The organism is Microbacterium panaciterrae (genome assembly GCF_039541635.1).
GTDB lineage: Bacteria > Actinomycetota > Actinomycetes > Actinomycetales > Microbacteriaceae > Microbacterium > Microbacterium panaciterrae.
This window is the reverse complement of sequence record NZ_BAABGP010000003.1, coordinates 56,289-111,772: the sequence shown is the minus strand read 5'-3', so window position 1 is coordinate 111,772 and position 55,484 is coordinate 56,289. Positions and strand designations below refer to the sequence as shown.

Genomic DNA, 55,484 nt, shown 5'->3' with positions numbered 1-55,484 from the left:
CGAGGATCGACTCGATCGTCTCGTCGGGCATGCCCTTGCTCACCCGCACCGGTGCGATCCCGAGCTGGCGGAACACCGAGCTGGACTGCGCCCGGTCCAGCTCGATCTCGAGCGCCGCGCGCCGGTTCGGCGGCTCGCCCGAGATGAGGTCGCTCACCTCGGTCCCCGTGGCCTCAGCGATCGCCTGCAACAGGGAGAGCTTCGGCTCGCGCTTGCCGTTCTCGATGAGGCTGAGCTGGGATCCGGCGACGCCGACGGCGGCACCCAGTTCGTCCAGCGTCAGTCCGCTGTGCGTGCGGTGATGACGAATCCGGTGTCCGAGGGTGGTGAGCTCGAGTCCTGAGGCCATTCCTTGATCATAGCGAAAGAAACAGGATTCTTGATCCAGATTTCATCGCGAAGAGTGCGGGAACTCGCCGCAGACTGGATGCAACGCCACCTCTTCTAAGGAGCAGACACATGGCCATCGCCGAGACGTTCACCCCGCGGATCACCTCGCTCGCCCCCGTGCGCGAGTTCGGAGCAGCTCCTGCGTATGACACTCCGGCCTTCGCCGAGCTGGCCGCCTGGGTCGACGAGATCCGTGCGCTCACCCAGCCCGCCCGCGTGCACTGGATCGACGGATCCGCCGCGGAGAACGAGCTGCTGCTGCGCGAGCTCGTCGACGAGGGCAAGCTCATCAAGCTGAACCCCGAGTGGCGCCCCGGCTCCTACCTCGCCCGCTCGCACCCGAGTGACGTCGCCCGCACCGAGGGACGCACCTTCATCGCCTCCGCGAAGGAGATCGACGCCGGCCCCACCAACAACTGGGCGGATCCGGCCGAGATGCGCGCGAAGATGACAGAGATCTTCGAGGGATCCATGCGCGGCCGCACGATGTACGTCGTGCCGTTCTCGATGGGCCCCATCGGCGGCCCGATCTCGCAGATCGGCGTGCAGATCACCGACAGCGCGTACGCGGTCACCTCGATCGGCATCATGACCCGCACAGGCGAAGCCGTCGTGCGCCAGATCGCCGAGGGCACCCAGTGGGTGCGCACCGTGCACTCGGTCGGCGCGCCGCTCGCCGCCGGCGAGGCGGACACCACCTGGCCGTGCAACGACGAGAAGTGGATCGTGCACTTCCCAGACACGCTCGAGGTCTACTCGTACGGTTCGGGTTACGGCGGCAACGCGATCCTCGCGAAGAAGTGCTTCGCGCTGCGCATCGCCTCCGTGCTCGCCCGCGACGAGGGCTGGCTCGCCGAGCACATGCTGCTCATCCGCGTGATCTCGCCCGAGGGCAAGGCGTACCACGTGGCCGCGGCCTTCCCGTCGGCCTGCGGCAAGACCAACCTCGCCATGCTCCGCCCCACCATTCCGGGCTGGAAGGTGGAGACGCTCGGCGACGACATCACCTGGATCCGTCCCGGTGCCGACGGCCGCATGCACGCGATCAACCCCGAGGCGGGCTTCTTCGGCGTCGCCCCCGGTACCGGCGAGTCCACCAACGTCACCGCTGTGGAGACGCTCTGGGGCAACACGATCTTCACGAACGTGGCGCTGCGCCCGGACGGCGACGTGTGGTGGGAGGGCCTGACCGACGAGGCGCCCGCGAACCTCATCGACTGGGAGGGCAACCCGTGGACGCCGGAGAGCGGCCGCCCTGCGGCGCACCCGAACTCCCGCTTCACAGTGTCGGCCGCGCAGTGCCCGCAGATCGCGGAGGACTGGGAGGACCCGGAGGGTGTCGCCCTCGACGTGATCCTGTTCGGCGGCCGCCGCGCCACCAACGTCCCGCTCGTCGTCGAGGCGACGGACTGGAGCCACGGCGTGTTCCTCGGCGCGACCATCTCGTCCGAGCGCACGGCCGCGGCCGAGGGCACGGTCGGCGAGCTCCGCCGTGACCCGTTCGCGATGCTCCCCTTCTGCGGCTACAACATGGGCGACTACTTCGCGCACTGGCTGAAGATGGGCCGCAGTGTCCGGTTCGACAAGGCGCCGCGCATCTTCCAGGTGAACTGGTTCCGTCGCGGTGCCGACGGCCGGTTCCTCTGGCCCGGGTTCGGCGACAACGCCCGGGTGATCGACTGGATCATCCGCCGGATCGAGGGCGAGGTCGGCGCGGTGGACAGCCCGATCGGGCGCCTGCCGAAAATCGAGGACCTCAACCTCGAGGGCGCGAACGTGAGCGACGAAGACCTCGCCGAGCTGTTCCACGTCGACTCCGCGTCGTGGAACCGCGAGGCCGACTCGACCGAGGAGTTCTTCGCCACCTTCGGCGACCGGCTCCCGGCCGCCCTCTCGACCGAGCTCGCCTCGCTGCGCTACCGGCTCGCGAGCGCCTGAGACGCGGATCCACCAACCCGCGGCGGCGGGATGTCAGGGACGAAAAGGCTGAGTGGTCCCCGGCATCCTGCCGCCGCGTTTTCCGCGGAATTCCGGGGATTTCCGCTGTCGTTAGTCGAACATATCTGCTAGACTGAGGCATGGCCTCCTCGGGAACGACGCGCGACACCGCAGCAGCGGATGTGTGCGAGATCGTGGGGGAGGATGTCGTCGCGAGGGTGCTGCTGGAGCGCCTGCAGGAGGACGACGTGGCACTCAACCGGCGAGCGGTGCAGCGCGCGGAGGGGATCGTCGAGGTCGTCGACCTCGCGCGTCGGCACCCGGAGATCTACACCGTCGGGGACCATTCCGATGATCGGGATCACGCGGTCCGTGCCGCGGTGTTCGATATCGCGTTGCGGTTGCAGATCTCTGAGAACCAGGTGCGCGGGCTGCTGTGCACGGCCGAAACCGCGCAGGAGCTGCTGCCGCTGATGTGGGCGCAGGCTCGGGACGGGCTGGTCGGGATGCGGTTCGTCGAGACGGCGACGGCCGCGGTGTTGCGGTTGCGCGCTCCTGTCGGTGCCGACATCGCCGCGCGCGAGTACGCGGCCGAAGCGATCGCTCTGATCGACCGTGCATGCGCGGACTGGGCGCTGAAACTGTCCATCGGCGCGTTTCGGAGACGCGTGAACACGCTCGTCGAGCGGCTGGATCCGACGTCGGCCGAAGGCAAGCATGCTCGAGGGATGGTCGACCGCCGCGTCATCCTGGAAGAAGCCGATGATGGCATGACGTGGATCATGGCGCTCGTGCCGACGGTGAAGGCGGTCGCGATCAGGCGGCGCCTCACGTCCGCGGCGAAGCATCTGCAGAAGGATCGGCGTGAAGGGCGTCTGCGGGACCAGATCCGCGCCGACCTGTTCTGCGACTGGCTGTGCGGGGTCGGCACCGACAACGCCGTCAAGACCACCGTGTTCGTCACGGTGCCGGTGGGGCTGCTCACCGGCGTTGCGCCTGCATCGGGCAACCCGGCCGCGTCTGCGACCGTGGCGCAGCTCGTCGGGCACGGTCCGATCGACTCGGCGAGCGCGCGGCAGATGTTCTTCGACGCATCGGCGTTTCGGAGGGTGATCACGGATCCGGTCCGCGGCGTGATCCTGGACATGGATCGCCGCACCTATCGGCCGACGAAGGCGCAACGGGACTGGTTGGTGCTGCAGCACGGCACCTGCGCCCGTGATGGGTGCACCCGCCTCGCTCTCGACGCGGATCTCGACCACGAACGTGCGTGGGCGCACGGCGGTGCCACCGATATCGGCAACCTGCGGCCGCTGTGCGCGGCCGACCACGTCCGCAACCACCGCACGCGGTTGATCTACCGCAGCAGGCCCGACCGCACGGTCGAAGTCACCACCCCCACCGGTCACCGAACCACAGACCCGCCACCCTTCTGACCTGCGCGATGTCGGATCCGCGAGGTAGCGTCGCGACATGGACGTCATCGACTACCTGTTGGACGGCGATCCCGCGATCCGCTGGCAGGCGCTGCGGGATCTGACCGACGCGGCCCCCGAGAAGGTCGCGGCCGAGCGCGCGCGTGTGGCCGCCGAGGGCTGGGGCGCTCGGCTGCTCTCGCTGCAGGCGGACGACGGGCTGTGGGACGGTGGCGTGTATCGCCCCGGCTGGGTCGATGAGGATCGGCCGATGTACGACGCGTGGACCGCCACGCATTTCAGCCTGCAGCAGCTCGCCGATCTCGGCGTGGATCCCGCGGATGAGCGGGTCCGGCGGGCGGTGGCCCGGGTGCGCGAACACGTGCGCTGGGACCAGGAGGGGGCGCCGGCCTATTTCGACGGAGAGACCGAGCCGTGCGTCAACGGCGTCGTGCTCACCGTCGCCGCATATTTCGGGGAACCCGGTGACGCCGTCCTCAAGACGTTGCTCGAGGGTCAGCTCGCGGACGGCGGGTGGAACTGCTGGGCCGAGTACGGTGCCGAAGTGTCGTCGCTGCACTCCACGATCTGCGTGCTGGAAGGGCTGCTCGCCTGGGAGCGGGCGACCGGAGGAACGGACGAAGCCCGCGCCGCGCGTCTGGCCGCCGAGGAGTACCTGCTCGAGCGCCGGCTGTTCCTGCGGCGCAGCACAGGGGACGCCATCGACCCGCGTTTCACGATGGCCTCGTATCCGGTGCGCTGGTACTACGACGTGCTGCGTGGGCTGGACTACCTGCGCCAGGCTCGGCCCGAGGGCGACCCGCGGTGCGCGCCCGCCATGGAACTGCTGCGCGATCGACGCGGAGCCGACGGGTTGTGGCGGCTGGAGAACACGCGCGAGGGGCCGACGCTCTTCGACATGGAGGGTGAGAGAGAAGGATTTCCCAGCCGCTGGGTCACCCTCCGCGCTCTGCGGGTGCTGCGCTGGGCCGATCAGGTGCCGGACCGGCTGCGCGCCTAGCGTCGCCCGAAGCGGCGGTGCGCGGCCTGGCGGGTGGTGCCCAGCGCACTCGCGATCGCCTGCCAGGAGTAGCCACCGGCGCGGGCGCGGCGCACCTGGACCTCCTCTGCGCGAGCGATCTCGCGACGCACCTCGACCAGCCGGTGCAACTCGGCCAGCGGCTCGCCCTGCGGATCCGTCGCCTGTGCGGTCTTCATGATGACACCTCTCCTCGCGTCAATGATGGTTGACAAAAGGAAAGGTGTCAATAGATGTTGACAGTCGGGGGGGTCAGGTCGGCAGCGCCCGACGGCGATTGCGCACCCCGATCGCGGCCACCGCGGCCATCAGCAGGGCGAGCTCCAGGGCGTTCAGCCCGAGGGCCGTGCCGTGCAGCGCGTCGACCGGCGCCGAGCCCACCGCGACCGGGGCGTGCGAATGCCCGTGCCCGCCCGTACCACCCGACCACACGTGCAGCAGGATCGTCGTCGCCGACATCGCCATCGCGCCGCCCCAGGACGCGTCGGACGGCGCGGTTCGTCGCGGACGCAGGCAGAGTGCACAGGCCGCGGCGAGGATCGTCATCGCCGCGGCCAGGACCGAGGGGGCCGCGAGCAGCATCGCGAGGTGCGTCACGACGCAGCCCGTCGTGACCAGCAGGCAGGCCAGCTGGAGCGCACCCCGCACGGTGCGGAAGGGTCGGATCATGATCGTGTCCGCTCTCAGCCGTGTTGGAACCAGGTCGTCTTCCAGTCGGTGTAGTTGTCGAGCGCATGCCGGGAGAGGTCGCGGCCGAAACCTGATTGCCGGAAGCCGCCGAAGGGCGTCGTGAGCCCCAGTGCGTCCACGGTGTTGACCGAGACGGTCCCGGCGACGAGCCGCTCCGAGACGCGGTGCGCACGGCCGAAGTCGCTCGTCCACAGCGAGGCGGCGAGGCCGTATTCCGTGTCGTTCGCCAGACGGATGGCCTCGTCCTCGTCGTCGAAGCCGAGCACCACGACGAGCGGGCCGAACACCTCGACCCGGTGCAGGTCATGGTCCGCGTCGAGACCCGTGACGATCGCCGGACGCAGATAGGCGTCGGATCCGGTGATCGTGACCCGATCCCCGCCTGCCACCAGCTCGCCGTCCGCGGCCGCCTGCGCGATCGCGGCCGACACGTCGTCGGCGTGCGCGCGGCTGATCAGACTGCCGTTGCCGTCGCTGCCGGCGAGCGGATCGCTCGGCGCATACGCCTGCGCGGCCTCCGAGAGCAGCGCCACGAACTCGTCGTGCACCGAGCGCTGCACCAGGATCCGCGAGTTCGCGGAACACACCTGCCCCTGGTTGTAGAACGCGCCGAACGCGGCCTTCGCGGCCGCCGCCTCGAGGTCCGCATCGGCGAAGACGAGGTTCGAGCTCTTGCCGCCGGCCTCGAGTGCGACCCGCTTCATGTTCGAGTTCCCGGCGCTCACCATGAGCCGCTTGGCCACCGCGGTCGAGCCCGTGAAGGCGAGTACGTCGATGTCGGGGTGCAGTGCGATGCGCTCGCCGACGACGGATCCGCGCCCGGGCACGACGTTCAGCACACCGGCGGGGATCCCCGCCTCCAGGGCCAGATCCGCGAGCCGGAGCGCGGTCAGCGAGGTCTCGGTCGCCGGCTTGTGCACGACGCTGTTGCCGCTCGCGAGGGCGGGCGCAAGCTTCCAGGCGGCGATCTCGAGCGGATAGTTCCACGGCGTGATCGCGCCGACGACACCGAGTGGCACGCGCTGCACGAGCGCGGTGGATCCTGGCGGGGTGGCAGGGATCTCGTCGAACCGCTTGTCGGCGAGCTCGCCGTACCAGCGGAACGTCTCGGCCGTGCCGGGCACGTCGACGGTCAGGGTCTGCGCGATCGGCTTGCCCGAGTCGAGGGTCTCCAGCAGCGCGAGCTCCTCGAGGTGCGCCATGATCAGGTCGGCGAGGAGGATCAGTGCTCTGCCGCGTTCGGCGGCGCCACGGCGGCTCCACGAGCCCTCGTCGAACGCGCGTCGGGCGATCACGACGGCGCGGTCGACGTCTGCGGCTGTGCCCGCCGCGAGGTCGGCCAGATGCGCGAGCGATCCGGGGCTGTGCACCGCGATGGTCGCGGCGTCCGACGCGTCGACGCGCCGGCCGCCGATCATGGCGCGGCCGTCGATCGCGAGTTCACGGCTGCGTGCGGTCCAGTCGGTGGGGGTCATGCGGCACTCTCCTTCGGAGTGTTCGAGGCCTTCGGCGTGTACGAGGCCTTCGTCGGCGGCAGGCTACTCGGATCTGTGGCGACGACGTCGATCACGGTCCAGGCCATGAGCACCGCGGCATCGAGGAGCGCCTGCTCGGCGACGGGCCCGACGCACGCGGCGGCGAACTCCTTCTGATGGTTGCCGTACGGCAGGGATCCGACACCGATGTACGGGTGGATCGCGGGGACCAGCTGCGAGACGTTGCCCATGTCGGTGGACGCGCGGTTCATCCGGCCGGCGACCTCCGGATCCGCGAACACGCGCCCGCGCGCGAGCGCGTTGGCCCGGTAGAACTCCAGCGCGCGCTCGTCGGGGCGGAACTCGGAGTACGGCTTGCTCTCCGGGGTGATGCTCAGCGCGGCGCCGGAGGCGAGCGCGCCGGCCTCGAAGCAGCGCCGCACCCGCTCCTCGAGGTGCGAGAGCTCGGCGAGGGAGTTCGCGCGGGTGTACCAGCGCCCCTCGGTGCGCTCCGGGATCGCATTCGGGGCGTATCCGCCGACGGTCTGCACGCCGTGCACGCGGGTGTCGGCGGGCAGCTGCTGCCGGAGCAGCCCGATCGCGACCTGCGCGACGAGGAACGCGTCGTTCGCGTTGACGCCCTGATCCGGATAGGCGGCGGCGTGCGCCGAGACCCCGTCGTAGGCGACGTGGCTGTGCGAGACCGCGAACGGCCGGGCCTCGGCGACATCGACCGGCGCGGGGTGCACCATCATCGCGAGGTCCAGATCGCGGAAGGCGCCGGCTTCGATGAGCTCGATCTTCCCGCCGCCGCCCTCCTCGGCCGGCGTACCGTAGACGCGCACGGTGAGTCCGAGCTCATCCGCGAGCGGTGCGAGCGCGAGCCCGGCGCCGACCGCCGAGGCCGCGATGAGGTTGTGCCCGCAGGCGTGCCCGAGTCCGGGCAATGCGTCGTATTCGGCCATGATCCCGATGATCGTCGGGCCGGAGCCGGCCTCGGCGAGCAGCGCGGTCTCCAGGCCGAGGTAGCGGGGAGTGACGCGGAAGCCTGCGGCGGTCAGCGCCTCGCCCACCCAGGCCGCGGCGCGGTGCTCCTGCCAGGCAGTCTCGGGGTTCGCGTGCAGAGTCTCGGAGAGCGTGATCAGCTCCGTGGCGACCGCGGCGACGGTCGCGTCCGCGGTGGCCTTGAGCGCGGCGACGTCACTCATCGCCGGGCACTCCGTATGACGGCGCGGCGGACGGATCGATCCCGCGGGTGACGTAGTCGTCGCGCTGCGGCAGCCAGGCCTCGAGCAGGTCGCCGAGCGCGGCGATCGGATCCGCGTCGGTCCAGTCCACGCGCAGATCCGTGACCCGCCAGCCGGCGTCGCGCACGACCGACAGCCCGGCGGAGTGCACCGGGCCCTCCTCGCCACCCGCGGCGACGGCGGCGTGCAGCGCAGCGAGCAGGCGCCCCTCGAGGTCGCCCTCGGCAGCGGCGAACGCATCGACCATCAGCTGCGGGATGTCGGCCGAGGCCAGCATGTTGCCGCCGGCGGCGACGCCGACACCGGTGGCCGCGCCGACATTGCCGAGCGCCCGCTCGCCCGAGTACACCGCGGCCCGGCCCTGCGCGTCGACGACGAGCAGTTGACGGAACGCGATATGCGGAGTCTCAGCGGTGACGGCGTCGAGGGCCTGGGCGGCCGATGCGCCGTCGCTGAGTGCCGCGAGCAGGATCGGACCGAGGCGCGGATCAGTGATGTTCTGCGAATTCACCGCGCCGATTCCGTCGGTCAGATGCACGCAGCGGGCGGCGACGGCGGGGGAGGAGGACGAGATCGCGGATCCGAACGCCCCCGACTCGTCGCGGGCGACGATCGAGAACGTCATCGCGGGTCCTCATCGGATGCCCGGTCCGTGCTGATCACGGCGGTCGCGTCGATCTCGACCAGCCACTCCGGGCGGGCGAGTGCGCTGACGACCAGCCCGGTCGAGACCGGGAACACACCCTTCAGCCACCGTCCCATCACGCGGTAGACCGTTTCGCGGTAGCGCGGGTCGATCAGGTACACGACGACCTTGACGATGTCGTCGAGGGAGGATCCGGCCTCCTCGAGCAGCATCGCGATGTTGGCCATCGCCTTCTCCGCCTGAGCCTCGACATCGCCGATCCCGACGGATTCGCGGGTGTCCAGATCCTGCCCGATCTGGCCGCGCAGGTAGACGATGCCGCCCGCGACGACGGCCTGGCAGAGGTCGTTGTCGAGGTTCTGCTCGGGGTAGGTGACCTTGGTGTTGAACGGACGGATGCGGGTGTGCGTGGGCATCATGCGGCTCCTGTCGATGCGAACTCGATCTCGGCGGGGTGAGGGGGACTGGTCTGCGCGGAGGCCCGATAGGCCGCGTACCCGCGCTGGATGCCGATCTGGTCGGCGATGTGGCGGGCGTCGTGCCAGACGCCCCACAGGAAGCTGGATCCTCTGCGGGACTGCCACGGCAAGCCGAGGAAGTAGATCCCCGACTCGGCCGACACGCCGCGCTGGTGGCGCGGGCGCCCGCGCTCGTCGAAGGCCGCGGGATCGATCTGCAGCCACGAGTAGTCCAGCGCGAACCCGGTGGCCCAGACGATCGACGTCACACCGGCGGCGTGCAGATCGAGCGACAGGATCGGGTGCGTGAGGCTCTCCGGATCCTGGCCGATCACATGCGCCTCCGGCTCCGCGGGCAGATCGAGTCCGTTGCGCAGCACGTAGGCGTCGGCCTCGTCCAGCACGGAGAGGTAGTTTGCGTCTCCGGCGAGGATGTTGGCGCGCAGGTCGGGAGCGATCGCAAGCTCGCCATCCTCGTAGGCGCCGGCGCGGCCGAGCAGGGTCACCCCGGTCGCGGCGAGCCGGCGGAAGTCGACGGTGTGCCCGCCGTGGGCTCCGCTCACCGCGATCGTCACGTGTTCGGCGCCGACCGGGGGAGCGGCCATGTCCCACTTGCCGAGCACGCCCAGCCACCAGCAGAAGTCGCGGCCCCGGTAGCTGCGCGGAGGACGGTCGTGCGGGCCGACCGCGAGGTACACCTCGCGACCGGAACGACGCAGTTCGTCCGCGATCTGCACGCCCGACGATCCCGCGCCCACCACCAGCACCGCGCCCTCCAGCAACTGCGCGGGGTTGCGGTACTGGTTCGAGTGGAGCTGGTGGATCCCCGCCTCGTCCGGCACGACTTCGGGGATGATCGGGCGCTGGAACGGCCCGGTCGCGGCGACCACGTAGCGGGCGTCGATCGTTCCCTCATTCGTCTCGACGGAGAACCCCGGGCGGTTCGCCTGCGGGCGCACGCTGCGCACCTCGACGCCGGTGCGGATCGGCGCGCGGAACTTCTCGGCGTACGCGACCAGATAGTCGGCCACCTGCTCCTTGCCGACGAAGCTGTCCGGATCACCGTCGAACGCCAGACCAGGGAACCGGTCGTGCCAGGCCGGACCGTTCGCGACCAGCGAATCCCAGCGCCACGAGCGCCAGCGCTCTGCGATCCGGTCCCGTTCCACCACGAGATGCTCCACGCCTGCCCGGCTCAAGTGCTCGCTCATCGCGATGCCGGCCTGGCCGGCGCCGACGACCAGCACCTCCACGTCTTCGTGCGACATCCGTTCCTCCACTGCGTTCGTTCCTGCTGCCTCCATGCTCGCGGGGTCATTCATATCTGTCCACTTCACATATCCGAAGAACTGCATCTGATCTGTTGATATGCTTTCGCCATGGCCCGACTCCAGAGCGCCGACATGACACTCGTGCAGCTGCGCTACTTCGTGACCGCGGCGATGCATCGTTCGATGACGGAGGCGTCGATCGATCTGCACGTCGCACAGTCGGCCGTCTCGACCGCGATCGCACAGCTGGAGAGATCGCTGGGTGTGCAGCTGTTCGTGCGGCAGCGCAGCAAGGGCCTCTCTCTGACCGAGGCGGGAGAGCAGCTGCTGCGCGATGCGCAGTCGGTGCTCGCGCAGGTGGAGGAGATGACCGACGTCGTCCGCGGACGGCATCATCAGGTGCGCGGCACGTTGCGGCTCGCGTGCTTCGTGACGCTCGCTCCGTTCGTGCTGCCTCGGCTGATCACCCGCGTCGAGCAGGAGCATCCTGACCTGCGGATCGAGATCATCGAGACCGACATGGAGGGCACGACGGACCTGCTGCTCTCCGGAGCCGTCGAGGGAGGCATCATCTACGACTTCGGCAGGGTGCACGACCTCGCGTTCGACCCGCTCTTCCCCTCGCCTCCGCATGTGATCCTCGCGGCGGATCATCCGCTCGCCGAGCGTGAGGACGTGGCGTTGGCAGAGCTCGCCGAGTCCGAGCTGGTGCTGCTGGATCTGCCGCAGTCGCGGGAGTACTTCCTCGGCATGCTGGAGGCCGCCGGCGTCGTACCCCGGGTGCGGTACAGCTCGCACAGCTACGAGACCGTGCGCTCGCTGGTCGCGCGCGGGCACGGCTATTCGATCCTGAACCAGGTGCCGCGCGCGCCGCTCACCTACGACGGCGGGGAGCTGCGGGCGCTGCGCATCGCGGGCGACCCACCGGCCCTCGACGTCTGCTTCGCGCGTGTGACACGGGTGCGACCGACCGCGCGGACGCAGGCGGTCGCGACCCTCGCCCGAGAGCTGTTCGGCACCGCCGGCTGACGCGGGCGGCCAGCGCGCGCCCGCGTCAGCCGCCTCAGCAGTGGCAGTGTCCGTCGGTGCAGTGCGTGCAGGCGTGACCGCTCGGTGACGGCGGCACGTCGAGCGCCGGGTTCTGGTCGAAGAAGCCGGTCGGCTTGAGCGTGAACCCGGTGTAGTCCACGGGCATGATGGGCCAGTCCTCGGTGCGCGGGAAGTGCGTGAGGCCGAAGCTGTGCCAGAGCACGATGTCCTCGCCGTCGATCTCGCGATCCGCCTTCTGGAACTCCGGCAGACCGGGGGATCCGACGCTCTGGTTCACGAAGTCGCCCGCCGGGTAGCGCTCCCCCTCGGCATACCGGGTCACCCACAGGTGCTCGGTCGCGAACGCGGCGCGCTTGCTGATCGAGGATCCGTCCGCCGCGGCGAGCGTGGGCTGACCCTGCGGGAACAGCGTGTACGCGACCGGTTCGCCCACATGATTGCGCTTCTCGGTGTTCACGACCTCCCACACCCGGCCGACGCTGCCGTCGGCGCGGCGGCGAGCATCGGACTCCTGGGTGAGCGCTCGCCGCGATCGGGTGAACGCGTTGCCGTGCGGGTTGCCCTCGCCCTGTGGCACCCGCTGCACGTCGAGCTCGTGCACGGCGTTGCGCTCACCGTCCACGGCCATGTCGAGCCGCGCGCAGAACAGGTGCTGGTGGTAGGGCGCCGCGAGGCCCGGCGCGATGTGCGACGCGTACGGGTATCCCGCGCCGGGGTAGCGCGCCGTGAACACGATCCCGGTGGCCTTGGCCTCGAACTCGATCGTGCCGTCCAGGTAGAAGTACCAGTAGAAGCCATAGTCGTAGTTGCCGACGGTCGTGAAGAAACTCACCACGAGGCGGCGCTGACGGCGGGAGGAACGGTGGTTCGCCCACTCGTCGGTGTGCTTCCAGAGCAGGCCGAAGTCCTCCTCGTGGATGCAGATGCCCTGGGAGATCTCGCGCGGGTTGCCGAAGTCGTCGGCGACGACGGGGGACAGGTAGGTGATCTCGCCCAGGCAGTCGCAGCCGAGCTCGAGCGAGTTCGCGTCGCGGCCCACCAGGTATTCTCCGGTGTCGAAGTAGTTCTGCCATGAGCGGTATGGGGCGGGATCGCCGTAGGGCACGACCATCTCGGCGATCGACGCGCGCTCGATGACGGAGCGGCGGGTGCCGTGATCGTCGAATCCGATCTGACCGAGGATCAGTCCTTCGCGAGCGTCGAATCCGACGTGCAGATCCCACTTCTGCCAGCGCAGCACGTTGCCCTCGAGTGTGAAGCTCGGGCCCTCCGGCTGGGTGATCTGCAGAGGCTTGAGGTCGGTGCGCAGCGGCCCTGTCAGCTCCGGATCCTCGAAGTTGCCGTTCGTGAGCGGATCATCGGTGGGGCCGCCGTCGATGATGCGCACGACCTTGCGCTCGATCATGTCCACGAAGGCGACCAGCTGGTCGACCGGATGACCCCAGGCGTAGTCGTTCGCGTCGCGCTGCACGAAAGCGAGACCGCGCAGCAATCGTCGGCCTTCCTCGCCGTCGTAGTCGAAGATGCCCGCGGAGAGAGGGGCGACACGCACGCCGTCAGGGGTCAGGCCACGCGTCGCGAGAGCGGCACGCCAGCCCTCGTCCGCGCCCAGGATGCCCTCGATCGCTTCGAACTCCTCGAGCAGCACCGGCGCCTGCCCTGCCAGCGCCGGATCGACGTCGACCGCCGACACGGTCGTGCCGGCGCTCAAGTCGATCACGAGGTCGGTCGTGGCTCCGGTCGCCGTATCGAGCAGGATCCCCCTCGCCTCGCGCGGCACGGGGTCGCCGCTGCGCAGGGCGGCCTTGGCAGGCTCTTTGAGCGACAGATAGGCCACGCGCACGGTGTCGCCGAGGCGGCCCTCTGCGACGAGATGGTCGCGTGCCGCGGTGAGCTCCGCCGCATTCAGGGGGTCGAGCGGGTGCGCGACGATGGTGGCGTCAGAGGCTTCCAGGGAAGTGCTCACGGTGTCTCCTTCAGGGCGGACGCTGTGTTCGGCGCGAAAGCCGGGTACAGGGTGGGTCAGAGCTCGTGCGGGTGGGTCGAGACCAGGACCTCGGTCTCGGCGGCGGCGGCGTCGAACTGATCCGCCGCAGCTGAGGAGCCGGGCCGGCGGCGCTCGTACAGGTAGCCGACGAGGGCGAGGACGGCGATCACCACGAGCGTGCCGATCGTGAATGTCTCGAAGGTGCCGCGGTCGACGCCCCAGACATCCGCGAAGTCGTATTTGATGCCGAACACCGCCTCCAGTGTGCCGGGGAACACGGCCACCCAGGATCCGAGCACGACCCACGCGTAGATCACGACGGTGCAGATCCACAGGCCGATGCGTCCTCCGGGGACGCGGAACGGCCGCGGCACGTCAGGGTACTTCCTGCGCAGCACGATGACGGTGGGGAAGATCAGAAGGTAGGACAGCAGCAGGGTCGAGATCGCGACGGTGAGCACGACGGTGAAGGCGGCGGCGGCACTGCCGTTGAGCAGCAGGGTCGCGGCCACGCAGAAGACCGTGGCGACCACGCCGGAGAGCAGGTTCATCCGCACCGGCGTGCCGAAGCGGTCCGAGAACTTCCCGAAATAGCGGAAGAACGCTCCGTCCGCACCGGCCGCGGCCTGCACCCGGTCGGATGCGATCATCCACGCGCTCGCCTGCGTGAGCACGACGAAGACGAACAGCGCGGCAGCGATCCACATGAGCGGGCCGGAGGCCGCACCGTAGACGGTGAAGACCTCCTTGAAGGCGTCGAGCAGGCCCGTGGCACCCTGCACCTTGTCGGCGGGCAGCACAGCGAGGATCGCGAAGATCGGCACCAGGTAGCAGAGGATCGAGATGAGGCCCGACGATGCGATCGCGCGCGGGACGTCCTTCTGCGGGTTGCGCATCTCTTCGGCGGCTCCGTTCGGCGCCTCGAACCCGACGACCGCGAACAGGATGACGGGCGTCACGGCGAGGAATCCGCCGAGCGTGGGAGAGAACTCGCCCGCGGCGTAGCCGTGCACGCCGTTCTTCGCCGCGTAGACGACGACGGTCACGACGAAGATCGCGAGCAGCGCGACCTTGACGATGCCGCCGACGGCGACGATCACCTTGCCGTAGTGCAGCCCGATGATCGCGGTGAGGATGGCCAGCCAGATGAAGCCGATCTTGAACGCGTAGTCTTCGATGCTGCCCGTCTTGAGCGGCGAGATGTAGGCGTCCCAGGTTGCCGCGGAGATGAACACGAGCGATCCGCCCATCCACAGCGGGTTAGTTATCCAGTAGAACATCGTCGACAGGGATGCGGCGAGCTTGCCGAAAGCGAGGCGCACCCAGACGAACGGGCCGCCTTCCTCGTGGAACGCGCTGCCCAGTTCGGATACGACGAACGCGTACGGGAGCAGGAACGTGACGCCGATGACGAGCGTCCACGTGAACGCCTGCGCCCCGCCGCCGGCCGCGATCTGCGCCACGGTGTCGATCGAGATGATCGCCGCGATCGACAGGAAGATGATGTCCAGTCGCCCCAGGGTCTTGCGGAAATTCTGGTTGCGAATCGCGGACGTTGCGATCTCAACGCTCATGGGGACTCCTCTGTCCGAGCCGTGCTGATCTTCGCGGGCCGGATCGCGGATGCGATCGGAGCCTCTTCGGGTGATGATCACAGTCAACCGGCACATGTGAAATCACGCCAATACACAGATGCGCGGCGCTGCATCAAATGAAATGATGCAGCGCCGCGCCAGGGCAAGGGTCACGGCTGGGCGGGCACGCCCAGGTCGTCCTCGTAGTCGTGATCCTTGGTCTCCGGGAGGAGGATCAGCGCGATCAGGGTCAGCACCGCCATCGATGACAGGTAGATGCCGACGAGCCAGGGCGATCCGCCGGTGAGCTGCCACAGCCACACCGCGATGAGCGGAGCGACCGCGGCGCCCAGGATCGATGACACGTTGTACGACACCGCGGAGCCGGTGTAGCGCACGTTGGTCGGGAACAGCTCGGGAAGCAACGCGCCCATCGGGCCGAACGTCGTGCCCATCAGCAGGAAGCCGAGGATGAGGAACGACTGCGTGAGCACGACAGCGAACGGCTCCCCGGCGTGCTGGCCGAGGAAGAACGGGAAGGTGAAGCCGAACAGGATGATCGCGATCGTCGTCCAGATCAGCAGCTTGCGACGTCCGATCCGGTCGGCCCACGGGCCGGAGAGCAGGGTGAAGATGCCGAAGAACACGACGCCGATGATCTGCATCACCACGAAGTCGGTGTATCCGAAGCCCTGGCCCGGATAGAACTGCGCCGCGAACGCGGCGGCGTCGAACGGCTTGCCCGCCGTCTCCGCAGCCTTCTGCGCGGCGGCCGACGCGATCTGCATCGACCACGGCTTGGTGCCGAACGAGAGCGTGAAGTTGGTCATCAGGTAGAACAGCACGTAGGTCGCCAGCATCACGAACGTGCCCAGGATCAGGTGCTTCCAGTGGTGTCGGAACACCGTCGCGAGCGGCAGCTTGCGGATCGCCCCGTTGTCGGACGCGCGCGTGAAGGTGTCCGACTCGACCAGCTTCAGACGCACCCAGAGGCCGATGATCACCATCACGGCGGAGAACAGGAACGGCACCCGCCAGCCCCAGCTCAGGAACGCCTCGGACTTGAGCGCCGGGTTGGTCGCGTGCGGCAGCATCGCGTTGATGATCAGGAACAGCCCGTTCGCGATGATGAAGCCGAGCGGTGCGCCCAGCTGCGGGAAGGATCCGTACCAGGCGCGCTTTCCGGCGGGGGCGTTCTCTGTGGCGACGAGCGCGGCTCCGGACCATTCGCCGCCGAGGGCGAACCCCTGCACGAGGCGCAGGATGAGCAGCAGCAGCGCGGCCCACCAGTTGATCTGCGCGAACGTCGGCAGAACACCGATGAGGAACGTGGCGATCCCCATCGTGAGCAGCGACGCGACGAGGGTGACCTTGCGGCCGTACTTGTCGCCGAAGTGCCCGAACACCATCGCGCCGATCGGACGCGCGATCATGGCCGCGCCGAACACCCCGAACGAGGCCAGCAGCGCCGTGGTGTCATTGCCGGTCGGGAAGAACAGGATCGGGAACACCAGCACCGCGGCGGTCGCGTAGACGTAGAAGTCGTAGAACTCGATCGTCGTGCCGATGAGGCTCGCGAGGATCACCCTCGATCGCGGGTTGGCGGGCGCGGTCACGGTGCTCATGCAGATCCTCCGGTCATGGTGCAGTCTTCCCCCAGGCGCTCCGACGAGCACCCCGGGAGTCTACGCCGGGCTCTCAGCCGGCACACAGGTTGACACGCGGTCGCGGCGGAGTTCTCGCACCCCCGGAGGGGACGTTTCAGTCGGTCGTCACCAGATCGCGGCGATGCCGGCGTTCACGGCGGTGAGCACGCCCACGCCCCAGAACAGCACGGGCGGGACCGAGTCTCCGCGCTTCTGACGGGCGGATCCGATGCCGAGCAGCGCTCCGATGATCAGCAGGATCACGAGCTTGGTCCCGATCTTCGCGTAGTTGATGCTCGCGCCCGTGGGCAGTCCCCAGGGCGCTGCGAGCGCGAGGCCGGCGACACCGGCGATCGTCAGGCCGACGGTCATGAGGCCGGTGATCTGCTTCTTGCCGCCGAAGGCCTGCACCGCCCAGGAGCCGAACAGCGTCGCGAAGCCGATCAGGTGGATGAACAGCACGATGTGGCGCAAGGTTTCCATGACGACAGGCTATGCCCGCGTCCAGGAACGTGCCAGGAAGGCACGCCTCAGCCCGCGGCCTCAGCCTCGCAGCGAGCGGATCACCTGGGCGGTGCGCAGGGCGGCGTCGGCCGCCTCGGCGCCCTTGTCCTCCTTGGAGCCTTCGAGCCCCGCGCGATCCAGGCCCTGCTGCTCGTCGTCCAGCGTGAGCACACCGAAGCCGACGGGCTTTCCCGCGTCCAGCGAGACCCGGGTGAGGCCGTCGGTGGTGGCGGCCGAGACGTACTCGAAGTGCGGGGTGCCACCCCGGATGATCACGCCCAGCGCGACCACCGCGTCGGCGCCGCCCGCGAACGCGGCCTGCGCGGCCACGGCGAGCTCGAAAGACCCGGGAACGCGCACCAGGCGATGGTTGGCACCCGTGGCCTCGAGCACGCGCTGCGCACCCGCGATCAGGCCGTCCGTGATCGTCTCGTGCCAGGTGCCGGCGACGATCACGACGTTCAGGCCGCTCGCGTCGATTCCGCCGGTCTCCGGTGCCCCTGCGCCGCTCATACGTCGTTCCTTCCGTTCTCCGCGCCGTTCGCCGCGAGGGCTGCGGCGAGGTCTGACTCGCCGATGATGTGGCCCATCCGATCGCGCTTGGTCTCGAGGTACTGGTGATTGTTCGGCCCGACGCCGACGATCAGCGGCACCTGCTCGATGACGTCCAGGCCGAGCTCGCGCAGCTGCGCGACCTTGTCGGTGTTGTTCGTCAGCAGACGCACCTTCGACACGCCCAGGTCGGTGAGGATCCCGGCCGCCGCCGCGTAGTCGCGCGCGTCGGCGGGAAGGCCCAGGGCGAGATTGGCGTCGACGGTGTCGAGGCCCTCCTCCTGCAGCGCGTAGGCGCGCAGCTTGTTGATCAGACCGATGCCGCGTCCCTCGTGGCCGCGCATGTAGATGACGATGCCGCCCTCCTGCTCGATCGCGTCCAGCGCCGCCTCGAGCTGCGGGCCGCACTCGCACTTGAGCGAGCCGAACGCCTCGCCGGTGAGGCACTCGGAGTGCACCCGCACCAGCGCGGTCTCGGTGGGCTCGCCGGAGACGACCGCGAGGTGGTCGGTCCCGGTGATCCTGTCCTTATATGCGAGGAACCGGAACACGCCGTGCGTGGTGGGCACGGTGGCGTCGGCGCGCAGGCTCACCCGGCGGCGCGTGTTGTTCGCCACGCAGTCCGCCTCGTCTCGCGGGTCGACCTCGTTGAGATAGGCGATGAGCTGCTCGATCGTGATCACGGGGATCCCGTCGCGCGCGCCGAGCTCCTGAAGGCCGGGCAGGCGCATCATGCTGCCGTCCTCGGCGACGACCTCGGCGATCGCGCCGACCGGGCGCAGCCCCGCCAGGCGCATGAGCTCGACAGCCGCTTCGGTGTGTCCGCCGCGCTGACGCACGCCGCCGTCGACGGCGCGCAACGGCAGCACGTGCCCGGGGCGGATGAGGTCGCCGGGCGTGGACTCCTCGTTCGCGAGCACGTTCAGCGTGTGCGCGCGGTCGGCGGCGCTGATGCCGGTCGTGACGCCGGAGGCCGCATCCACGCTGATCGTGTAGGCGGTGCCGCGGGCGTCCTCGTTGGCCTCGACCATCGGCGGCAGGTTCAGCGCATCCGCGATCTCGGACGGCATCGGCGCGCACAGGTACCCGGAGGTCCAGCGCACGGTCCAGGCGATCCACTCCGGCGTCGCCAGCTCTGCGGAGAGGATGACGTCGCCCTCGTTCTCGCGGCTCTCGTCGTCCGCGACGAGCACGGGACGTCCGGCGCGGAGGGACTCCAGCGCCTCGGGGATCGTGGAAAGGCTCATCGGGAGCCTCCTTCCGTTGCGGCGGCGCGGTCGGCGCCGGTGTCTGCGGCCCGGAACGCGAGCAGCCGCTCGACGTGCCGGGCGAGGATGTCGGTCTCGAGGTTCACGCGATCGCCGACGACGCGGGATCCGAGCGTCGTGGCCGCGAGGGTCTCGGGGATGAGGGACACCTCGAACCAGTCCCCGGTCCCTGAGCCGGCGGCCCCGGTCCCTGAGCCTGTCGAAGGGGCGTCGCTCACGGCGCTCACGGTGAGCGAAGTGCCATCGACGGAGATGGATCCCTTGTCGACGACGAGCGGCGCCAGGTCGCGCGGCAGCGAGATCCGCAGCACGCTCCACTGCGCACCGGGTCGCACCTCGAGCACGTCGCCGACGCCGTCGACGTGGCCCTGCACGATGTGGCCGCCGAGGCGGGCGCCCACGGGCATCGCCTTCTCGATGTTGACGCGGGTGCCGACGGTCGCGCCGCCGATCGCCGCGACGTCGAGCGTCTGCTTCATCACATCGGTGTCGAAGGTGTCGGCCGTGGATCCGACGACGGTCAGGCACACGCCGCTCACCGCGATCGACTCGCCGTGCACGGCATCGGAGGCGGCCTTCGGCGCGCGCACGGTGAGCCGCCAGCCGTCGCCGGCGGGCGCGATCGCGGTGATCTCGCCGATCTCCTCGATGATTCCGGTGAACATCAGGATCCTCCTTCGTTCCGGGTGGTTTGGGGGCGGGTCGCGGTCTCGTCCGCGGCGTCGAGGTGAGCGATCGCCAGCAGGTCGTCACCGAGCGGAAGCCACTCGTCGACGACGAGGCGCCGGGCGTCGCCGATCGAGCCCACGCCGATGTCGGTGAGCGCCAGCTTCGGGCCGCCGAGCAGCACGGGGGCCAGATAGGCGAGGACCTCGTCGGCGAGGCCCGCGGCGAGGAAGGCGCTGGCCAGCGTCGGGCCGCCCTCCACGAACACCCGCTGCACTCCGCGGTCGCGGAGATCGGCGAGGATCACCGCGAGATCATGCTGCGGGTAGAACAGCGGCTCGTGCGGGTGGCGGCGCACGGCCGCGTCCACAGGCGTCTCCCGCATGCCGATCACGACGGGGATCGGCTGGTGCGGGAGCAGCGCGTCGCCCTCGCGCGCGCTGAGGGCGGGGTCGTCGGCGAGCACCGTGCCGGTGCCGACCACGATCGCGTCGGCCTGGGCGCGGCGGCGATGCACATCGGCGCGGGCGGCGGGACCGGTGATCCACTGGCTGGTTCCGTCCGCGGCGGCGGCGCGGCCGTCCAGGCTCTGCGCCCACTTCACCGTCACGTGCGGGCGTCCGAGCCGCTGCACGGCCAGCCAGCCGGCGATGAGCGAACGTGCTGCCTCGGATCCTTCGCCGGCCTCGACGTCGAGCCCCGCGGTGCGCATCCGCTCCGCCCCTCCGCTGGAGGCGACGCCCGGATCGTCGAGCGCGTAGAGGACGCGGGCGACGCCGGCGTCGATGAGGGCCTGTGCGCACGGACCGGTGCGGCCGGTGTGATTGCAGGGTTCGAGCGTCACCACCGCGGTGGCGCCGCGCAGCTGTGCGGCCGCGACGCGCGACAGCGCGTCGACCTCGGCGTGGGGCGTGCCGGCCCCGCGGTGCCAGCCCTCGGAGAGCACGCGGCCGTCGGGGGAGAGGATCACGGCGCCGACCTGCGGGTTCACTCCGCGCGGGCCACGGCGCGCGATGTCGAGCGCGCGCAGCATCGCCGCGTGCTCCACCGGTGTCGCCGTCATGTCGTTTCCTCGTCCTGCGTCAAAAGGATCGGATGTCCGGGGCGGGCGCACGGCGACCGTGCGTGCTGCCTCTCATCCGGACTCGCGAGCTTTCGCTCGCATCACCGTCGGTCCCGGAATTCCACCGGATCGGCCTCGAATCCACTCAGGATCCTCGGTTCGCGGACTGTCACCGCCGGTTCGGATTCTCACCGACCCCGGAGCACGTTTCTGCTCCCAGCTTAGTCAACACGCCTCCCTCCGATTCATTCCGGCGAATGCTCCTGTGACGCCGCGGGTCATCCTCGCAGGCTCATTTCAGCAGCCGGGACAGGCGTCTGTCTGCAAGCGGCTTGCCCCCGGTCTGGCAGGTGGGGCAGTACTCCAGCGACCGGTCGGCGAAGAACACGCTGCGCACGGTGTCGCCGCAGACCGGGCAGGCCTCACCGCGGCGGGCGTGCACCTGCATGCCCCGGCGCTTCGCGTCCTTGAGGTCGGCCGGGGGCCTGCCGCTCGCCGCGGTCACCGCATCGCGAAGGGTCGTCTGCATCGCGTCGTACAGTCGGGTGACGTCGGCATCGTCGAGACCACCCGCGGAGGCGTACGGCGACATCCGCGCCGCGTGCAGGATCTCGTCCGAATAGGCATTGCCGATCCCGGCGATCACGCCCTGGTCGCGGAGCAGGCCCTTGATCTGGGTGCGACGGCCGTCGAGCAGCGCCGCGAACGCGTCCCGGGTGAACGACGGATCCAGCGGATCCGGTCCCAGCCGCGCGATCCCGGGGACATCGGCGGGATCGCGCGCGACGTACGCGGCCAGCGACTTCTTGGTGCCCGCCTCGGTGAGGTCGAATCCGCTGCCGTCGTCGAACGCGATCCTCATCGCGATCGGCGACTTCCCCGGACGGATCAGCGTCGCCGGCAGCGCGTCATACCAGCGCAGCCACCCGGCCTTGGCGAGATGGAAGATGAAGTGCAGCTGCGATTCGGTCTCGCTCGCCAGCGTCAGGTCGAGGAACTTGCCGTGCCGCGCGACGGACTCCACCCGGGAGCCCGCAAGGACGGTCACCGCGGGATCGAAGGTCTTGAGCGCCGAGACGGCCGACACCGAGGCGCGCGTGATGGTCAGCCCGACCGCACGCGCGCCGAGGAAATCGACCAGCCCCTGCACCTCTGGCATCTCCGGCATGGGTTCATCCTGCCACCGGCCACCGACCCGTGGCGGGATGAACCCGTGCTGGTCTGCGTCAGACCCGGCGGAGCAGACCGACCCTGTCGTACACGTCGGCGAGCGTCTTGTCGGCGACCTCGTCGGCACGGGCGGCATTCGCCGCGAGGATCCGGTCGAGCTCGGCGGGGTCGGCCAGCAGCTCGCTCACGCGCTCGCGCACCGGGCCGAACTCGTGCACGACGACCTCGGCGAGGCCCTTCTTGAAATCGCCGTAGCCGCGGCCCGCATACTCGTCTTCGATGGACTCGATCTGACGGCCGGTGAGTGCGGCGTAGATGGTGAGCAGGTTCGAGACGCCCGGCTTGTTCTCCCGGTCGTAGCGGACGGAGCCCTCGTTGTCGGTCACCGCGCGCATGACCTTCTTCGCCGACTTCGCCGGATCGTCCAGCAACCACAGCACGCCCGCGTCGCTCTCCGCCGACTTCGACATCTTCGAGGTCGGGTTCTGCAGGTCGTAGATGCGGGCCGTGTCCTTCTGGATCACCGGGATCGGCACGACGAACGTCTCGCCGAAGCGCGAGTTGAACCGCTCGGCGAGGTCGCGGGTGAGCTCCACATGCTGCTTCTGATCGTCGCCGACCGGAACGACATCCGTCTGGTACAGCAGGATGTCGGCCGCCATCAGCACCGGATAGGTGAACAGGCCGACCGAGGCGGCATCAGCGCCCGAGCGGCTCGTCTTGTCCTTGAACTGCGTCATCCGGCCGGCCTCGCCGAAGCCGGTGATCGTGCTGAGGATCCACGCGAGCTCGGCGTGCGCGCGCACGTGCGACTGCACATACAGCGTCGACTGGGAGGGCTCGATGCCCGCCGCGATGTACTGCGCGGCGGTGCGACGGGTCTTCTCGCGCAGCTCGGCCGGATCCTGCGGCACGGTGATCGCGTGCAGGTCGACCACGGAGAAGAACGCGTCGTAGGAGTTCTGCAGGTCCCGCCACTGCAGCAGCGCCCCGATGTAATTGCCGGCCTGGAGGGAGTCGGCGGAGGGCTGCATTCCGGAGTAGAGGCGGGGTTTCGTCACGGTTCAATCCTATGGGGCGCCCCGGCGTCGCACGGCCCGCCCCCTAGGCTGGGCGCATGGCGGTTCCCGGGCAGACATCGCGTGCGCGTTCGCGCAGGGATCGCGCGCTGTACGTCGAGATCACGATCCGCGCTCCGCTCGAGACCGTCTGGGAGCTCACTCAGGATCCGCATCGGCACATCCGCTGGGACGCGCGATTCAGCGCGATCCGGCCCGTGCGGACCCGCGAGGACGGCGCTCAGGAGTTCGAGTACGAGCGCGGGCTGGGACTGCACACGATCCGGGGCACCGGGGTGTCGCTCGGCACTCGGCACGGACGCGAAGGCGAACGCACATCCGCACTCGTGTTCGATTCCGCCGATCCGCTCTCGCCCCTGCGCCGCGGCAGGGGATACTGGCGCTACGTCCCCACGACGGATGGTGTGCGCTTCCTCACCGGCTACGACTACGAGCCGGGCTGGGGTCCGCTTGGCCGGGTTCTCGACCCGCTGCTCGTGCGCCCCTTCGTGTGGTGGCTCACCGCGCGCAGCTTCGATCGCCTGCGGCTCTGGGCCGAAGCGGGGATCGCGCCGGAGCGGACCTCGTGGTGGCGCGCACTGCGCCCCGGGCCTCGTCCGCGGGCGCGGCGCTGCCTGTCCCGGCCGCCGCAGCGCGGATCCGGGGTCATGCAGGATGCACCCGCCGCGCTCGCGGAGATCGAGCGGTGACCGGGGCGCAGGGCGTCTTCCAGCGCGCCCTGGGGGAGGAGTTCGCGCGACTCCATCCGCAGCTGCAGCGTCGATTCGGTGTCGGCGTGGCCGCCGGATACGGCTGCATCGGCCGCGGCGTGATGACCGAGGTGCGACGCGGGCCCTGGTGGACAGTCCCCTTTCTCGCGCTCGGCTCGGCGCGCAACATCATGTTCCCGGAGAAGGGCAGCGGGGTCCCGTTCCAGATCGACAACCATGCGTACGTCGATGGATTCGGCCGCGAGACGGTCACCTTCGCCCGCACCATGCAGGTGCGTCCAGGGCGACGGCGACGCTTCGACGCGACCATGATCTACAGCGCGGCGCGCGGACGCATCGTCGACTACCTCGGCACGCACCAGCATCTCGCCGTGGATCTCGACCTGTCGGTCACCGATGACGGCGCGCTCCGGCTGGTGTCCGGAGCGCAGCGCTTCTACGAGGGGCCCATCGCGTTCCGGTTCCCCCTGCTGCTCAGCGGCCGCGCACACCTCGCCGAACGATACGACGACGAGCGTGAGTTCTTCGTGATCGATCTCGAGGTTCGCAATCCCGTCTTCGGACTGCTGTTCGGCTATCGAGGCGAGTTCACCTGCGAGTTCCCACAGGAGCAGGATGCACCGGAGACCGCGAAGCCGTACCGCGAAGAGCACCGCGAGTGAGCGGAAGGGCGCGGGCCGCGAGGGCGGGGACCGCTCAGTACGTGTAGTCCACGACAACGGGAGTGTGATCGCTCCAGCGCTCGGCGTAGGTGGCGGCACGGGCGACGTGATAGCCGGTCGCGCGCTCGGCGAGCGCAGGCGTCGCGAGGTGGTAGTCGATCCGCCAGCCCGCATCGTTGTCGAACGCCTGACCGCGCATCGTCCACCACGTGTAGGGGCCGTCGACCTCGCCGTGCGTCGCGCGGCCGATGTCGACCCAGCCGAGGCCGGGTCCGGTGGAGCCGTCCACGCCGGCGACCTGCTCGCCCGCCGCGCCCAGGAAGCGGTCGAAGTAGGCGCGCTCCCGCGGCAGGAAGCCCGCCTTGGTGCGGTTGCCGCGCCAGTTCTTGATGTCGAGTTCGCGGTGGCCGACGTTGAGATCGCCGGTGACCAGGGCGAGCCCGCCGTCGGCGCCGAGCTCACCCATTCGCGCGGTCATCGCGTCGAGGAACTTCCATTTCTCGACCTGCTTGGGGGTGTCGGCCTCGCCGCTGTGCACGTACGCGCTGACCACCGTGAGCAGGGTGTCTCCGAGCACGAAGTCGGCCTCGAGCCAGCGGCCCTTCGAGTCGAAGTCCTCGGCGCCGAACGTCGTGCGGGATGCCAGCGCGGGCTGCCTGCTGAGCACCGCGACGCCGGCGCGGCCCTTGGCCGTCGCCTCGTCGTGCAGGATCGACCAGCCGGGGAACGCCGCCTCGAGATGCTCGTCCTGCGCGCGCACCTCCTGCAGAGTGAGCACGTCGACACCGGCATCGTCGAGCCAGGTGTGCATCCCGTTGCGGACCGCGGCGCGGACCCCGTTGACGTTGACGGTGGCGATACGCAGGTGAGGCATGGATCCAGCCTAACGAGCGCCGCCGACATCGCTCTTCACGCCCGACGTGCGACGGCGCGGCCGCGCGTCGACCGGCGCCTCCGTGTGCGGATCATCGCGGCGCGGCCCCTCCAGCAGCAGCCCGAGCAGCCCCTCCTCGTCGTCCGAGGGTGCTGCCGCCGCCTGATCCGCGAGCGCATCGCCCCACTCCTCGCGTGCTTGCCGCGCGGCGCGGGCGGTCGCGCGGCGGCGCCACCATGGTGCGGCGTCATGGGCCTGTTCCGCCCGACGCAGACGCACCTCGGCGGCCAGCACGAGGGCCGCGAGTTCTGCGCGCCGCGCCGCGTCCTCGTCGACCTCCTGGAGGGGCTGGTCGCGGTCCTCGGCGGTGAGCGCGATCCATGCCGCGGCGACCAGGATCACGACCGCCACCCAGCGGCACCACAGCAGCATCGCGATGATCACGGCGAAGGTCGCCAGCAGTGGATTGCCCGGGGTATGGCTGAGCAGCAGGCCGGCGCCCAGCTGCAGCACCACCACCGCGCCGCCGCCGAGCATCGACCCGGGAAGGATCGTGCGCCAGGCGAGCCTGGTGCCGGTGAGGAACCGCACGAGCAGCGCGATCGCGGCGGAATCGATCGCGAACATCACCACGACGGAACCCGCCCGGGTGAGCAGGTCGAAGGCGGTGGTGCCGAGGTGCCAGCCGAGCAGGTCGAGCACCTGCCGGAGCGCCCAGACTCCCACGAAGCCGAGGACCGATCCGACCAGCAGCGCCAGGCCGAACAGGATCCCGGCGACGCCGTCTCGCAGCTTCAGCAGCACGAAGCTGCGGCTGTCGTACGGCAGCCCGAAGATGTCCCGCACGGCGCGCCGGGTGAAGGTCACCGCGGTGATCCCGGTCCACGCGACCACGACGGCGGCGACGAAGCCCGTGATGCTCAGCACGCTGCTCGCCTCGGAGGCGAGCGACTGCACGTCGTCGGGATGGACGAGGCCGTGCTCGCTGACGATGCCAGGGATGTAGCTGTTCGCGATCGCGGTGAGCAGGGCGATGGCCCGCTCGCTGCCGCCGAGCCAGAGACCGGCCGAGGCGAAGGCGATGTAGAGCAGGCCGAACACGGCGAAGAGTCCCTGGTAGCTCATGCCCGCGGAGAGCAGGAATCCGTTGCGCTGCAGGAACCGGCGCCAGACCCGGATCGGGAACGCCCGCATCGTGCGGCGGGTGAGTGCGGCCGCACGCTCGATCGGCGCCTCGAGTCGCGCTCTCAGCTCCGATTCGGATTCCGCCACGCACTCACCCTAGCGACCGGGCGAGACGCGAGGAGGCACCACCCGCATCGGGTGGTGCCTCCTCGACCCGTCGACAGGTTCGGGGCGCGACAGGCTCAGGGGCGGCCGCGCAGGACCGCCTGCTTCACCTCGGCGATCGCCTTGGTGACCTCGATGCCGCGCGGGCAAGCCTCGGTGCAGTTGAAGGTCGTGCGGCAGCGCCACACGCCCTCCTTGTCGTTCAGGATGTCCAGGCGCACGTCGGCGCCGTCATCGCGGGAGTCGAAGATGAACCGGTGCGCGTTGACGATCGCGGCGGGACCGAAGTATTGCCCGTCCGTCCAGAACACGGGGCAGGACGACGTGCAGGCGGCGCACAGGATGCACTTCGTGGTGTCGTCGAAGATCGCCCGGTCGGCGATCGACTGCACGCGCTCCTTGCCCTTGGGCGGCTCGGAGGTGGCCAGCAGGAACGGCTTCACCTCGCGGTATGACGCGAAGAACGGCTCCATGTCGACGACGAGATCCTTCTCGAGCGGCAGACCCTTGATCGCCTCGACGTAGATCGGCTTGGAGATGTCCAGGTCCTTGATCAGCGTCTTGCAGGCGAGCCGGTTGCGGCCGTTGATGCGCATCGCATCGGATCCGCAGACGCCGTGCGCGCAGGAGCGGCGGAAGGTGAGGGATCCGTCGACCTCCCACTTGATCTTGTGCAGCGCGTCGAGCACGCGGTCGGTGGCGTACAGCTCCACGTCGTAGTCCACCCAGTGCGGTTCGGCGTCCACCTCCGGGTCGAATCGGCGGATGTTGAACGTCACCAGGAACGACTGCACCCCGGTGTCGTCGGCGGCCTGCAGATCGGCGACGGCGTTCGGGTCGACAAGAGCGGTGGACATCAGTACTTCCTCTCCAACGGCGGGTAGTTCAACTCGCCCTGCTCGTTCTTCGTGAAGACGACCGGCTTCCAGTCCAGCTTGATGTGGTCGGCGGGGGTCGAGGAGTGCGGGTCACCGGTCAGGTAGGCCATGGTGTGCTTCATGTAGTTCTCGTCGTCGCGCTTCGGGAAGTCGTCGCGCATGTGACCGCCGCGGCTCTCCTCGCGGTTCTGTGCGGCGTAGACGACGACCTCGGCGATGTCGAGCAGGAAGCCGAGCTCGACGGCTTCGAGCAGATCGGTGTTGAACCGGCTGCCCTTGTCGTCGACGTGCACGTTCTTGTAGCGCTCGCGGAGTTCGGCGATCACGCCGAGCACGTGCTCCAGCGACTCGTGCGTCCGGAACACCTGGGCGCCCTTGTCCATCTCGTCCTGCAGCTTCTTGCGCAGCACGGCGATCCGCTCGGTCCCCGCGTTGTTGCGCAGGCCTTCGAGCATCGTCTTGACGGCGGCCTCCGGGTTCTCGGGGAGGGGCTGGAACTCGGCCGTCTGCACGTAGGCGACGGCGTTGCGGCCGCTGCGCTTGCCGAACACGTTGATGTCCAGCAGCGAGTTGGTGCCGAGGCGGTTGGCGCCGTGCACCGAGACGCACGCGCACTCGCCCGCGGCGTACAGGCCAGGGACGATGGTGTCGTTGTCGGCGAGCACCTCGCCGTTGTTGTTCGTCGGGATCCCGCCCATCGCGTAGTGCGCGGTCGGCATCACGGGCACCGGCTCGACGACCGGGTCGACGCCCAGATAGGTGCGTGCGAACTCCGTGATGTCGGGAAGCTTGGTCTCCAGCACCTCGGCGCCGAGGTGCGTGCAGTCCAGCAGCACGTAGTCCTTGTGCGGGCCTGCGCCACGGCCCTCCGCGACCTCCTGCACCATGCAGCGGGCGACGATGTCGCGCGGGGCGAGATCCTTGATCGTGGGGGCGTACCGCTCCATGAACCGCTCGCCGGACGCGTTGCGCAGGATCGCGCCCTCGCCGCGGGCGCCTTCGGTGAGCAGGATCCCGAGGCCGGCGAGGCCGGTCGGGTGGAACTGGAAGAACTCCAGGTCCTCCAGCGGCAGGCCCTTGCGCCAGACGATGCCGACGCCGTCACCGGTGAGGGTGTGCGCGTTCGAGGTGGTCTTGAAGATCTTGCCGAAGCCGCCGGTCGCGAAGATGACGGCCTTGGCGTGGAACACGTGCAGCTCGCCCGTGGCGAGGTCGTAGGCGACGACGCCGGCGACGCCGGTCTTTCCCGCCTTGTCCTGCACGGTGATCAGGTCGAGCACGTAGAACTCGTTGAAGAAGTTGATGCCGAGCTTGACGCAGTTCTGGAACAGCGTCTGCAGGATCATGTGACCGGTGCGGTCGGCCGCGTAGCACGCGCGGCGGACGGGGGTCTTGCCGTGCTCGGCCGTGTGCCCGCCGAAGCGGCGCTGGTCGATCTTGCCCTCGGGTGTGCGGTTGAACGGAAGGCCCATGTTCTCGAGGTCGATGACCGCGTCGATGGCCTCCTTGGCGAGGATCTCCGCCGCGTCCTGGTCGACGAGGTAGTCGCCGCCCTTGACGGTGTCGAAGGTGTGCCACTCCCAGCTGTCCTCTTCGACGTTCGCGAGCGCCGCAGCCATGCCGCCCTGCGCTGCGCCGGTGTGGGAGCGCGTGGGGTAGAGCTTCGAGATCACTGCGGTCTTCGCGCCGGGGCCGGCCTCGATCGCCGCGCGCATCCCCGCGCCGCCGGCGCCGACGATGACGATGTCGAACTGATGGTGGTGCACGCCGTTCTTGACGACGGAATCCTGGGTCTCAGTGGTCACTGGATCTGCCTATCTGTCTGCGTTTGTGTCGCCGGAGCGGGTCAGCTGCCGGGGTGGCAGGTCGCCCACATCGCGCCGTCCTGGAACACGCCGTTGCACGGGTCGAAGGTGAACACGACCAGGGTGCCGAGCAGGATCAGGAGCGCGGCGGCGAGGCCGATCACGACGACCAGCGTCTTGCGGATGCCCTGGTGGCCGACGTAGTCGTTGACGACCGTGCGCATGCCGTTCGCGCCGTGGATGAGTGCGAGCCACAGCATCAGCACGTCCCACCACTGCCAGAACGGGGTGGCGTACTTGCCGGCGACGAACGCGAAGTCGAGCGCGTGGATGCCCTCGCCGAGCATCAGGTTCACGAAGAGGTGACCGAAGATCAGCACGACGAGCACGACGCCCGAGACGCGCATGTAGATCCAGCCCCACTTCTCCATGTTGACGCCCTTGCGGCGGCGGGGGGCTGCCAGGTGCTGCGTGGTGAACACGTCGGCGGACATCAGTGCGAACCCCCTACGGCGGAGAAGACATTCATCAGATGGCGCGGCACGAACCCGGCGAGCAGCACGAGCCACAGGCCCAGCACGATCCAGAACATCTGACGCTGGTAGCGCGCGCCCTTCGACCAGGCGTCGATCAGGATGATCCGCAGGCCGTTCAGCGCGTGGAACACGATCGCGGCGACCAGGATCGTCTCGCCGACGCCCATGATCGGGTTCTTGTAGGTGCCGAGGACGGCGTTGTACGCCTCGGGGGACACCCGGATGAGCGACGTGTCGAGCACGTGCACCAGAAGGAAGAAGAAGATCGCGATTCCGGTGATGCGATGCAGAACCCAGGACCACATGCCTTCGCGGCCCCGGTACAGGGTGCCGCGTGGCGTCTTGGAGGTGGTCTCTGAAATCGAAGGCGTCAAGCGAGTGCTTGCGGACACAGTCGTCCTCCCTGATCTAAGCGGCGGATCGCGGCGCTCAGGCGTCCGATCCCTGCAATCCTATTCCTGTCGAAACGCTGGGAGCGACGAAGGGCACCCTTAGCGTCGATGCGCATCTGCGATCGGGTCCATGCGCAGATGCGATCGTGTCGCGGCGCCCGCGATCGTCGGATCGCATCGATACGCTGGGGCCATGCGCGAACCGATCAGGGACTTCTACGCCGTCATCCCGGCCGGCGGCATCGGGAGCCGGCTCTGGCCGCTGTCCAGGGCCGACGCGCCCAAGTTCCTGCACGACCTGACCGGATCCGGCCAGTCCCTGCTGCGCGACACCTGGGATCGGCTCACGCCGCTCACGGGCCCCGACCGGATCGCCGTGGTCACCGGCCGGGCGCACCGGGCCGCGGTCGAGCAGCAGCTGCCCGGCATCCCCGACAAGAACATGATCCTCGAGTCCGAGCCGAGGGAGTCCGCAGCGGCGATCGGTCTTGCGGCCGCGATCCTGCACCGCCGGGATCCGGACGTCATCATCGGATCCTTCAGCGCCGACCATGTCATCCGCGGCACCAGGGTGTTCGAGTTCGCCGTGCGCGACGCCGTGGAGGTCGCCCGCCAGGGCTACATCGTCACGATCGGGATCACCCCCACCGAGCCCGCGGTCGGATTCGGCTACATCAAGCAGGGCGCCGAGCTCGAGATCGAGGGCGCCCGCGAGGCCGCCCTGGTCGAACGGTTCGTGGAGAAGCCCGATCTCGCCACCGCGAAGAGCTACGTCGCCGATCGCAGCTACCTGTGGAACGCGGGCATGTTCATCGCCAAGGCGGACGTGCTGCTCGCCGAGCTCGCGCTGCACCAGCCGGCCCTGCACGCGGGGCTCATGGAACTCGCCGAGGCGTGGGACGACCGGGATCGCCGCGGTCCCGCCGTGGACCGGATCTGGCCCGCGCTGCCGAAGATCGCGATCGACTACGCGGTCGCCGAACCCGCCGCCGAGCGCGGGCGCCTCGCGGTCGTGCCTGGCCACTTCGACTGGGACGACGTGGGCGACTTCGCCTCTCTCGCCAAGCTGGTCCTGAACGGCCGCAAGAACGACCTCGCGGTGCTGGGCAAGTCGGCCCGGGTGCTGTCGGACGCGGCGAGCGGCATCCTGGTCAGCCAGACGTCGCGGGTGATCAGCCTCGTCGGGGTGCAGGACATCGTCGTCGTGGACACCCCTGACGCGCTGCTCGTGACCACGACCGAGCACGCGCAGCGCGTGAAGGGCGTGGTCGAGTCGCTGAAGCTCACAGGTCTCGGCGACGTGCTCTGAGCCCCGCAGGAACGCCGCCGCGATCGCTCCGAAAGAGGGTGTGCGCGAAGTACCGTGCTCATGTGAGCACAAACGAGCGCACATGATCTCATGTTTGTAACCATTGACGGGTACGACGCGGACGAGGATGCCCGATCTTCGCCTTCGTCGGTAACTTTCAAGTAACCCGCGATGGCCGCGGGTGCGTGTTCTGGAGGCCCCGAGTGACCATCTCCCTCACCAAGAAGTTGATCGGCGCGACCGTCGCTGCCGGTGTCATCGTCGCCCTCGCAGGCTGTGGCTCCGCTCCGGCGCCCGCGAGCTCGACCAACGCGAAGCCCGCTGACGCGAACTTCAAGCCCTGCCTCGTCTCCGACAGCGGCGGGTTCAACGACAAGTCCTTCAACGAGTCCGCCAAGATCGGCATGGACAAGGCGGGCACGGCCCTCGGCGTGAAGCCGATCGAGGTCGAATCCAAGTCGGACAACGATTACAAGAGCAACATCGACACGCTCGTCACGGGTGGCTGCACCCTGATCATCGGCGTCGGCTTCAAGCTCGATGCCGCCATCGCCGACGCGGCGATCGCGAACCCGAAGCTCCACTTCGGCATCATCGACTCGATGGCAGACCCGAAGAACACCGGCAAGCCGGCGTCCACGAACATCAAGCCGATCCTGTTCGACACCGCTCAGGCGGCCTACCTCGGCGGATACGCCGCGGCGGCCTGGTCGGCGCAGGCCGGCGGCAACAAGGTCGGCACGTTCGGCGGTCTGCAGATCCCGCCGGTGACGATCTTCATGGACGGCTTCGTCGACGGCGTGAAGAAGTACGACGAGGACAAGGGCGCCAAGGTCGAGTCCTTCGGCTGGGACGCGGCCACGCAGAAGGGCTCCTTCACCGGCGCCTTCGCCGCGAACGACACCGCCAAGCAGACCGCGCAGGGCATCCTCGACCAGGGTGTCGACGTGATCCTCCCGGTCGGCGGCCCGATCTACCTCTCCGCGAGCGCTGCGCTCAAGGACGGCGGCAAGAAGACGGTCATGATGGGCGTCGACTCCGACCTCGCGGTCGCCGACCCGTCCGTCGCCGACCAGATCCTGGTCTCGATCATGAAGCGCATCGATTCGGCCGTGTACGACACGGTGACGAGCACCGCCAAGGGCTCGTTCGACCCGACGCCGTACGTGGGCACGCTCGAGAACAAGGGTGTGGGCCTGTCTTCCTTCCACGCCTTCGAGAGCAAGCTCCCGAAGGGCCTCACCGACGAGCTGACGGCGCTGCAGGACAAGATCATCAAGGGCGACATCAAGGTCGTCTCGCCCAGCTCACCGAAGTAATCACCACCTGACGCGGGACGTTCCGATCCGCCGTCGTCGCCCCACCGGCGACGTCGGCGAGATCGGGCGTCCCGCGCTCTTTCTTGCGCCCGTCGCATCCGGATAAGGTCACAATCATGAAGCTCGAGCTGCGTGGCATCACCAAACGCTTCGGATCCCTCGTCGCCAACGACCACATCGACGTGGTCGTGGAGTCCGGGGAGATCCACGCCCTGCTGGGCGAGAACGGGGCAGGCAAGTCCACCCTGATGAACGTCCTGTACGGCCTGTACCAGGCCGACGAGGGCGAGATCCTCCTCGACGACGTGCCGCAGCACTTCCGCGGGCCCGGCGACGCGATGGCGGCCGGCATCGGCATGGTGCATCAGCACTTCATGCTCATCCCGGTGTTCACCGTCGCCGAGAACGTCATGCTCGGCCACGAGCAGTCCAAGGCGCTCGGCGTGCTCGACATCGGAGCGGCCCGCGAGCATGTGCGCGCGGTCGCGGCCCGCTTCGGGTTCGAGGTCGACCCTGACGCGATCGTCGGCGACCTGCCGGTCGGCGTGCAGCAGCGCGTGGAGATCATCAAGGCGCTCTCCCGCGACGCCAAGGTGCTCGTGTTCGACGAGCCGACGGCCGTGCTCACGCCGCAGGAGACGGACGAGCTGATGGGCATCATGGGCCAGCTGCGCGACGAGGGCACCGCCATCGTGTTCATCACGCACAAACTGCGCGAGGTGCGCGCGATCGCCGATCGGATCACGGTGATCCGGCTCGGCAAGGTCGTCGGCGAGGCCGATCCGCAGTCCTCCAACACCGAGCTCGCCTCGATGATGGTCGGCCGCCCCGTCGAGCTCACCGTGCACAAGGGTCCGCCCAAGATCGGGGAGGGCGGCCTGGTCGTGAAGAACCTCCGGGTCGTCGCCGCGGACGGCGTCGTCGTCGTCGACGACGTGGCCTTCGACGTGCGGCCGGGCGAGGTGCTCGCCATCGCGGGCGTGCAGGGCAACGGCCAGACCGAGCTCGCCGAGGCGATCATGGGGCTCGACCCGCGCACCAGCGGATCGATCAGGCTCGACGGCGAGGAGCTCGTCGGCCGCAGCGTCAACCAGGTGCTCGCCGCCGGCGTCGGCTTCGTGCCGGAGGATCGCAGCGAGGATGGCCTGGTCGGCGGGTTCTCGGTCGCCGAGAACCTCATGCTGGATCGCTCCGATGACCCGTTCTTCGCGCGGTTCGGCACGATCCAGCGGCGCGTGCTCGACGCGTTCGCGAAGGAGCGCATCGTGGAGTTCGACATCCGCACGCAGAGCCCCGGCCAGCCGGCGACGTCGCTGTCCGGCGGCAACCAGCAGAAGGTCGTGATCGCGCGCGAACTGACGCGCGAACTGAAGCTGCTGCTCGCCTCGCAGCCCACCCGCGGCGTCGATGTGGGCTCGATCGAGTTCATCCACAAGCGGATCGTGGCGACCCGCGACTCCGGGATCCCCGTGGTCGTGGTGTCGACCGAGCTGGACGAGGTCGTCGCCCTCGCCGACCGGATCGCCGTCATGTTCCGCGGCCGGATCGTCGGCATCGTGCCCGCGACCACCCCTCGTGACGTGCTCGGCCTGATGATGGCCGGCGAGAACCCTACGGAGGAAGCCGCATGAGCACCGAATCCGAACCGCAGGCGCCCGCGCCGGACGTGCCGGAGTCGCCTGCCGCGCAGGCGCCGGCCGGGCCGCCGATGACGCGCAACATCCAGGAGATCCCGGTCTCGAACCGGGTGCTGCACGACATCCTGCGCGGCAGCGCCGTGAACACGGTCCTCGCCGTGCTGCTCGCCCTGATCGTCGGCGGCGTGCTGATCGCGCTCACCAACGCCGAGGTGCAGGCGGCCGCCGGATACTTCTTCGCGCGGCCGCTGGACACCCTCGCCGCCGTGTGGGCGGCGGTCGCGGGCGGCTACGGCGCGCTGTTCAGCGGGTCGATCATCAACTTCTCGGCTCCGGACTTCGCCACGGCGATCAAGCCGCTGGGCAACACGATCGGCTTCGCGGTTCCGCTGATCGCCGCGGGACTCGGCATCGCCGTGGCCTTCCGCGTCGGGCTGTTCAACATCGGCGCCCGAGGGCAGATGCTGATCGCCTGTGCGGCGGCCGCCCTGGTCACCTTCCAGCTGAACCTGCCCGCTCTGATCCAGGTGCCGCTGACGCTCATCGTGGGTATCGCGGCCGGTGCGCTGTGGGGTGGACTCGTCGGGCTGCTCAAGGCACGCACGGGCGCGCACGAGGTGATCCTGACGATCATGCTCAACTACGTGGCGTTCTATCTCATCTCGTGGATGGTGCGGGTCCCCGAGCTGCTGCAGAAGCCGGGCCAGATCCAGCCGATCAGCCGCCCGACGCCCGTGAACGGGCAGCTGCCGAAGCTTCCGGGGCTGGACCAGCTGGACTGGGGCTTCGTGATCGTGATCGTCGCCACGCTGTTCGTGTGGTGGCTGGTGGAGCGCTCGAGCCTCGGGTTCCGCATGCGCGCGGTGGGCGAGAACCCGCACGCCGCACGCGCCGCCGGCATCAGCGTGCCGCGCGTCTACATCTACGCGATGCTGTTCTCCGGGGGACTGGCCGGCATGGCCGGCATGTTCCAGATCCAGAGCACCATCACCAGCGGCTTCGACGGCAACATCGACGCCGGCATCGGCTTCACGGCGATCACCGTTGCTCTGCTCGGGCGCAGCCGGGCCTGGGGAACGTTCTGGGCCGGTCTGCTGTTCGGCGCGCTGAAAGCCGGATCCTTCCCGATGCAGGCGCTGCAGTCGATCCCGGTCGACATCGTGCTGGTCGTGCAGTCGCTGATCGTGCTGTTCATCGCGGCGCCGCCGCTGATCCGCACCATCTTCTTCCTGCCGAAGACCGATTCAGAGCGCTCCGCCCGATCGCGCGCCCGCGCGGCACGCCGGGCCGAGCGGCATATCGATCCCTCCGATTCGAAGGCGGCGGCCGCATGAGCACCTCCCTGACGTCCGCTCCGGCGGCAGCAGAGCAGACCATCGTCAAGACCCGTGCGCTGAAGACCCCGATCACGCTGCTGGCGATCGCGGTGCTGCTCGGGTTGCTGTTCCTGCTGGCCCCGCGCTACGGCACCACCACGTATCGCCTCGCGGACGCCGGGGCGGCGATCCGCCTCGGCGATGTCGCCGTGCCGGCCGGGCCGATCGTCTGGATCACGTGGGCGATCGCGCTCGTGCTGGCGGGCCTCGCCTTCGCCGCGGCCATGCAGTACCGCCGGATCGGGCTGTGGCTGCCGATCGTGTATGCCGTGCTCGGCATGACCGCATTCCTCACCTGGGCCGGCGCCGGCGCGGCCGGAGCGATCACGCTCGTCGGCCTGCTCGGCGGATCCGTGTCGCTCGCCGTGCCGCTCGTGTTCGGTGCGCTGGGCGGTGTCATCGGCGAGCGCGTGGGCGTGGTCAACGTCGCGATCGAGGGCCAGTTCCTGCTCGGCGCGTTCACCGCGACGATCCTGTCCTCGGTGACGCACAGCCCGTTCGTCGGCCTCATCGGCGCGATGCTGGGCGGCGTGATCGTGGCCTTCGTGCTGGCGGCCTTCGCCATCAAGTACATCGTCGACCAGGTCATCGTCGGCGTCGTGCTGAACGTGTTCGTCTCCGGTCTCACGGGCTTCCTGTACGGCGCGGTGCTGGCCCCGAACGGCCAGACGCTGAACAGCCCCGTGCGCTTCTCGCTCATCAAGATCCCGATCCTCGGCGACATCCCGGTGATCGGCCCGGCGCTGTTCAACCAGACCTTCCTCGTGTATCTGATGTACGTCATCGTGGCGCTCGTGGCATGGGGTCTGTACCGCACGCGCTGGGGCCTGCGGCTGCGCGCCGTCGGCGAGCACCCCCAGGCCGCCGACACGGTGGGCATCAAGGTCAACCCCACCCGGTTCTGGAACGTGCTGCTGGCCGGCGCGATCGCCGGCATGGGCGGGGCCTACTTCACCCTGGTCTCGGTGCCGCAGTTCACCAAGGACATGACCGCCGGTCTCGGATTCATCGCCCTCGCGGCGGTCATCTTCGGACGCTGGGATCCGGTGCGCGCCGCGCTCGCGGCGCTGCTGTTCGGGTTCGCGACGAACCTGCAGAACCTGCTGTCGGTCCTGAAGACGCCGATCCCCAGCGAGTTCATGCTGATGCTGCCGTACGTGGTCACGATCCTCGCGGTCGTCGGGTTCGTCGGCCAGATCCGCGGACCCGCCGCCTCCGGCAAGCCCTACATCAAGTCCTAGGAGGACGTTTCATGGACATCGACTGGGACGAGCTGCGCCAGGTCGCGAACGACGCGCAGCGCAAGGCCTACGCGCCGTACTCGCACTACCGGGTGGGGGCGGCGGCGCTCGTCGACGACGGCCGGATCGTGGCCGGCTGCAACGTCGAGAACGCCTCGTACGGCGTCACCCTCTGCGCCGAGTGCGCCCTGGTCGGCGACTTGCACATGTCCGGCGGCGGGCGCCTGATCGCGTTCGTCTGCGTGAACGGCGACGGCGAGACGATCATGCCGTGCGGCCGCTGCCGGCAGCTGCTCGTCGAGCACGCGTCGCCCGGCATGCTGCTCGAGACGGTGTCCGGCATCAGGACGATCGACGAAGTGCTGCCCGACGCGTTCGGGCCGAAAGATCTGGAGACCGCGCGATGAGCATCGAACCCTTCGACGCCGTCGACGTCATCCACGCGAAGCGCGACGGCGGCATCGTGCCGGAGCCGGCACTGCGCTGGATGATCGACGCCTACACCCGCGGCTACGTCACGGATCCGCAGATGGCCTCGTTCGCGATGGCGATCTTCCAGCGCGGGATGGAGCGCTCCGAGATCCGCGTGCTCACCGACGCCATGATCTCCTCGGGTGAGCGGATGAGCTTCGCAGCCCTCGGCAAGAAGACCGTGGACAAGCACTCCACCGGCGGCGTCGGCGACAAGATCACGCTACCGCTCGCCCCGCTGGTCGCCTGCTTCGGCGTCTCGGTGCCGCAGCTGTCGGGACGCGGCCTCGGCCACACCGGCGGCACGCTCGACAAGCTGGAGTCGATTCCGGGCTGGCGCGCGGCGCTGAGCAACGAGGAGATCTTCGCGCAGCTCAAGAGCGACGTCGGGGCGGTGATCTGCGCGGCCGGATCCGGTCTCGCGCCCGCCGACAAGAAGCTCTATGCCCTCCGCGATGTGACCGGCACGGTCGAGGCGATCCCGCTGATCGCGTCGAGCATCATGTCCAAGAAGATCGCCGAGGGCACCGACGCCCTCGTGCTGGACGTGAAGTTCGGATCCGGCGCCTTCATGCACGACATCGACCGGGCGCGCGAGCTGGCGCGCACGATGGTCGAACTGGGCACCGACTCCGGCGTCTCCACGACCGCGCTGCTCACCGACATGAACGTGCCGCTGGGCCTGGCCATCGGCAACGCGAACGAGGTGCGCGAGTCGGTCGAGGTGCTCGCCGGCGGAGGCCCCGCAGACGTCCGCGAGCTCACCCTCGCCCTGGCCCGGGAGATGCTCGCGCTGAGCGGTCAGCCCGACGCCGACGTGGAGCGGGCACTGGACGACGGCCGGGCCATGGACTCGTGGAAGGCCATGATCCGCGCGCAGGACGGCGACCCCGATGCGGCGCTGCCGACGGCCGCGGAGACGCACACCGTCACCGCGCCGTCCGACGGGTTCATCATCCGCATGGACGCGCTGCCGTTCGGCATCGGCGCCTGGCGTCTCGGCGCCGGCCGTGCCCGCGCCCAGGACGCCGTCGTGTTCGCGGCCGGCATCGACCTGCACGTGAAACCGGGCGATGCCGTGCGCGCCGGAGACCCCGTGTTCACCCTCTCCGCGGACGACGCCGCCCGGTTCGAACGGGCGCTGGACGCCGTCGAAGGGGCGTGGGAGATCGGCGCGGAGCGGATCGAGCGCTCGTCCCTCGTGCGCGAGCGGATCACCGCTTAGGCTGGTCGCGGGCCCCGTGCCCGCGTCCGGTTCCTCTCGGAACATCCCGTACGATTTCTGATCGATCGACCGCTGAGGAAGGATCCGTCATGCCCATCGACGCGAACGGCGACCTGGACGTGGAGGGCATGTCCCTGCGCGGACTGCCCAAGGTCTCCCTGCACGACCACCTCGACGGGGGAGTGCGCCCCGCCACGATCATCGAACTCGCCGACGCGAGCGGGATCGAGCTGCCGCACACCGACGCCACGGCGCTGGCGCTGTGGTTCCGCACCCAGGCGAGTGCCGGATCCCTCATCGACTACCTGAAGACCTTCGACGTCTCGCTCTCGGTCATGCAGACCGCCGACAACCTGCGCCGGATCTCGCGCGAGTTCGTCGAAGATCTGGTCCGTGACGGGGTGGTCTACGGCGAGGTGCGCTGGGCGCCCGAGCTGCACGTCTCAGCGGGGCTCAGCCTGGCGCAGGCGGTCGACGCCGTGCAGGGCGGCATCGACGAGGCCGAGGACGCGGCGGAGCGCAGCGGGAAGAGCATCCGCGTCGGCCAGCTGCTGTCGGCGATGCGCCAGACCGACCGGGTCCGCGAGATCGCCGAGCTCGCGGTCTCCTACCGTGGCCGCGGCGTCGTCGGCTTCGACACCGCCGGACCCGAGGCCGGATATCCCTCATCGCGCTACCGCGACACCTTCGAGTACCTGGCCGGGCAGATGTTCCCGACGACCGTGCACGCGGGCGAGGCCGCGGGACCGGACTCGATCCGCTCCGCCTTGATCGACGGGCGGGCGCTGCGCCTCGGGCACGGTGTGCGGATCGCGGAGGACCTCGAGATCGTGAACCGCGACGGCGAAGAGGTGCAGGTGCGTTTCGGCGACCTCGCCCGCTGGGTGCGCGACCGCGAGATCCCGCTCGAGCTCTCGCCGTCCTCGAACCTGCAGACCGGTGCGATCGCGGCATGGGGCACGGAGTTCGCCGATCACCCGTTCGACCTGCTCTACCAGCTCGGCTTCGCGGTCACCGTAAACGTCGACAACCGCACCATGAGCGCCACCTCGCTGACGCGGGAGATGGCCCTGCTGGTCGACTCCTTCGGCTACGACCTGGAAGACCTCGAGGCGTTCCAGTTCAACGCCGCGGCCGGCGCCTTCCTCCCGGTAGAGGAGCGTGAGGAGCTCGTCGAGATGATCGCCGAGGGCTTCGATGAGTGAACGCTCCGGTAAGGAGCCGAGCAGCGCCTGGCCACCGCTTCTGCTCGCGATCGTGCTCGAGGTGAGCGCGACGCTCAGCCTGCGTGCGGTGTCGACCGGCGGATCCTGGTGGTGGCTGATCGTCGTCGTGATCGGCTATGGCGGATCGTTCTGGCTGCTGGGGGTGGTGCTCACCCGCGGCATGCCGGTCGGCGTCGCCTACGGCATCTGGTCCGCGATCGGGGTCGCGCTGACCGCGCTGGCGGCCGCGGCGCTGTTCGCCGAGGCGCTGAGCGCGCTGTCGCTCGTCGGTCTCGGCGTGATCATCGCCGGTGTGCTGCTCGCCGAACTCGGCACGCGTCACGCCCGCCAGGATCGGGGCCGCGCGTCGTGACCTGGTTGCTGCTGCTCGGAGCGATCGCCGCCGAGGTGACCGCGACGCTCTCGCTGCGGGCGTCGGAGGGCTTCCGACGGCGTCGGCACCTCCCGGCGATCGTGGTCGGCTACCTCGTCTCGTACGTGCTGCTCGGCGCGGTGCTCGCGCTCGGGATGCCGGTGGGCATCGCCTACGCGGTCTGGGCCGCGCTGGGCGTCGCAGCGACCGCCGTGCTGGGACGGATCCTGTTCCGCGACCGGATCTCCGGCATGACCGCGCTCGGGCTCGCCGTGATCGTCGGGGGAGTGATCCTGGTCGAAGCCGGTCAGGGGTAGACATCCGGCAGGCCGAAGTGCCGGCTAACCCACCCGGACGACGTCCGGGTGGGTGCGGATGTACTCCTCGAACGCCTGTGCCGTGCTCAGCGCCGGCGTGTAGCCGAAGTCCTCCTTGAGGCGCCGGTTGCGCAGCACGGGACGGTAGCGCAGGAACCGGATCTTCTCCGGACCGTGCTCGGTCAGGCGCAGCAGGCTGCCGATCGCGAGGGCGATCGCCAGCACAGGGGCGGGAACGGTCAGGAGTCGCTTGCCCAGCCGGCGGGCGATCTCCGGCACGCTCATCGCGCCGTCGCCGGCGACGTTGTAGATGCCGGCCGGTCCCGTGCCCACCGCGGCGCGCACCATCGCCGCGGCCACATCGTCGACCCAGACGAACACGAAGGGGGAGTCGGATCCGGCGATGTGCAGGATCCGCTGCGCGTCCCACAGCGCCGTGATCTGGTTGTGCACGGTGGGGCCGAGGATCGTGCCGATCCGGAAGATGACCTGCTCCAGGTCGGGATGCGCGAACCGGGCGGCGGCGAGCATCTCCTCGATGAGGCGCTTGTGCCGGGAGTAGGGGAACTCGTCGTTGCCGCGCAGCGCATCCGTCTCGTCGATCCAGTCCGGGTTGTCCGGGTGGTAGCCGTAGGCGGCTCCCGAGCTCGACACGACGAGCCGGCGCACGCCCGCCTCGACGCACGCGGCGAGGACGTTCGCGGAGCCCTGCACGTCGACGCGGAACTCGTGCGGCACATCGCGGCCGGGGTTGACGATCGCGGCGAGGTGCACGACCGTGTCGATGCGGTGAGCCTGCAGCACCTCGGGCAGGCCGTCCGGATCGGTCACGTCCACCCGGATCGACACGACGCCCGGCACCTCGGAGTCGCGGAGGTCGCCGCACACGACCAGGTCGACATCGGGGTGGTCGGCGAGCAGCGCGGTGACCCGCGTGCCGAGGAATCCGGCGCCGCCGGTGACCAGGATGCGCCTCATCGGGTCTGGGCCGCCGGCGTCGCGGGACCGGAGGCGTTGCCCGAGATCGAACCGGTGCGGCGCTTCGTGTGCATGCCCCAGAGCGTAGCGAGTGCGAGGCCGGCCACGATGTCCCACACGCCCCACCAGCCGGCGACGACGGCCATGCCGCCCAGCCCCCCGAAGAACGTGAACACCAGCCCGAGCCCGAGTCCGGCATTGCGGATGCCGACCTCGAAGGTCATCGCCTTGCGCTCGCGGGTGGCGAGCCCGCCGAGCACCGCGGTGCTGTAGCCGATCGCGAGCGAGACGGCGTCGTGGATCGCGACGACGAGCAGCACGGCGCCGATCACGCTGAGGAAGACGGCCCAGTTGCCCGCGAGCGCGCCCACGATGAAGCCCACCAGCGCGAGCAGGCCGAACCAGCGCACGACGGGCTGCACGCGCGCCGCCAGGCGCGGCAGGCGCGCTCGCAGCAGCAGCCCGATCACGAATGGGACGCCCACGATGAGCAGGATCTCCAGCAGCATCTGCCAGGGGTTCAGCGCCACGTCGTGCAGCAGCAGCCGCGCCGTCGGATGGATCGAGCCCCAGAACGCGATGCTCAACGGCATCGCGACGATGTACAGCAGGTTGCCGACGGCGGTCATCGACACCGACAGGGCGACGTTTCCCCCGGAGCGGTGTGTCAGCACCTGGGAGATGTTGCCGGGCGGGCAGCACGCGACGAGGATCATGCCGAGCGCCATGGACGGGGTCACCGGCAGGATCAGGGTCAGGCCGAAGGTGACCGCCGGCAGCACCAGCAGCTGCGCCAGGATCGCCACCACGAACGGCTTCGGGTGGGTGAGCACCACGCGGAAGTCCTTCGGGGACGTGTCCAGCGCGATCCCGAGCATGATGAGGGCGAGCACGATGTTCAGGATCATCAGCGTGCCCGGCGTGAAGTGCACCGTGACCTGATCCACGTTCATGCGACCGGATCCTTCACCGGGGCCAGGAGGCCCTCCCGCTCGGTGCGCACGGCCCGGCGGTAGGCGTCCTTGTTCACGTAATGGGCCATCCGTGCCAGGGCCAGATAGCGGTACCCGCCGGTGAGGTCGGGCCAGACCCGCTCGCCGACGCGTGCGCGGAACCGCTCGGCGCGGGCCGGATCCTGCTCCGCGGCGGCGAGGTACGTCGCGATCAGCTCCGCCTGCTCGTAGCGGCCCTGCCAGCCGATGCCGCTCGCCTCGATCATGCCCATCAGGTAGAGCCCGTTGAACGACGGCGGGAACACGTTCAGGAACACCCGCGGCGAGGCGCCCTGCCAGTTCAGGTGCTCGCGGTCGACGAACGGGTAGTCGAGCCTGTAGCCGGTGGCGAGCAGGATCAGGTCGTATTCGCCTGACGAGCCATCGGCGAAATGCACCGTGTCGCCGTCGAAGCGGCCGATGTCCGCACGCACCCGCAGGTCGCCCTGGCCCAGGTGGTTCAGCACCAGCGTGTTCACGATCGGGTGGGTCTCGTAGATGCGGTAGTCGGGCTTCGGGAACCCGAATCGCACGGGGTCGCCGGTGAACGCGCGCAGCACCCTCGAGTCGATCGCCTGCTTGATCCGCGCGGGCAGCGGACGGCCCTGGTTCAGGGTGTCGCTGGGACGGCCGAACAGGTAGCGCGGCACGAAGTAGTAGCCGCGGCGCACGCTCATGTCGACGCTCGTCGCGTGGTGCACGGCGTCGACCGCGATGTCGCAGCCCGAGTTGCCGGCGCCGATGATGAGCACGCGCTTCCCGGCGAGCTGAGCCGGATCCTTGTATGCGCTGGTGTGCATGATCTCGCCGGTGAACTCGCCCGCGAAGGAAGGGACCTGCGGTTCGGCGAGCGTGCCGTTCGCGAGGATCACGCCGTCGTGGCGTTCGACGATGCGGTCGGCGCCCGTGGAGGCGCGGAGGATCCAGCCGTCGCCGTCACGCTCCAGCCGCTCGACGTGCGTGCCGAACCGGAACCGTTCGCGCAGGCGGAACGTGTCGGCGTAATCGTCGAAATAACGCTTCAGCACGCGGTGGCCGGGATAGTCGACGTCGCTGTCCATCGGGAACTCGGTGAACTCGGTGGTCGTGCGCGAGGAGATCAGGTGCGCCGAGGAGTACATGGTGCTGCGCGGGTTCGTGATGTCCCAGAGGCCGCCGACGTCGTGCGAGGCCTCGTAACCCGTCGCCAGGATGCCGGCCTTCTGCAGGGCCCGCATCACGGCGAGGCCGGACGGGCCCGCCCCGATGACGGCATATGACTTCGTCGTCATGCTCTCCTCCACCGGCGCGGCTCGGGTCGACGCGCGCAGTGCCCCGATCCTATCCCTCGGCTGAGAACGGCGAGGGACCCGGATCAGCGCCGCTTCGCGAGTCGCGCGTCGAGGCCGTTGCGCACCGCCGGCCACTCGTGCGGCAGGATCGAATACACCACGGTGTCGCGCAGCGCGCCGTCGGCCATGATGCGGTGGTTGCGCAGGATCCCGTCGAGCTTGGCACCCAGTCGCTCGATGGCCGCGCGGGACTGGCGGTTGTGGAAATGCGTGCAGAACTGCACCCGGATCGCGTCGCACTCCTCGAAGGCGTGTCCGAGCAGCAGGCGCTTCGCCGCCGGGTTCACCGCGGTGCCGTGGACTTCGGGGGAGAGCCAGGTGTAGCCGATCTCGACCACCCGGTTCGGCTGGTCGATGGCGCAGTAGGTCGTCATCCCGACCGCACGCCCGGTGCGGAGATCTCGGATCGCGAACGGATTCATCCAGCCCTGCGCGTGCAGGCCCCGGCGCCGGGCGATCTCCGCGGGAACGCCCTCGGCGTCCGGGACCGACGTGTACCAGCGGTCCTCCAGCCCGGCGGTCGCCGCCGCGAGATCGTCCGCGTGCTCGGGGCCGAGCGGCTCCAGCCGCACGAACTCGTTCTGCAGGGTGACGGGTGTGGCGAAGTCCATGCAGCGAGCGTATCGGGGCGGAAGGCCGGCCCCGACACGCTCGACGATCAGAGCGCGGCCTGCCGCGCTGCCACGGCCTCGCGCACGGCGCCGAACAGCGGGTGCTCGGATCCGAGTCCGGTCACCTCGGCGGTGAACGCGTCCGCGTCCAGGGTGCGCAGCAGCTCCTGCAGACGCACGGACTCCTCGTCCTCGGGGACGTCGAAGGCCAGTGCCGCGCCGATCGCGGCGACCAGCGCCGTCGTGCTCAGTCCTCGTTCGGCCGCCTCGGCCGCCGGTCCGATGAACCGCTCGTGCCGGGACAGCTTGCGCAGCGGCTGGCGGCCCACCCGGCGCACCGTGTCCGGCAGCAGGGGGTTGCGGAACCGATCCAGGATCTTCGCGCGGTACTGCGCGAGCTCCGCGGGATCCAGGCCGTGCACGGCGGACAGCACGCTCGACGTCTCCTGCAGCGCCGCCTCGACCGCCGCGGCGGTGGCCGGATCCTGCAGCGCCTCCGCGATCGTGGTCGCGCCCGCGCGCTCGCCGAAGTACGCCGTCGCCGCGTGCCCGGTGTTGACCGTGAACAGCTTGCGCTCGATGTAGGGGCCGAGGTCCGCCACGAAGTGCGCGCCGGGGATGTGCGGCAGGTTCCCGCCGAACGGTCCGCTCTCGATCGCCCACTCGAAGTACGGCTCGACCGTGACGTCCACGCCCTGCCCCGGCGCCTGCGCGGGCACGATCCGGTCGACGGCCGTGTTCGCGAACACCGCGCGCCGCAGGAGTTCCGGAGCGTCCTCGCCTGCGGCGGCGGCGACCTCGGCGCGCAGCAGATCGGTCGCCCCGATCGCGTTCTCGCAGGCCATGATCTGCACCGGCGCGCGCCCGGCGTCGCGGAGCCGGAGCCCTGCCACGATCGTCGGCGCCACGAACCGCAGCACGGTCGGGCCGACCGCCGTGGTGACGACATCGGCGGAGGCGACGGCGGCCGCAGCAGCGTCCGGGTCCGTGCGGCTGTCGACCGCGCGGAACCCGGTCACGACGTGGTCGACGCCGCCGGGCCCCGCCTCGTGCACGGTGTACTCCGGGGCCGCGTTGATGGCGTCGACGAGGTCGGACGCCACGTCCGAGAACACCAGCTCATAGCCGGCCTCGTGCAGCAGCAGACCGACGAAACCCCGGCCGATGTTGCCGGCCCCGAAGTGCACCGCGACGGACATCAGCCGTTCACCGCCGACAGCTCGGCGAACAGTTCCTCGGCGGTGGCGAGCGCGGAGAGCCGGGCGACGTCGTCCTCCTCGGAGAAGGTGATCGCGATCTGCGACAGGATCTCCAGGTGCTCGTCGCCGCGGCCGGCGATGCCGATCACGAACGTCACCGGATCCCCCGCCCAGTCCACGCCGCCGTCGTAGCGCACCACGCTCAGCGCCGAGGCGAGGATCTCATCCTTCGCCTCGTTGGTCCCGTGCGGGATCGCGAGGCCGTTGCCCATGTACGTCGACACGGTCTGCTCGCGCTGGCGCATCGCGGCGAGGTAGGCGCCGGTCACGGCGCCCGCCGCGACCAGGAGGCCGGCCGCCTCCGCCAGCGCCTCCTCCTGCGTGGCGGAGCCGGGGTGGATGCGGACGCGGTCCGCGGTCAGAATGCTCATCTCAGGTTGTTCCTCTCTCGTTCGAGGGCCGGTCAGGCGCCGTCGCCGTGCTGGCGGCGCACCATCTCGACGACCTCGTCGTATCGCGGCGAGTTCATGAAGTTGTCCACCGAGACGTGGATCGCGTCGCCGTTGCGGGCCTTGGCGCGGTCGGTGAGCTGCTGCTGCGTGATGATCAGGTCTTCGGTGCCGTCGAGGTTTGCGATCGCCTTGTTGGTGACGTCGACGCCCTCCAGGCCCGCCTTCTTGATCTTGTTGCGCAGCACGCTCGCACCCATCGCGGAGGAGCCCATCCCGGCGTCGCAGGCGAACACGATCCGGTCGATGCGGTGCTCGGTGGCGACGGGGGCCTCGGCCGGCGCGGCAGCGACCGCCGACGCGGAGGAGGCGCGCAGCGCATCCATCGCGGCGGACGAGCGGCCCTTGTTGGCCTCGGTCTGCGCGATCGCGGCGCCGAATGTGTCGGCAGCGGCCAGGTCGCGCCTGCGGGAGGCCCGCAGGATGACGCCGGCGATCAGGAACGTGACGACCGCGGCGAGCACCACGGACAGGTACACGATCAGCAGGTTGCCGAACCCGCCCGCGGCGGGGCTGAGGGCGGCCGCGGTCACGGCGATGATGCTGCCGGGCGCCGCTGGGAATGCCAGGCCGCCACCGAGGACCATGTTCGTGGTGACGCCGGTCGCGCCTCCCGCCATCAGGGCGAGGATCGTCATCGGCTTGCTCAGCGCGTACGGGAAGTAGATCTCGTGGATGCCGCCGAAGAACTGGATGATGATCGCGCCCGGAGCCGAAGCTTTCGCCTCGCCGATGCCGAAGAACGTGAAGGCGAGCAGCAGGCCCAGGCCCGGTCCGGGGTTCGCCTCGATCAGGAACAGGATCGACTTGCCGACGTGCGAGGCCTGCTCGATGCCGAGCGGGGTGAACACGCCGTGGTTGATCGCGTTGTTCAGGAAGAGCACCTTGGCGGGCTCCACGATCACCGAGACGATCGGCAGCAGGTGGATCGACACCAGCCAGGCGACCACGGTGCCGAGCACGGCGCTGATTCCGAGCATGATCGGACCGAACCCGAAGAAGCCGACGATCGCGAGCAGCATCCCGAGGATCCCGGCGGAGAAGTTGTTGACCAGCATCTCGAAGCCGGGGCGGATCTTGCCGTCCCAGATCCGGTCCATCCACTTGGTGACCAGGCCCGCGAGCGGTCCCATGATCATCGCACCGAGGAACATCGGGATGTCGGTGCCGACGATCACGCCCATCGTGGCGATGCTCGCCACGACGCCGCCGCGTTCGCCGTAGACCATCCGCCCGCCGGTGTTCGCGATCAGCAGCGGCAGCAGGTACGTCACCATCGGGCCGACGAGGCCCACGTACTGCAGGAAGGTGGTGGTGCCGTCCGGCCCCTTGGCGAGTGCGGTCATCGCGCCGTGCCAGCCGAGGGTGTCGGCGTTGCCGAATCCGCCGAGCAGGTCGGCCACGGGGTGCCACATGCCGAGCCAGCCCACCGAGATGAAGAGCATCGTGATGAAGCCCCAGGCGATGAACGCGGCGATGTTGGGCATGATCATGCCGGACAGGAACGTGCCGAAGCGCTGGACGCCGATGCGGGCCCTGTTCACTCCGGTCGGGGACGGTGACGTCGTTGTCATGGTGTGTTTCTCCTGATTCGGTTCTGAGCGGCCAGGGGAGGCCGCTCGGTGCGGTGCTGTCGGGTTACGGGGACGGGACTGCGGGCGAGGAAGCGGCAGAGGTGGCGGCGGCGCGTGCGGAGGCCGCGTCGTCGGCGCCCAGAGCGGCCTCGGCGATGCGCCGCGCGTCGCCGGCGGTGTGCTGGGCGAGGCTGCGACGGACGTCGGAGAGCGCGGCGGGCGCCATCGACAGGGAGCCGATGCCGAGCCCGACGAGGACGACGGCGAGCAGCGGATCCGCGGCCGCCTCGCCGCAGACGCCGACCGGCTTTCCGAGCGCGGCGCCGGCGCGGCCGACCTCGGCGACCAGACGCAGCACGGCCGGGTGCCAGGGATCCTGGAAGGACGCGACGGATCCGAGCAGGCGGTCGGCGGCCATCGTGTACTGGGTCAGGTCGTTCGTGCCGATCGACGCGAAGTCGGCGTGCGTCAGCAGCCGGTCCGCGAGCAGGGCGCACGCCGGCACCTCGACCATCACGCCGGCCGTGCGCAGCCCGAACTCGCGGGCGAGCGCGGTGAAGTACACGGTCTCCTCGACGGTCGTGACCATGGGCGCCATCACCCAGAGGTCGGCCTCGGTCTCGGCGTCCGCCTCGGCGAGGGCCGTCAGCTGCTCGCGGAGGATGTCCTCGCTCGCCCGCAGGGCACGCAGGCCGCGCAGTCCGAGCGCCGGGTTCTCCTCGTGCGCGTCGTTGAGGAACGGCAGCGGCTTGTCGGCGCCGGCGTCGAGCACTCGCACGACGACCTTCTTGCCCGAGAACGCCGCGAGCAGCTCGCGGTACGCCTCGCGCTGCGCCGACACGGTCGGCGCGTGGGTGGCGGACAGGAACAGGAATTCGGTGCGGAACAGACCGACGCCCTCCGCGCCGCGGGCGACGGCGTCCGCCGCGTCGGCGGGCTTGCCGAGGTTGGCGAGCAGCGCGACGGGGGTGCCGTCGGCGAGGGCGCCCGGGGTCGGCGGCGCCGTGTCGGCGGCCTGCCGGTCGGCGGCGCGCGCGGCCGCCCGCTCGAGGGCTGCGGCGTCAGGGTCGGTGCTGACCGTGCCCGAGGCCGCATCCACGATCACGGTCTCGTCGTCGGCGAGGGCGTCGGCGCCGGCCGCGCCCACGACGGCCACGATGCCCTTCTCGCGGGCGAGGATCGCGGTGTGCGAGGTCGGGCCGCCGTCCGTGGTGATCAGCGCGAGCACTTTGTCCAGGTCGAGCAGCGCGGTGTCGGCGGGCGCGAGATCCCGGGCGACCAGCACGAACGGGTGCCCCGGGTCGGGGACGCCGGGGGCCGGCACTCCGCGCAGCCGTGCAAGCACCCGCTGGGCGATGTCGTCCAGATCGGCCGCGCGCTCGCCGAGGTACCCGCCGACCGCCTCGAGCGATGCCCGGAAGCCGGCGAAGGCGTCGTGCACCGCCCACTCGGCCGTGGATCCGGCAACGATCCGCTCCTCCACCTCGTCGGCGAGCGTGGGATCCTCGGCGATCATCGCCTGAGCCTCGAGCACCTCCTGCGCCGAGCCGGTGACGGACTCGGCGCGACGGTTCAGATCGGCGGCGACGTCCGCGATCGCCTCCTGCGCCCTCACGCGCTCGGCGTCGGCGCCGACGGTGCTGGGGGTGTCGTCCGGCGCGGGCAGGGCCTCGGCCATGCGGCGCACCGGACCGGTGGCGACGCCCTGGCCGATCCCGACGCCTCGGATCTCGGCCATCAGGCGACGCCCTCATCGTGATCGGTGGCGAGCAGGTCGGCGAGGGTGTCCAGGGCCGTCTCCGCGCCCTCGCCCTCGGCGGTGAGCGTCGCATAGTCGCCCTGCTCGAAGCCGAGGGCGATCACGCCGAGGATGCTCGCGGCGTTCACGACCTTGCCGGAGTCCTTCGCGATCGTCACCGGGATGCCTGTGCCCTTCGCCGCCTGCGCGAAGATCTTCGCGGGGCGGGCGTGCAGCCCATGGGATGAGCCGATGCGGACGGTGCGGGTCAACGCGGTCATGGCGTTCCTTTCGGTGCGGTGCTGTCGGCGGTGCCGGCCGGCGCGGTGCCGGGCTCGGCGAGATGGGTCTGCACGAGGGCGTGGATGCGCACCCCGTCGAGGTCGGTGAAGGCGTCCTCGGTGAGCACGACCACGCGAGCACGCGGGGCTCGGCGGGCGATGTCGGCACGGCGGTCGGCGATGTGCGGCCCCACCAGGACGAGATCGGCGAACGGGTCCACGGCGTCGAGGGGAGCTGCGGCGACGTCCCAGTCGGAACCCGCCGCGATCGCGGCCCTGCGCAGCCGCGCAGCGACGAAGGTGCTGGAGGCACCGGCGCCGCAGATGACTTGGATCCTCATCGATTCGTCCCTTCTGCGATCATCTTCGGCCGAGGGCGGGAGCGCCGGCCACCAGGATCTCTTCCGCCGGGGCGGAACGCGCGTTCCGCCCCGGACCCGCCCGATGCCTGGCATCATGAGGGTGTCCGTGCGGAGCACGGGACGGCGAAGGGACAACGGGTGTCGAGTCGACGGCAGGATCGGCTGCTCAGCGCGCTGCTGCGGGAGGATTCCTGGGTGGCCGGCCCCCGGCTGGCCGATCTGCTCGGCGTCACGCCCCGCAGCGTCCGCGCGTACGTCACCGCGGTGAACGCGCGGGTGCCGGACGGCGATGCGGTCGTCTCCGGATCGGCTGGCTATCGCGCCGGCGCCTCGGCGCGGGCCGCGCTCGCGACCCGGACCGAAGCGGGATCGACGCCGCGTGCCCGCCTGCACACCCTGGTGCGGTCGCTGCTGGACGAGGAGGGCGGGATCGACGTCTTCGACACGGCCGACCGGCTGCATGTCAGCGAGGCGACGCTGGAGGCCGACCTGGCCCGGGTGCGGTCCCTGCTCGACGGCACGCGGCTGGCCCTCGAGCGGGACAGGGATGTCGTGCGGCTGCGCGGAACCGAGCGGGATCAGCGCCGACTGCTCAGCACCCTCGCGCACGATGAGATGGACGCGGCGGACTTCCCGGTGGATCCGTTCCGCCTTGCACTCGACACCGGCGCGATCTCTGCGGAGCAGCTGGCGCCGCTCAAGGCCGCGCTGGTGGCGGGCCTGGGTGAGCTCGGCTACTACGTGAACGAGCTGGCGATCGGCGATGTGCTGCTGCACATCGTGATCGCGTCGGACCGGGTCCTGGCGGGCCGGGAGCTGGACGGCGCGGAACCCGCGACCGACGGCGCGGACGAGGGGACGGATCCGGTCGCCCGGATGATCGGGCGGCTCTGCCGGGAACAGCTGGGCGTCGACCTGGGTGCGGGGGACCTCGCCCATCTCGCCCGGCTGGTGCTGACCCGGATCGTGACGCCGGGCGGGACGGATCCGGCGGCGCTCGCCCGCGCCGGACTCGACGCCCAGATCGAGGCGGCCGTGCGCGCCGCGGTCGTGCGGGCGTCGGCGGACTACCAGGTCGACCTCGCCGACGACGCGTTCATCCTCCGCCTCGCCCTGCACGTGCAGAACCTGCTCCGCCGCGCGCAGGAGGAATCGCACGCCCGCAACCCGCTGACCCGGTCGCTGAAGGCGGCCTATCCGATGATCTTCGAGGTCGCCGTGTCGGTGGTGAGCGAACTGCGGGAGCGGCTCGGGCTGCGCGTCGACGACGACGAGATCGCCTACGTGGCCATGCACATCGGCGGCCGGCTGGAGCGCAGCCGACGCGCGGAGACCTTGCTCACGGCCACGATCGTGTGCCCCGGCTACTACGAGCTGCACGAGGTGCTCCGCTCCCGCGTGGACCGCTCCCTCGGCCAGGGGATCGAGGTCGTGCGGGTCGTCACGGCGATGGATCCGAGCGCGTCGGAGATCGACACCGACCTGGTGCTGAGCACCGTGCCGTTGCCGGCCGCGGCCGAGCGGACCGTGCTGATCCAGCCGTTCCTGACCGAGGCGGATGTGGAGCGGGTGCAGCAGTCCGCGGCCCGGCTGCGCCGCGCGCGCCGGCTGGCCCGGCTGCGCGAGGAACTGTCCCGCTACCTCTCCGAGGACGCCTACGTGCAGCCTCTGCCCGACCTCGGCGAGGAGGCGATCATCCGGCTGCTCGGGGGACGCCTGGTCGAGTCGGGTCTGATCGACGAGGAGTACATCGAGAACACGATCCGGCGCGAGCGGCTCTCCTCGACCGCGTTCAGCGACGCGCTCGCCGTGCCGCACGCGCTGCAGATGACGGCGCGGCGCACCGCCATCGCAGTCGGGGTCGCGGCGGGGTCGGTCGCCTGGGGGAGCGGGCGGGTGCAGGTGGTCGCGCTCGCCGCGTTCAGCGAACAGGATCGCGACGCGTTCCAGACCGTGTTCGAGCAGCTCGTCGAGGTGTTCGGCGAGGGTGAGAGCGTGCAGCGGATCGTGCGGCGGGGGGCGAGCTTCGTCGGCTTCTTGGACGAGCTCGTCGCCGTCATCGACGGCTGACGGTCTCAGCCGTCGAGCACTCGGGCCAGCGCGTCCAGCAGCGCCTCCGCGCCCGGCCCCTCGGCCGTGAGCACGACCTCGTCACCGGGGACGAGTGCGAGATCCATCACGGCCAGCACGCTGCCGAGGTCGACGCGGCGGCCCTCGGCCGTGGCCAGGCCGACCGGCCCCTCGTGCGCCATCGCCAGCCGCACCAGCTCCGCGACGGGGCGGGCATGCGCCCCGCCCTCGGCGCGGATCACGACGGAGCGGCTCGCCACGGTCAGCTCAGGCGCGCCAGCAGCTCGCGGATCGAGGCGTCGAGGCCGGCGACGGCCGTGCGGGCGGCCTCGGCGGACTCCGCGCGCACGTCCAGATACACCTTGAGCTTCGGCTCGGTGCCGCTCGGCCGCACGATCACCCGCGAACCGTCGGCGAGACGGTAGCGCAGCACGTCCCCCGCCGGAGCGTCGCCGCCCGCGGTGAGCAGATCCTCCACCACGGCGACGGCGCTCTCGCCGAACGCGGCGGGAGGATCCTGCCGCAGCGCTGCCATGATCTGCGCGATCACAGAGACGTCCTCGACGCGGATCGAGACCTGCCCGCTCGCGTAGCTGCCGATCTCGCGGGCGAGCTCATCGAGCAGATCCGCGATCGTCGCATCGCGCCCGCGGGCCTCGGCGGCCAGCCCCAGCAGGGCGATCGCCGCGGAGATGCCGTCCTTGTCGCGCACGGTCTCGGGGTTCACCAGATAGCCGAGGGCCTCCTCGAAGCCGAACGCGATGCCGGGGGCGCGGGAGATCCACTTGAAGCCGGTGAGGGTCTCATGGAAGTCCAGACCGTACCGCTCGGCGATCGCGCGCAGGGCGGGGGACGACACCAGCGAGCACGCGAGCGACGTGCCCGGGGCGGCAGGTCCCGCCGCCGTGGCCGCGCGGGCGGCGCGCCAGCCCAGCAGCAGGCCGACCTCGTTGCCCGTGAGCCGGCGCCAGCCGCCCTCGGCGGACGGATCCGGGATGCCGACCGCGAGCCGGTCCGCGTCGGGGTCGTTCGCGATCACGAGCTCGGCGCCGAGCGTGCGCGCCTTCGCGAACGCGAGGTCCATCGCGCCAGGCTCCTCCGGGTTGGGGAACGAGACGGTGCGGAAGGTCGGATCCGGATCGCGCTGCTCGCTCACCGTCCACGGCGCCGGGTATCCGGCCGCGCCGAGGATGCGCGAGAACGTGTCCCAGCCGACGCCGTGCATGGCCGTGTACACCCAGCGCAGCCCTGCCGTGCCGAGCGGAGCGGGGGCGACGGCGGCCGTGGCGGCGACGTACGCGTCCACGATGTCCTCACCGGCGGTCGCGTACACCGTCGAGCGCGGGATGCCCAGGACATCGCCCTGCTCGGCCACACGCTCGATGTGGGCGGCGATCTCGGCGTCCGCGGGCGCGACGATCTGCGATCCCGCATCCGCGCCGCCGAGGTACACCTTGTAGCCGTTGTCGTTCGGCGGGTTGTGGCTCGCGGTCACCATCACGCCGGCGTCGGCGCCCAGGTGCCGCACGGCGAAGGCGAGCACCGGGGTCGGCAGCAGCCGCGGCAGCAGGATCGCACGCAGGCCGGCACCCGCGAAGATCTCGGCGGAGTCGGTCGCGAAGACGCGCGAGTTCTTGCGGCCGTCGTAGCCGATCACGACGGCGGGGACCGTGCCCGGCGCGGCCTTCTCGCTCAGGTACGCGGCGAATCCGGCGGCGGCCTGCGCCACCAGCACGCGGTTCATCCGGTTCGATCCGGCGGCGAGCTCGCCGCGCAGGCCCGCCGTGCCGAAGGCGAGGCGAGTGGCGAACCGGTCCTCGAGGTCGGCGATCGCGGCCGCGTCGCCGGAACCCGCCCGGGTGATGATCCCGGCGAGCTCGTCGCGGGTCTCCGGATCCGGATCCTGCCGCAGCCAGGCGCGCGCCTCGTCGAGCCGCGCGGCCTCGTGCCCGCTCACAGGGCGCCGATCACACGGGCCAGCAGCGCAGAGATCACGGGCTCGGCGAGCTGCCCGGCCTCGATCACCTCCGCGTGGCTGAGCGGGGTGGTCTGGATGCCGGCGGCGAGGTTGGTGATGAGCGAGAAGCCCAGCACCTCCATGCCGGCCTCGCGAGCGGCGATCGCCTCGAGCGCGGTCGACATGCCGACGATGTGGCCGCCGATGGTCTTCGCCATCTGCACTTCTGCCGGGGTCTCGTAGTGCGGACCGCGGAACTGCGTGTAGACGCCCTCATCGAGGGTCGGATCGATCGTGCGGGCCAGATCCCGCAGGCGCCTGCTGTACAGGTCGGTGAGATCGACGAAGTTCGCGCCCTCCAGCGGCGAGTCCGCGGTGAGGTTGAGGTGGTCGCTGATCAGCACCGGCTGGCCCGGCTTCCAGGTCTCCCGGATGCCGCCCGCCCCATTGGTGAGGACCATCGTCTTGGCGCCGGTCGCGGCCGCCGTGCGCACGCTGTGCACGACCCGACGCACGCCGTGGTTCTCGTAGTAGTGCGTGCGTGCGCCGATCACCAGGACGTTCTTGCCGTCGGGGGTGACGATGCTGCGGAGCGTTCCGACGTGGCCCTCCAGGGCGGGCTTCGAGAAGCCGGTGACCTCGGTCGCGGGGATCGTCGCGACGGTCTCGCCGATGAGCTCGGCGGCCTTGCCCCAGCCGGACCCCAGGGTGACGGCGATGTCGTGGTGGTCGACGCCCGTGAGCCGGTGGATGTCGGATGCGGCCTCAGCGGCGATCGCGAAGGGGTCGGCGCTCGGGTCGTCGAGGGGGTGGTTCCAGTCAGCCATGAGATCGAGGATACGGCCCCCGGCCTGGCACGGGCGAGGCGGGCGCGGATGAGCGCACCCGCGGGCGGATCCCGTGCGACCGCGCCGACGCGAGGGATGCGGAAGAATGGAGGCATGACCCTGATGTTCGAGCGCTCTCAGCGCGTCGCCGTGCTCGGTGGCGGTCCCGGTGGTTACGAGGCAGCGCTCGCCGCGGCCCAGCTCGGCGCGGAGGTGACGCTCGTCGAGCGCGTGGGCGTCGGCGGATCCGCCGTGCTCACCGATGTGGTGCCGTCCAAGAGCCTGATCGCCACGGCCGATGCCGCGG

55 protein-coding genes and 1 riboswitch (2 of these 56 cut by a window edge) are annotated in these 55,484 nt (G+C 70.1%); of the genes, 18 read left to right on the top strand and 37 right to left on the bottom strand.

The features are described 5' to 3' along the window. On the bottom strand, nucleotides 1-349 hold the start of the coding sequence (locus tag ABD882_RS00570) for a helix-turn-helix domain-containing protein (protein WP_345183289.1). It extends 1,091 nt beyond the left edge of the window; only the first 349 of its 1,440 coding nucleotides appear in the window; it begins with the start codon at nucleotides 347-349; its stop codon lies beyond the left edge, outside the window. 110 nt (nucleotides 350-459) lie between these two features. Between ABD882_RS00570 and ABD882_RS00565 the strand changes: the two genes are divergently transcribed. The 3 genes from ABD882_RS00565 to ABD882_RS00555 all read left to right on the top strand — a co-directional run bounded on the left by ABD882_RS00565 (nucleotide 460) and on the right by ABD882_RS00555 (nucleotide 4,764). After that, complete coding sequence (locus ABD882_RS00565; RefSeq protein ID WP_345183287.1) at nucleotides 460-2,328, top strand: phosphoenolpyruvate carboxykinase (GTP); 1,869 nt, start codon at nucleotides 460-462, stop codon at nucleotides 2,326-2,328. A gap of 140 nt (nucleotides 2,329-2,468) precedes the next feature. Continuing rightward, complete coding sequence (locus tag ABD882_RS00560; protein ID WP_345183285.1) at nucleotides 2,469-3,764, top strand: HNH endonuclease signature motif containing protein; 1,296 nt, start codon at nucleotides 2,469-2,471, stop codon at nucleotides 3,762-3,764. Nucleotides 3,765-3,801: 37 nt separating this feature from the next. Beyond that, complete coding sequence (locus ABD882_RS00555; RefSeq protein ID WP_345183282.1) at nucleotides 3,802-4,764, top strand: hypothetical protein; 963 nt, start codon at nucleotides 3,802-3,804, stop codon at nucleotides 4,762-4,764. Here ABD882_RS00555 and ABD882_RS00550 read toward each other — a convergent pair. The 7 genes from ABD882_RS00550 to ABD882_RS00520 all read right to left on the bottom strand — a co-directional run bounded on the left by ABD882_RS00550 (nucleotide 4,761) and on the right by ABD882_RS00520 (nucleotide 10,566). After that, nucleotides 4,761-4,961 carry an AsnC family protein gene (locus ABD882_RS00550; protein ID WP_345183280.1) on the bottom strand — a complete coding sequence of 67 codons (201 nt, stop codon included), beginning with the start codon at nucleotides 4,959-4,961 and terminating at the stop codon, nucleotides 4,761-4,763. The genes ABD882_RS00555 and ABD882_RS00550 overlap by 4 nt on opposite strands. 73 nt (nucleotides 4,962-5,034) lie before the next feature. Next, nucleotides 5,035-5,451: a hypothetical protein gene (locus ABD882_RS00545; RefSeq protein ID WP_345183278.1), complete on the bottom strand. Its 417-nt coding sequence runs from the start codon at nucleotides 5,449-5,451 to the stop codon at nucleotides 5,035-5,037. A 14-nt stretch (nucleotides 5,452-5,465) separates the two neighbouring features. Next, the gene (locus ABD882_RS00540; RefSeq protein ID WP_345183276.1) at nucleotides 5,466-6,947 is read right to left on the bottom strand and encodes an aldehyde dehydrogenase family protein; all 1,482 of its coding nucleotides are present in this window, start codon (nucleotides 6,945-6,947) and stop codon (nucleotides 5,466-5,468) included. Beyond that, a complete protein-coding gene (locus tag ABD882_RS00535; RefSeq protein WP_345183274.1) occupies nucleotides 6,944-8,155 on the bottom strand; it encodes an amidohydrolase in 1,212 nt (403 codons plus the stop codon). The genes ABD882_RS00540 and ABD882_RS00535 overlap by 4 nt, the downstream gene beginning before the upstream one ends. Further along, nucleotides 8,148-8,819 carry a DUF1028 domain-containing protein gene (locus ABD882_RS00530; protein WP_345183272.1) on the bottom strand — a complete coding sequence of 224 codons (672 nt, stop codon included), beginning with the start codon at nucleotides 8,817-8,819 and terminating at the stop codon, nucleotides 8,148-8,150. Before ABD882_RS00530 ends, ABD882_RS00535 begins: the two co-directional genes overlap by 8 nt. Further along, on the bottom strand, nucleotides 8,816-9,256 hold the full coding sequence (locus tag ABD882_RS00525; protein WP_345183933.1) for a RidA family protein: 441 nt from the start codon (nucleotides 9,254-9,256) through the stop codon (nucleotides 8,816-8,818). Before ABD882_RS00525 ends, ABD882_RS00530 begins: the two co-directional genes overlap by 4 nt. After that, complete coding sequence (locus ABD882_RS00520) at nucleotides 9,256-10,566, bottom strand: flavin-containing monooxygenase (RefSeq protein ID WP_345183270.1); 1,311 nt, start codon at nucleotides 10,564-10,566, stop codon at nucleotides 9,256-9,258. Before ABD882_RS00520 ends, ABD882_RS00525 begins: the two co-directional genes overlap by 1 nt. 111 nt (nucleotides 10,567-10,677) lie before the next feature. On the opposite strand from ABD882_RS00520, the gene ABD882_RS00515 reads away from it, so the two are divergent. Further along, nucleotides 10,678-11,598, top strand: a complete 921-nt coding sequence (locus tag ABD882_RS00515) for a LysR family transcriptional regulator (protein ID WP_345183268.1) — start codon at nucleotides 10,678-10,680, stop codon at nucleotides 11,596-11,598. 34 nt (nucleotides 11,599-11,632) lie between these two features. Here the strand turns inward: ABD882_RS00515 and ABD882_RS00510 are convergent, their stop codons facing one another. From ABD882_RS00510 to trpS, 10 genes are all read right to left on the bottom strand, one after another. After that, nucleotides 11,633-13,585, bottom strand: coding sequence for a primary-amine oxidase (locus ABD882_RS00510; protein ID WP_345183265.1), 1,953 nt, complete (start codon nucleotides 13,583-13,585; stop codon nucleotides 11,633-11,635). A gap of 56 nt (nucleotides 13,586-13,641) precedes the next feature. After that, a complete protein-coding gene (locus ABD882_RS00505; protein ID WP_345183263.1) occupies nucleotides 13,642-15,180 on the bottom strand; it encodes an APC family permease in 1,539 nt (512 codons plus the stop codon). Between the two features lie 170 nt (nucleotides 15,181-15,350). Next, a complete protein-coding gene (locus tag ABD882_RS00500; protein ID WP_345183261.1) occupies nucleotides 15,351-16,805 on the bottom strand; it encodes an MFS transporter in 1,455 nt (484 codons plus the stop codon). 147 nt (nucleotides 16,806-16,952) lie between these two features. Continuing rightward, nucleotides 16,953-17,309, bottom strand: a complete 357-nt coding sequence (locus ABD882_RS00495; protein ID WP_345183259.1) for a Fe-S protein — start codon at nucleotides 17,307-17,309, stop codon at nucleotides 16,953-16,955. Between the two features lie 60 nt (nucleotides 17,310-17,369). Continuing rightward, a complete protein-coding gene (gene ribH, locus ABD882_RS00490) occupies nucleotides 17,370-17,843 on the bottom strand; it encodes a 6,7-dimethyl-8-ribityllumazine synthase (protein WP_345183257.1) in 474 nt (157 codons plus the stop codon). Then, nucleotides 17,840-19,129, bottom strand: a complete 1,290-nt coding sequence (ribA, locus tag ABD882_RS00485; RefSeq protein WP_345183255.1) for a GTP cyclohydrolase II — start codon at nucleotides 19,127-19,129, stop codon at nucleotides 17,840-17,842. Before ribA ends, ribH begins: the two co-directional genes overlap by 4 nt. Beyond that, nucleotides 19,126-19,815, bottom strand: coding sequence for a riboflavin synthase (locus ABD882_RS00480; RefSeq protein WP_345183253.1), 690 nt, complete (start codon nucleotides 19,813-19,815; stop codon nucleotides 19,126-19,128). The genes ribA and ABD882_RS00480 overlap by 4 nt, the downstream gene beginning before the upstream one ends. Further along, on the bottom strand, nucleotides 19,815-20,879 hold the full coding sequence (gene ribD / locus ABD882_RS00475) for a bifunctional diaminohydroxyphosphoribosylaminopyrimidine deaminase/5-amino-6-(5-phosphoribosylamino)uracil reductase RibD (protein WP_345183251.1): 1,065 nt from the start codon (nucleotides 20,877-20,879) through the stop codon (nucleotides 19,815-19,817). Before ribD ends, ABD882_RS00480 begins: the two co-directional genes overlap by 1 nt. 58 nt (nucleotides 20,880-20,937) lie before the next feature. Continuing rightward, nucleotides 20,938-21,089: riboswitch (FMN riboswitch) on the bottom strand. Nucleotides 21,090-21,171: 82 nt separating this feature from the next. After that, nucleotides 21,172-22,047 carry an Fpg/Nei family DNA glycosylase gene (locus tag ABD882_RS00470; RefSeq protein WP_345183249.1) on the bottom strand — a complete coding sequence of 292 codons (876 nt, stop codon included), beginning with the start codon at nucleotides 22,045-22,047 and terminating at the stop codon, nucleotides 21,172-21,174. Between the two features lie 58 nt (nucleotides 22,048-22,105). Next, nucleotides 22,106-23,110 carry a tryptophan--tRNA ligase gene (gene trpS, locus ABD882_RS00465; protein ID WP_345183247.1) on the bottom strand — a complete coding sequence of 335 codons (1,005 nt, stop codon included), beginning with the start codon at nucleotides 23,108-23,110 and terminating at the stop codon, nucleotides 22,106-22,108. A 56-nt stretch (nucleotides 23,111-23,166) separates the two neighbouring features. Here trpS and ABD882_RS00460 point away from each other — a divergent pair, with 56 nt between their 5' ends. Then, nucleotides 23,167-23,817, top strand: coding sequence for an SRPBCC family protein (locus ABD882_RS00460; protein ID WP_345183245.1), 651 nt, complete (start codon nucleotides 23,167-23,169; stop codon nucleotides 23,815-23,817). Then, the gene (locus ABD882_RS00455) at nucleotides 23,814-24,500 is read left to right on the top strand and encodes a DUF4166 domain-containing protein (RefSeq protein WP_345183243.1); all 687 of its coding nucleotides are present in this window, start codon (nucleotides 23,814-23,816) and stop codon (nucleotides 24,498-24,500) included. Before ABD882_RS00460 ends, ABD882_RS00455 begins: the two co-directional genes overlap by 4 nt. A gap of 34 nt (nucleotides 24,501-24,534) precedes the next feature. Here the strand turns inward: ABD882_RS00455 and ABD882_RS00450 are convergent, their stop codons facing one another. The 6 genes from ABD882_RS00450 to sdhC form a co-directional block, all read right to left on the bottom strand. After that, on the bottom strand, nucleotides 24,535-25,374 hold the full coding sequence (locus ABD882_RS00450; protein WP_345183241.1) for an exodeoxyribonuclease III: 840 nt from the start codon (nucleotides 25,372-25,374) through the stop codon (nucleotides 24,535-24,537). 9 nt (nucleotides 25,375-25,383) lie between these two features. Continuing rightward, on the bottom strand, nucleotides 25,384-26,646 hold the full coding sequence (locus tag ABD882_RS00445) for a YihY/virulence factor BrkB family protein (protein ID WP_345183238.1): 1,263 nt from the start codon (nucleotides 26,644-26,646) through the stop codon (nucleotides 25,384-25,386). Nucleotides 26,647-26,741: 95 nt separating this feature from the next. Then, nucleotides 26,742-27,521 (bottom strand): succinate dehydrogenase iron-sulfur subunit, encoded by a 780-nt coding sequence (locus ABD882_RS00440; RefSeq protein ID WP_345183237.1) that lies wholly within the window; start codon nucleotides 27,519-27,521, stop codon nucleotides 26,742-26,744. Then, on the bottom strand, nucleotides 27,521-29,347 hold the full coding sequence (gene sdhA, locus ABD882_RS00435) for a succinate dehydrogenase flavoprotein subunit (RefSeq protein WP_345183236.1): 1,827 nt from the start codon (nucleotides 29,345-29,347) through the stop codon (nucleotides 27,521-27,523). Before sdhA ends, ABD882_RS00440 begins: the two co-directional genes overlap by 1 nt. Before the next feature lie 41 nt (nucleotides 29,348-29,388). Next, the gene (locus ABD882_RS00430) at nucleotides 29,389-29,841 is read right to left on the bottom strand and encodes a succinate dehydrogenase hydrophobic membrane anchor subunit (RefSeq protein ID WP_345183234.1); all 453 of its coding nucleotides are present in this window, start codon (nucleotides 29,839-29,841) and stop codon (nucleotides 29,389-29,391) included. Beyond that, nucleotides 29,841-30,275, bottom strand: a complete 435-nt coding sequence (gene sdhC, locus ABD882_RS00425; RefSeq protein WP_345183233.1) for a succinate dehydrogenase, cytochrome b556 subunit — start codon at nucleotides 30,273-30,275, stop codon at nucleotides 29,841-29,843. The genes ABD882_RS00430 and sdhC overlap by 1 nt, the downstream gene beginning before the upstream one ends. A 193-nt stretch (nucleotides 30,276-30,468) precedes the next feature. Here sdhC and ABD882_RS00420 point away from each other — a divergent pair, with 193 nt between their 5' ends. The 10 genes from ABD882_RS00420 (at nucleotide 30,469) to ABD882_RS00375 (ending at nucleotide 40,748) form a co-directional block, all read left to right on the top strand. Then, nucleotides 30,469-31,584, top strand: coding sequence for a mannose-1-phosphate guanylyltransferase (locus ABD882_RS00420; protein ID WP_345183231.1), 1,116 nt, complete (start codon nucleotides 30,469-30,471; stop codon nucleotides 31,582-31,584). 203 nt (nucleotides 31,585-31,787) lie between these two features. Then, on the top strand, nucleotides 31,788-32,903 hold the full coding sequence (locus tag ABD882_RS00415) for a BMP family lipoprotein (protein ID WP_345183229.1): 1,116 nt from the start codon (nucleotides 31,788-31,790) through the stop codon (nucleotides 32,901-32,903). 116 nt (nucleotides 32,904-33,019) lie between these two features. Continuing rightward, entirely contained in the window at nucleotides 33,020-34,534 is a 1,515-nt protein-coding gene (locus ABD882_RS00410) for an ABC transporter ATP-binding protein (RefSeq protein ID WP_345183227.1), read from the top strand. Further along, on the top strand, nucleotides 34,531-35,874 hold the full coding sequence (locus tag ABD882_RS00405; RefSeq protein WP_425563305.1) for an ABC transporter permease: 1,344 nt from the start codon (nucleotides 34,531-34,533) through the stop codon (nucleotides 35,872-35,874). The genes ABD882_RS00410 and ABD882_RS00405 overlap by 4 nt, the downstream gene beginning before the upstream one ends. Continuing rightward, entirely contained in the window at nucleotides 35,871-37,157 is a 1,287-nt protein-coding gene (locus ABD882_RS00400) for an ABC transporter permease (protein ID WP_345183225.1), read from the top strand. The genes ABD882_RS00405 and ABD882_RS00400 overlap by 4 nt, the downstream gene beginning before the upstream one ends. Before the next feature lie 11 nt (nucleotides 37,158-37,168). Continuing rightward, nucleotides 37,169-37,564 (top strand): cytidine deaminase, encoded by a 396-nt coding sequence (locus ABD882_RS00395; protein WP_345183223.1) that lies wholly within the window; start codon nucleotides 37,169-37,171, stop codon nucleotides 37,562-37,564. Further along, nucleotides 37,561-38,853: a thymidine phosphorylase gene (locus ABD882_RS00390; protein ID WP_345183221.1), complete on the top strand. Its 1,293-nt coding sequence runs from the start codon at nucleotides 37,561-37,563 to the stop codon at nucleotides 38,851-38,853. The genes ABD882_RS00395 and ABD882_RS00390 overlap by 4 nt, the downstream gene beginning before the upstream one ends. Nucleotides 38,854-38,942: 89 nt before the next feature. After that, nucleotides 38,943-40,058 (top strand): adenosine deaminase, encoded by a 1,116-nt coding sequence (locus ABD882_RS00385; RefSeq protein ID WP_345183220.1) that lies wholly within the window; start codon nucleotides 38,943-38,945, stop codon nucleotides 40,056-40,058. After that, complete coding sequence (locus ABD882_RS00380; protein WP_345183218.1) at nucleotides 40,051-40,431, top strand: DMT family transporter; 381 nt, start codon at nucleotides 40,051-40,053, stop codon at nucleotides 40,429-40,431. Before ABD882_RS00385 ends, ABD882_RS00380 begins: the two co-directional genes overlap by 8 nt. Beyond that, nucleotides 40,428-40,748, top strand: coding sequence for a DMT family transporter (locus ABD882_RS00375; protein ID WP_345183216.1), 321 nt, complete (start codon nucleotides 40,428-40,430; stop codon nucleotides 40,746-40,748). The genes ABD882_RS00380 and ABD882_RS00375 overlap by 4 nt, the downstream gene beginning before the upstream one ends. Nucleotides 40,749-40,772: 24 nt before the next feature. Here the strand turns inward: ABD882_RS00375 and ABD882_RS00370 are convergent, their stop codons facing one another. The 10 genes from ABD882_RS00370 to ABD882_RS00325 form a co-directional block, all read right to left on the bottom strand. Further along, nucleotides 40,773-41,726 (bottom strand): SDR family oxidoreductase, encoded by a 954-nt coding sequence (locus ABD882_RS00370; RefSeq protein ID WP_345183214.1) that lies wholly within the window; start codon nucleotides 41,724-41,726, stop codon nucleotides 40,773-40,775. Next, nucleotides 41,723-42,679: a bile acid:sodium symporter family protein gene (locus tag ABD882_RS00365; protein WP_345183212.1), complete on the bottom strand. Its 957-nt coding sequence runs from the start codon at nucleotides 42,677-42,679 to the stop codon at nucleotides 41,723-41,725. Before ABD882_RS00365 ends, ABD882_RS00370 begins: the two co-directional genes overlap by 4 nt. Beyond that, the gene (locus ABD882_RS00360; protein WP_345183208.1) at nucleotides 42,676-43,989 is read right to left on the bottom strand and encodes a flavin-containing monooxygenase; all 1,314 of its coding nucleotides are present in this window, start codon (nucleotides 43,987-43,989) and stop codon (nucleotides 42,676-42,678) included. Before ABD882_RS00360 ends, ABD882_RS00365 begins: the two co-directional genes overlap by 4 nt. Nucleotides 43,990-44,072: 83 nt before the next feature. Then, nucleotides 44,073-44,660 carry a GNAT family N-acetyltransferase gene (locus tag ABD882_RS00355; RefSeq protein WP_345183206.1) on the bottom strand — a complete coding sequence of 196 codons (588 nt, stop codon included), beginning with the start codon at nucleotides 44,658-44,660 and terminating at the stop codon, nucleotides 44,073-44,075. Between the two features lie 47 nt (nucleotides 44,661-44,707). Continuing rightward, nucleotides 44,708-45,859 carry a mannitol-1-phosphate 5-dehydrogenase gene (locus ABD882_RS00350; protein WP_345183204.1) on the bottom strand — a complete coding sequence of 384 codons (1,152 nt, stop codon included), beginning with the start codon at nucleotides 45,857-45,859 and terminating at the stop codon, nucleotides 44,708-44,710. Beyond that, on the bottom strand, nucleotides 45,859-46,290 hold the full coding sequence (locus tag ABD882_RS00345) for a PTS mannitol transporter subunit IIA (protein ID WP_345183202.1): 432 nt from the start codon (nucleotides 46,288-46,290) through the stop codon (nucleotides 45,859-45,861). Before ABD882_RS00345 ends, ABD882_RS00350 begins: the two co-directional genes overlap by 1 nt. A 32-nt stretch (nucleotides 46,291-46,322) precedes the next feature. Further along, nucleotides 46,323-47,942: a PTS mannitol transporter subunit IIBC gene (locus ABD882_RS00340; protein WP_345183200.1), complete on the bottom strand. Its 1,620-nt coding sequence runs from the start codon at nucleotides 47,940-47,942 to the stop codon at nucleotides 46,323-46,325. A 64-nt stretch (nucleotides 47,943-48,006) separates the two neighbouring features. After that, nucleotides 48,007-49,680, bottom strand: a complete 1,674-nt coding sequence (ptsP, locus tag ABD882_RS00335) for a phosphoenolpyruvate--protein phosphotransferase (RefSeq protein WP_345183198.1) — start codon at nucleotides 49,678-49,680, stop codon at nucleotides 48,007-48,009. Continuing rightward, nucleotides 49,680-49,961, bottom strand: a complete 282-nt coding sequence (locus ABD882_RS00330) for an HPr family phosphocarrier protein (protein ID WP_345183196.1) — start codon at nucleotides 49,959-49,961, stop codon at nucleotides 49,680-49,682. The genes ptsP and ABD882_RS00330 overlap by 1 nt, the downstream gene beginning before the upstream one ends. Then, on the bottom strand, nucleotides 49,958-50,302 hold the full coding sequence (locus ABD882_RS00325; protein ID WP_345183194.1) for a hypothetical protein: 345 nt from the start codon (nucleotides 50,300-50,302) through the stop codon (nucleotides 49,958-49,960). The genes ABD882_RS00330 and ABD882_RS00325 overlap by 4 nt, the downstream gene beginning before the upstream one ends. Before the next feature lie 159 nt (nucleotides 50,303-50,461). On the opposite strand from ABD882_RS00325, the gene ABD882_RS00320 reads away from it, so the two are divergent. Beyond that, entirely contained in the window at nucleotides 50,462-52,393 is a 1,932-nt protein-coding gene (locus ABD882_RS00320; RefSeq protein WP_345183192.1) for a BglG family transcription antiterminator, read from the top strand. Nucleotides 52,394-52,398: 5 nt separating this feature from the next. Here ABD882_RS00320 and ABD882_RS00315 read toward each other — a convergent pair whose 3' ends face one another. From ABD882_RS00315 to ABD882_RS00305, 3 genes are read right to left on the bottom strand one after another with little or no spacing between them, the layout of a single operon-like run. Next, nucleotides 52,399-52,653 (bottom strand): HPr family phosphocarrier protein, encoded by a 255-nt coding sequence (locus tag ABD882_RS00315; protein WP_345183190.1) that lies wholly within the window; start codon nucleotides 52,651-52,653, stop codon nucleotides 52,399-52,401. 2 nt (nucleotides 52,654-52,655) lie between these two features. Next, on the bottom strand, nucleotides 52,656-54,350 hold the full coding sequence (locus ABD882_RS00310) for a phospho-sugar mutase (protein ID WP_345183186.1): 1,695 nt from the start codon (nucleotides 54,348-54,350) through the stop codon (nucleotides 52,656-52,658). Next, entirely contained in the window at nucleotides 54,347-55,177 is an 831-nt protein-coding gene (locus tag ABD882_RS00305; protein WP_345183184.1) for a purine-nucleoside phosphorylase, read from the bottom strand. Before ABD882_RS00305 ends, ABD882_RS00310 begins: the two co-directional genes overlap by 4 nt. 114 nt (nucleotides 55,178-55,291) lie before the next feature. Here ABD882_RS00305 and ABD882_RS00300 point away from each other — a divergent pair, with 114 nt between their 5' ends. Next, nucleotides 55,292-55,484, top strand: partial view of an NAD(P)H-quinone dehydrogenase gene (locus tag ABD882_RS00300; protein WP_345183182.1) — the 5' portion only. 1,247 nt of this gene lie beyond the right edge of the window; only the first 193 of its 1,440 coding nucleotides appear in the window; the start codon lies at nucleotides 55,292-55,294; the stop codon falls past the right edge of the window.

Excerpts from the sequence above, each read along its gene's own strand:
- ABD882_RS00565 (WP_345183287.1), top strand. The coding sequence starts at position 460 with ATGGCCATCGCCGAGACGTTCACCCCGCGGATCACCTCGCTCGCCCCC.
- ABD882_RS00560 (WP_345183285.1), top strand. The coding sequence starts at position 2,469 with ATGGCCTCCTCGGGAACGACGCGCGACACCGCAGCAGCGGATGTGTGC.
- ABD882_RS00555 (WP_345183282.1), top strand. The coding sequence starts at position 3,802 with ATGGACGTCATCGACTACCTGTTGGACGGCGATCCCGCGATCCGCTGG.
- ABD882_RS00550 (WP_345183280.1), bottom strand. The coding sequence starts at position 4,961 with ATGAAGACCGCACAGGCGACGGATCCGCAGGGCGAGCCGCTGGCCGAG.
- ABD882_RS00545 (WP_345183278.1), bottom strand. The coding sequence starts at position 5,451 with ATGATCCGACCCTTCCGCACCGTGCGGGGTGCGCTCCAGCTGGCCTGC.
- ABD882_RS00540 (WP_345183276.1), bottom strand. The coding sequence starts at position 6,947 with ATGACCCCCACCGACTGGACCGCACGCAGCCGTGAACTCGCGATCGAC.
- ABD882_RS00535 (WP_345183274.1), bottom strand. The coding sequence starts at position 8,155 with ATGAGTGACGTCGCCGCGCTCAAGGCCACCGCGGACGCGACCGTCGCC.
- ABD882_RS00530 (WP_345183272.1), bottom strand. The coding sequence starts at position 8,819 with ATGACGTTCTCGATCGTCGCCCGCGACGAGTCGGGGGCGTTCGGATCC.
- ABD882_RS00525 (WP_345183933.1), bottom strand. The coding sequence starts at position 9,256 with ATGCCCACGCACACCCGCATCCGTCCGTTCAACACCAAGGTCACCTAC.
- ABD882_RS00520 (WP_345183270.1), bottom strand. The coding sequence starts at position 10,566 with ATGTCGCACGAAGACGTGGAGGTGCTGGTCGTCGGCGCCGGCCAGGCC.
- ABD882_RS00515 (WP_345183268.1), top strand. The coding sequence starts at position 10,678 with ATGGCCCGACTCCAGAGCGCCGACATGACACTCGTGCAGCTGCGCTAC.
- ABD882_RS00505 (WP_345183263.1), bottom strand. The coding sequence starts at position 15,180 with ATGAGCGTTGAGATCGCAACGTCCGCGATTCGCAACCAGAATTTCCGC.
- ABD882_RS00500 (WP_345183261.1), bottom strand. The coding sequence starts at position 16,805 with ATGAGCACCGTGACCGCGCCCGCCAACCCGCGATCGAGGGTGATCCTC.
- ABD882_RS00495 (WP_345183259.1), bottom strand. The coding sequence starts at position 17,309 with ATGGAAACCTTGCGCCACATCGTGCTGTTCATCCACCTGATCGGCTTC.
- ribH (WP_345183257.1), bottom strand. The coding sequence starts at position 17,843 with ATGAGCGGCGCAGGGGCACCGGAGACCGGCGGAATCGACGCGAGCGGC.
- ribA (WP_345183255.1), bottom strand. The coding sequence starts at position 19,129 with ATGAGCCTTTCCACGATCCCCGAGGCGCTGGAGTCCCTCCGCGCCGGA.
- ABD882_RS00480 (WP_345183253.1), bottom strand. The coding sequence starts at position 19,815 with ATGTTCACCGGAATCATCGAGGAGATCGGCGAGATCACCGCGATCGCG.
- ribD (WP_345183251.1), bottom strand. The coding sequence starts at position 20,879 with ATGACGGCGACACCGGTGGAGCACGCGGCGATGCTGCGCGCGCTCGAC.
- ABD882_RS00470 (WP_345183249.1), bottom strand. The coding sequence starts at position 22,047 with ATGCCGGAGATGCCAGAGGTGCAGGGGCTGGTCGATTTCCTCGGCGCG.
- ABD882_RS00460 (WP_345183245.1), top strand. The coding sequence starts at position 23,167 with ATGGCGGTTCCCGGGCAGACATCGCGTGCGCGTTCGCGCAGGGATCGC.
- ABD882_RS00450 (WP_345183241.1), bottom strand. The coding sequence starts at position 25,374 with ATGCCTCACCTGCGTATCGCCACCGTCAACGTCAACGGGGTCCGCGCC.
- ABD882_RS00440 (WP_345183237.1), bottom strand. The coding sequence starts at position 27,521 with ATGTCCACCGCTCTTGTCGACCCGAACGCCGTCGCCGATCTGCAGGCC.
- ABD882_RS00430 (WP_345183234.1), bottom strand. The coding sequence starts at position 29,841 with ATGTCCGCCGACGTGTTCACCACGCAGCACCTGGCAGCCCCCCGCCGC.
- ABD882_RS00420 (WP_345183231.1), top strand. The coding sequence starts at position 30,469 with ATGCGCGAACCGATCAGGGACTTCTACGCCGTCATCCCGGCCGGCGGC.
- ABD882_RS00410 (WP_345183227.1), top strand. The coding sequence starts at position 33,020 with ATGAAGCTCGAGCTGCGTGGCATCACCAAACGCTTCGGATCCCTCGTC.
- ABD882_RS00405 (WP_425563305.1), top strand. The coding sequence starts at position 34,531 with ATGAGCACCGAATCCGAACCGCAGGCGCCCGCGCCGGACGTGCCGGAG.
- ABD882_RS00400 (WP_345183225.1), top strand. The coding sequence starts at position 35,871 with ATGAGCACCTCCCTGACGTCCGCTCCGGCGGCAGCAGAGCAGACCATC.
- ABD882_RS00395 (WP_345183223.1), top strand. The coding sequence starts at position 37,169 with ATGGACATCGACTGGGACGAGCTGCGCCAGGTCGCGAACGACGCGCAG.
- ABD882_RS00390 (WP_345183221.1), top strand. The coding sequence starts at position 37,561 with ATGAGCATCGAACCCTTCGACGCCGTCGACGTCATCCACGCGAAGCGC.
- ABD882_RS00385 (WP_345183220.1), top strand. The coding sequence starts at position 38,943 with ATGCCCATCGACGCGAACGGCGACCTGGACGTGGAGGGCATGTCCCTG.
- ABD882_RS00380 (WP_345183218.1), top strand. The coding sequence starts at position 40,051 with ATGAGTGAACGCTCCGGTAAGGAGCCGAGCAGCGCCTGGCCACCGCTT.
- ABD882_RS00370 (WP_345183214.1), bottom strand. The coding sequence starts at position 41,726 with ATGAGGCGCATCCTGGTCACCGGCGGCGCCGGATTCCTCGGCACGCGG.
- ABD882_RS00365 (WP_345183212.1), bottom strand. The coding sequence starts at position 42,679 with ATGAACGTGGATCAGGTCACGGTGCACTTCACGCCGGGCACGCTGATG.
- ABD882_RS00360 (WP_345183208.1), bottom strand. The coding sequence starts at position 43,989 with ATGACGACGAAGTCATATGCCGTCATCGGGGCGGGCCCGTCCGGCCTC.
- ABD882_RS00355 (WP_345183206.1), bottom strand. The coding sequence starts at position 44,660 with ATGGACTTCGCCACACCCGTCACCCTGCAGAACGAGTTCGTGCGGCTG.
- ABD882_RS00350 (WP_345183204.1), bottom strand. The coding sequence starts at position 45,859 with ATGTCCGTCGCGGTGCACTTCGGGGCCGGCAACATCGGCCGGGGTTTC.
- ABD882_RS00345 (WP_345183202.1), bottom strand. The coding sequence starts at position 46,290 with ATGAGCATTCTGACCGCGGACCGCGTCCGCATCCACCCCGGCTCCGCC.
- ABD882_RS00340 (WP_345183200.1), bottom strand. The coding sequence starts at position 47,942 with ATGACAACGACGTCACCGTCCCCGACCGGAGTGAACAGGGCCCGCATC.
- ptsP (WP_345183198.1), bottom strand. The coding sequence starts at position 49,680 with ATGGCCGAGATCCGAGGCGTCGGGATCGGCCAGGGCGTCGCCACCGGT.
- ABD882_RS00330 (WP_345183196.1), bottom strand. The coding sequence starts at position 49,961 with ATGACCGCGTTGACCCGCACCGTCCGCATCGGCTCATCCCATGGGCTG.
- ABD882_RS00325 (WP_345183194.1), bottom strand. The coding sequence starts at position 50,302 with ATGAGGATCCAAGTCATCTGCGGCGCCGGTGCCTCCAGCACCTTCGTC.
- ABD882_RS00305 (WP_345183184.1), bottom strand. The coding sequence starts at position 55,177 with ATGGCTGACTGGAACCACCCCCTCGACGACCCGAGCGCCGACCCCTTC.